Below are 54,399 nucleotides of genomic sequence, written 5' to 3'. Positions count from 1 at the left end.
GAAACTCAAATTAAATAATGTATCATGAGGCCAGATATCTTGTCGGGCGGCGCTTTCCTGCGATAAGTCGCCTGATAATAAGGGGGAAATACGGTGGTTAAATCGGACAGGCTTTCACATTCCGGCGAACTGCGTGAAAACAGTCGCCTTCAGGTATTCGATACCATCCGGGCCGCAGGGCAAATCGCACGAATCGATATCGCTCAGGCCACCCGCATCAGCCCCGCCACCGTCACGGCGATCACCGCCGAACTGCTGGCCGCAGGGCTGATCGAGGAAGTCAGCCCGGATACAGCGCGCGGTGCCAAACGCGGCCGCCCACGGGTCGCCCTCAAAATCTGCGGCAGCGCCCATCGGATCGCCGGGCTGAAATTGTCGCATCACGCCATCACGACCCTGATCACCGATTTCGAAGGCACAGAGCTGGTCAGCCACGAAATGCCCCTGCGTGGCGGTCAGATGTCGCCAGAGGCCCTTTGCGAGAAAATTGTCGAAGCCCTGGACCAGAGCTGCGCCAAGGGCGGGTTCACCCGCGCGCACATCTCCGGAGTTGGCATTGGCATGGCCGGCGTTATGGATGCCGAGCGCAATTTCATCTACTGGTCATCGTCGCTCAACGTGCGGAATATCGATCTTGGCAGCCTTCTTGGCAGCTATCTGAGCATGCCGGTGTTTATCGACAACGACGCCAATCTGGTCGCCAAGGCTGAGCATCTCTTCGGTGAAGGTGACACCCGCAGCAACTTTGTCGTGGTGACCGTCGAACATGGTGTCGGCATGGGCATCGTCATCGACAATCAGATATATCGCGGCGCGCGGGGCTGCGGCGCAGAATTTGGCCATATCAAGGTGCAGCTCGAAGGCGCGCTGTGCCAATGCGGCCAGCGCGGCTGTCTGGAAGCTTACGTCGGCGACTACGCCCTGCTGCGCGAGGCGAATATCACCAGTGGCGTCGAACGGCACAAGGATCTCGCCTCGCTTTATGCTGCCGTCGGTGACGGCGACACCATGGCGCAATCCATCCTTGACCGCGCCGGGCGCATGTTTGCCATGGGACTGGCCAATATCGTCAATATATTCGACCCGCAGATGATCGTTTTGGCGGGTGCGCAGCTGGCCTTTGGCTACCTGTCCTCCGACAAAGTGGTGGAGGAAATGCGCCGCTGGGTGGTTCAGGTGGACGGCCCCCTGCCCGAAGTGCGCGTCCATGGCTGGGGCAACAAGATGTGGGCAAAAGGGGCCGCCGCCTATGCGATTGAAGAAGTCTCCGCACTGACCATCCGCGAAGTTGCCAGCCATGCGGGATAAACTCTCATATATCCTCGCGCCGATCTGGCTCCTGCCGCAGATCGCGCTGGCGGACATCCCCGAGCCTCCGGTGTTCCGCTCCCAACCAGTTCCCGCGCATGTCTATGATGGCGGTTGGGAGCATTTCGTGGGTGGGGGGCTCGCCTCGCTGGATTGCAACGACGATAAATTCCCTGATCTGGTGGCGGCGGGCGGCAGCAACCCGGTTCAGCTGATGATCAACCAGAGCGAGGCACCAGGCGCCACGCTGCGGTTTGCATCCGCTACACCGGCCGCCCTGGCACAGACAGGTGTCACCGGCGTCTACCCGCTCGACATTGATGGTGACGGTATTCTCGATCTTGCCCTGCTGCGCGTTGGCGCGGATCAGCTGCTGCGTGGAACCGGAAACTGTCAGTTCGAACCCTTCGATGGTCTGGGTTTTACCAGTGGTGACCACTGGACCACCGCGTTTTCGGCCACCTGGGAGCCGGGCGCGCAGCTGCCGACGCTTGCCTTTGGCACCTATGTCAACCGAAGCGACCCCGAGGGTCCGTTTGAGGCCTGTGATGACACACTGTTGTATCGGCCCGATGGTGACCGCTACGGCCCGGCCATCCGGCTCCAGCCAGGGTACTGCGCGCTGTCCATGCTGTTCACCAATTGGCACCGAAGCGTTGGGGCAACCGCCCGCGGTCGGGCCGATCTTCGGATCAGCAACGACCGACATTACTATGTCCGGGGTGGGCAGGAGCAGATGTGGAAAATGACCACGCCGCCAAGGCTCTACCAGCAGGACGACGGCTGGCTGCCCTTTCACCTCTGGGGGATGGGGATAGCGTCTCGCGATCTGAACGGTGACGGGTTTTCCGATGTCTACCTCACCTCGATGGGAGATCAGAAACTACAGCTGTTTGATCCAAGCGGCACCGGCCCCGCCTACCGCGATGTGACTTATGATTACGGCACCACCGCCCACCGCCCAACCAGCGGCGGTGACGGGCGACCATCCACCGGGTGGCACGCGGATTTTGGCGATGTGAACAACGATGGGCATGACGATATCTTTGTCACCAAGGGAAATGTCGAACAGATGCCCGATGCCGCCATGCGCGACCCGAATACCCTGTTGATTCAAGGGCCAGATGGGCGTTTTTCCGACATGGCCGCCGCTGCGGGTATTGCCAGCATGGAACGTTCTCGCGGCGCCGTGCTGCGCGATCTCAATCTCGATGGGCAGCTTGACCTTGCCGTGATCAACCGGCGCGCGCCAATGGAACTCTACCAGAACACCACCAGCCCATCCGGAAACTGGCTGAGCCTGTCACTCAAGGGCACTGCCCCGAACACGCAGGCAATTGGTGCCTTCGTCGAGCTGGACACAGGCATAAGGATACACACCCGCGAGATCACTGTGGGCGGCGGCCATGCGAGCGGCTCTGCCGGGGATCTGCACTTCGGTCTGGGAAAGAGCGATGATCTGCGGTTGCGCGTTATCTGGCCGGATGGGGAAACCACAATCTGGCAAGAAATCACGCCCAACCAGCATCTTACCCGAACACAATAGACTCTTGGACCGGTAGATCAGCGTTCCACCGGCAGGCCCGATGGAACGCTATCCGGCACCCCAAGCCGCCCCTTGGCTGCGGCGCTGTCGGTCAGCGCTTCCAGAAAAGCCACGAGATCGGGAATATCCCCGTCACTTAGCGCAATCGGATCCAGATCATTCGCCGCCGCGATACGCTCCAGCTCGACCGGATCATCCATGACGGCCCAATCCGACACCCCATCAAGACCGGGCAAGATCGCCTGGCTGCGATCATAAGACATCAGCGCCGCGACGGGATCCAGATGGTGACGCACAACAGCCTCCAAAGTGGCATAGGCGCCGTTATGCCCATAGGGCGCTGTCAGCGCGACATTGCGCAGCGACGGGGTGCGAAAGCGGTAAGCGTCATCCGGGTTTCCAGTCACCCGCAACCGCCCCTCGTCGCGGGCGTGGGTTTCAAATCTGGCGGCCTTGCCCGGACCAAGCTGCGGCATCGCGATTGAATGAAACCTATTGTCCGTCTGCAACCAGCCTGTATGGCACCGGCTGCATCCGGCGCCCCCGTAGAAAAGCTCCTGCCCCCTTGCTGCTGTGGTGGGCAGGGCCTCTCCATGCAGCTGAGCACGATCAAACGGGCTATCATCAGCCCGCCATTCAAACCGGATAAACGCCGCCAGCATATTGCCGATATCGGTAAAGCGGATGGGTTCTGCCGCTCCCAGGACCTCATCGAAACGCTGCCGATATTCGGGGATCTCTGCGACCCGGCCCGCGATGATATCCCATGCCCCACCGGGATGGCTCAGCTGACCCAGACGTACCGCGCGCGAGACATCATTTTCGCCGTAGTGGCCGGCCATCTCATCTGCCGAAAGCACCGGAAACATCGCCTGTGCGGCCAGCGCGGAATCGAATCCTGCGACCATGTCACCTTCCAGCGGCGTGCGGATACCCGACCCATATGCGGGGTCAGCCTCCAGTCGGCCGTCGTGGAACATCACATCCATATCATCAGCGCCAAGATTCCAGAGCGCAGGCGCATTACGTGGAATACGCTGTTCAGGACGGTTGTCCGGATCCGCGCGCCGCTCAGGGCCAAGCGTGGTTGCGCCCTCGCCCAGCGACAGGGAGACGCCGTCACCTGTGCCAAACCGTGGATGATGGCAGCTAGCGCAGCTGATGTTGCGGTTGCCCGATAGAATGGGATCATAAAACAGCAGTTGGCCCAGCTCGACCTCTGCCTGTATCTGCGGGGCAAAGCTTGGCCGCGGCCCCAGATCCAAATTCATGGACTGTTCCTCAGCGCTACCAGCACAGGCGAAGGTCGCGTTCGTTATGCAGATCGCAATCGCGCCACACAGGCGATGTCGACGCCGGTAATCAGCCATCTTGCTCCCTCTCCGCTACGGAAAATTTCAGCAGCAACTTCTGGCGATACGGATGACCGGGGTCCACCAGAACACTCGGGAAATGGGGCTGATTTACAGCATCCGGCAAACCCTGCGGCTCGATACAGACGGCAGAAAAGGGTGCCAACCGCTGTCCATCCCGCGCGGCGCAGGAACTGTTCAGATGGCTCGCCGTGTAAATCTGCGCACCCGGTTGATCTGAAAAAACCCGCATGACAACACCATTGGAGGCGCCAAGCTGGGCTACCTCGCGCATATCACCCGAAGCGTTCGGGGGGAAATTCACATGGATATCCGTGCCAAGCCGCTCTGGATCCAGCGCGGCAAAGCTCCGGCCAGCGCGATAGTCAAATCTGGTACCGCTAGTTGGTGCAATTTCGCCCGTAGGCACCCCATCCCGGCGCAGCGGCAGATAGCTCTCGGCGCTGCTGCGCAGGCGGTGCTCCCAGATATCGCCCTTGATACCAAGCGTATAATAGTTGTGCTGCGCCAAGCTAATCGGGGTGAGCTGGTCCACCGAAGCTGTCATATCATAGCTGACCGTTGTGCCGGACACCGCAATCCTAAGCCGGATATCGGCACCGCCCGGATAGCCGTTCTCACCATCCGCGGAGAAGTGGCGCAATTCAACCGCCCCGGCCCCCAGCCGCCGCATATCCCAGAACACCCGTCCAAGCCCCTGCGCGCCGCCGTGAAGTTGGTTGCTCCCTTCATTGGCATTAAGAGAAACCTCGCGACCCGCGAGGTGGAAACCCGCCCCGCCAATCCGATTGGCCACCCGGCCAACAATGGCACCCAGATAATACGGATCCCCCAGATAGGCCGCCATATCGGCATATCCCAGCACCATGGGTTGCCAGGTTTCACCATCGCGCAGATCCAGCCAGGCCGTTATGGCGCCAAGGTTCATCACCCTTAGCCGCAGATGATCATTCTCCAGATCGAGCCAACGCAATCTCTCGTCAGCATCGTCCCGCAGATGCGAGTGCTGCTGTAAGGCTCTGGAGCGAGGCTGGCTGGATGATGGCATACAGGGGCGTCCTTTGGGTGCAGAACCCCGGAAGTCCTGGTGATGATATTTATTTCACCGATCAAATTAATACGCCGAACGGCGGCTGTCAATTCAACTGTTCGGCCGCATCACCAGCTCGGGATCGCTTGTTCAGCCTGGCTGCCGATCTGCATACCCCGTCTTGAGAACGCCCCAGCATGACTTTGTTTACGACAAAATCTTGCCACGAATTTGAATCAAATCTTAGGAAAGGCGGACGAGATCGCAGCCAGAAAATCGGCCAGCGACCCTGTCGACATAAATGTCGACACCGCGAGGCTGAAGATCGGGGTAAGGCATGAGCGACATTACGAATTTTGACCACCTGCGCGCGCCATCAGACAGCGGTCAGGCGGCAGAACCGCGCTTCGATATTTATGCAAGAATCGGAAAGCGCCTTCTTGATATGTCACTTGCGCTGGCTCTTCTGCCCGCCCTCGCCCCGGTTATCGCGCTCCTCTGGCTCATCAGCCGACGCGATGGCGGGCCAGGGCTCTTCGGTCATACTCGTATCGGCAAGGACGGAATACCCTTCACCTGCTGGAAAATCCGTACCATGATCCACGGCGCGGAGGATATTCTGGCCGAGCACCTCAAGTCGGACGCCCAAGCGGCCAGCGAATGGGCCCGCGACCGCAAGCTCAGCCGCGATCCACGGGTCACGGGCTTTGGCCTGTTCCTCCGCCGCAGCAGTCTCGATGAGCTGCCACAGATCTGGAACGTGCTGCGCGGTGATATGAGCTTTGTCGGGCCGCGCCCGATCGTGCGCTGCGAACTGCACAGATATGGTCCAGCCGCTTCCGCATATCTGAGCCAAAGACCGGGAATCACCGGGCTGTGGCAGGTATCAGGTCGCAACGATGTCAGCTATGCTGATCGGGTCTCCTTTGACGTTGATTACCTGAAGCGGCGGACATTCGGCTTTGATATCAAACTGATCCTGCTGACCGGCCGCTCAGTCATTGCGCGCACCGGACGGTAAACGGGCCATTAAGCCCTCTGCGGTAATGTTCAGCCAACGGCGATAGGGATCAGGGTCTGCACCAAGGGTGACAGCCGCGGCAGATTATGCTCCCTAACTGCAAAAGCGGGACCAACAGAATGCACGACAGCAATACCGATGCTTCGACACTCAGCCATATATCGCAGGGCCGCGGCCGCCTGGCGCTGATTGGCGTGTTCTGGTCCTTCGTCAACATCATGGTCAGCAACGGCTTGACCGTGGTTGTGTTCCTGGTGACCTCTCTATTGCTGGAGCCCGCCGATTTTGGCGCCGTGGCTCTGGCCACCTCGATCGTCATCTGGGTCATGACATTGGTGCCGCTGCCGCTTGGAGACGCCATCATTCAACGCAGCGACCTGAGGCAGAGCCATCTGGACAGCGCATTCTGGCTGACGATGGTGATCGCACTGGCCACTATTGCGATCCTGGTTCTCTGTGCGCCGATGATCGCGTCCTGGACCAAACTCGAGGCACTTGCGATTATATTGCCGGTGCTGTCGCTCCGTATCCTGTTTGTATCACTTGGAAATATTCCCGCCGCACTGGTGAACCGGCGAATGGAGTTTCGTCATATTGCGTTGCGGACAACCCTTGCAAATGGGCTGGGCGCGGCAGGTTGCCTGCTGCTCGTGTTGCAAGGATATGCCATCTGGGCACTGGTCTGGGCACAGGTCATTACCGCGATTGTCGGCTGCGTCGTCTCCTACTGGGCCGCTGGCTGGCGCCCTGGGCTACAGCTCTCGAGGGCCGCTTTGACGGATCTGCGCGGCTTTACCCTGTTAACGATGGGTGGCCGGATGATCGAACCGACCAAGATCAACCAGATCCTGCTCGGGATCGTCGCCGGCCCAGCAGTGCTCGGCATCTTCTTTTTCGCCCGCAGAATGTGTGAAATCCTGCAGGAGCTTACCATTGGCACGCTCTTGCCTGTCACAAGGGTCCTATTTGCCAGTCTGCAAACTGAAAAAGAACAACGGCGGGAAGCGTTTATCCTCAGCAGCTTCGCCGCTGCAACCGCCGCCTTGCCGCTATTCATCGGCTTCATCATTGTGGCCCCGACGGCGATACCCTTCGTCTTTGGCAGCAAATGGCTCGCCGCGATCTACCCGCTCCAGTGTTTTGCAATGCTCAGCCTGATGATGAGTATCGGCGTCATGCAGGCCTCTTTGCTCAGGTTCTCCGGTCATGCACGTTGGTGGTTCGGATTTGAATGTGTCGTCAGCCTGTCTGGATTTGCAGCGATCCTGCTGCTGGCCCCGGAGGGTCTGAACAGGATCATGTCCGCATTGGTTGGCATTTCCTTCTTGCTCTGGCCGGTCGCCACGCGCAAAACTCTGAAAACCCTCGAAATCTCGGCGACAACCTATATCTTCGATGCACTGCGCCCCGCGCTGATTTCTGTCTCAATGATGTCCATTGCGCTCTTCGCGCTACGTGAGTTGGGGCCGCCGATGTATGGCACCCCACAGCTTATGGCTCAACTTGCGGTCGCAATCCCCACCTATCTGATCATGATCCTCCTCGTGGGCGGCGACCGCTTGCAGCAAATCCTAGGAAAGATCCGCAACAGAAGAGATCGCGATCCGGTTGAACCTGGCGCTCACCAGTAGACGTTTCCACCGGCGACTGCCGTCAGCATTCTGATTTGCACCCGCATCTCAAATCGCAGGCCTACCGGCGTTCGCAGCCAAACTATGATCCGCAGCACCTCTCCAGCGGACGCCAGTCATCTCATGACGCCATGTCGAGGTTTCCAGGAGCTGGGCCGTTCGGTGCGCGCAGTGGACAAAAGCCGGTACCATGGTCAAAGGCGATACGGTGCAGCATCGGACACTCAGGAAGCAGAGGCTGACTTGCCGCCCAGAACCATGGAAACCGCTGAAAGAGCCGCGCGGTATTGAAGCAACACCCGCCCATCTGCTTTGACAGGCTTCCGGTTGGCACCGCTCCCACCGCAGGGATGCCAACAGACCGCGAGCCAGCTCAGGATCGTCGCCCCGTCAGGATCAAACATCCGCTGGTCGTTTGCATGCTGATGGGTAGCGGACAATGGATGCTCCAGACTGAATGATCTCAATCGGGTGCTGCACCACTACCCGGCATGATAGGGATCTGGATCGTCAAACCTGCTTTGCGCCGCCCCGCAACAAACCACTTCAATCAACCAGAGTTGGCGTTAGCGTGTCATCCTTGCGACCTCGCTGATTGCGGGAAACTCAGATCACGGAAACGCTGCCGGACTGCAAACCATCCAGCTCAGGAATGACCCAAAGATCCGACACGGGGCCATCACCGGCAGCAACAGCGGACATCAAAGACGAGAGCCACCACTCAAAGGAGTGGTGGCTATCAAGCATTTGGTGGAGCTACTCTCGGACTCACCGACCCCGCCTGGACACCCAGTGACGCCCGCGCCTCCAGAGCAGTCTAAGTCAGCGCCCTAGGCCGCAGCCGTATAACTGTGGTGCTGCGCACTCTGCACGGGCTGGCGGCCAGCATCTCCAGTCTGAAAGGCTGTGACCAGCCGCGACAGATTGGTTGTCTCATGGTCCAGCGAACTGCAGGCGGCGGCGGTCTCCTCGCACATGGCGGCATTCTGCTGCTGGGCAGCTTCCAGCGTGCTCATCGCGCCATTCAACTCCGAAATGCCCCTGGATTGCTCGTCGGCCTGTTTGGCAATATCGCCAACATGTTCCGAAATGCTGCCAATGGCATTCATAATGGTCTCCAGAGAGGAATTGGTCCTGCCGACCAGATCCACGCCATGGGCCACCTGCGCTGCGGAGGCGGTAATCAGCTTCTTGATTTCTAGCGCCGATTCAGACGAACGCAGCGCAAGACTACGGACTTCGGCGGCAACAACCGAGAACCCGCGACCCGCTTCGCCAGCCCGCGCGGCTTCAACACCGGCGTTCAGGGCAAGCAGGTTTGTCTGAAACGCGATATCGTCAATCATGCCGGTGATCCGGGTGATCTGCTCGGAGGTAGCGGCAATCGAATCCATCGCATCAACCGTCTCCCGGGCAACCGCGGAGCTGTTTGTTGCACTCTGATTCACGGATGTGACCAATGCCTCAGTTTCGCGCGCGCCGCTGGCGACATGCTGGACGTTCTGCGTGAGTTCGCTCAGCGACGCCGCAGTCTCTTCCAGCTGAAGCGCGGATTGTTCTGTGCGCTGCGACAGATCGTTGGTTGCCGAGGAAATCTCCGTCAATCCGGTATCGATCGAACGTGCCGAGTCATTGACCGAGGTGATCAGCTTGCTCAACTGTTCAACAGTATTGTTGAAGTCCTGGCGCAGCCCCTCATACTGGCTGGGCATTTCATCGTGGATTTTGACATCCAGCCGCCCGGAAGCCAGCTGTTGCAAATTCTGGGCAAGGGCCTGAACAACCGCCTGCTGCTGCTGCTGATCGCGCAGCTGATTTGCTTCCAGCTCCTCCTTGGATGCCAAACCCTGGCGCAGGGTCTCGATGGACAGGGCCATCGCCCCGATCTCATCTTTACGCTTTGGAATATCAACGGGTTGATGCACCTTCCCGGCGGTAAGATCCTTCATGACCCCAAGCATTCGCCCCAGGGGACGCCGGACAAGCGAGCGCACCGAGAAGAAGATGGTGGCCAGCGTCAGCGCCAGCAAGAGAACATTGGCGATCAGCTGTTCGTAGATGCTTGCCTTTACCGGGTTGACGAAGACATGGCGTGGCACATCCAAGACGACAACCCAGGTCTTGTTCATGCCGTAGGCGGTGAAAGGAAAGAACAGGCGTGTCGACCCATCAGCGCGATCCGAAACGATCTGCACCTCTCCGGTTTCGACAGCGGCCTGGAAATCTGCCACCTCTTCCCCTTCAAAGGCCTGAATCAGCATTTCCGGGTCAGGATGTGACAACCATTTGCCGCCCTGGCCCAGCAGCATCACACTGCCGCCTTCATAAACCGACAGCCCCCGGACAAAATCACCGAGATTATCGAGCACGATATCGACACCGGCAACACCGACGATCTGGCCCTGTGCATTCACAGGCACCGACACCGATGTCAGCAGGCGGTTTTCATTTGAGAGATAAGGTTCGGTGATGACGCTCTCGCCACTGTCGATCGGCAGGCGATACCACTCGGATGTGTCATTGGGATCAACGTTGAACGTCTCGAAATTCAGCCCGCCGGACTCCGCTTTGGTCCAGTAGGCGGCAAAGATACCATCGGCATTTCGTCCCTCTTCACCGGTAATGAAATCTTCGGTGGCGCCGTCCGGAATCGCTGACATCCAGGAAGAGAATACAAGATCATAGCGGCCGGGGACGCCTTCCATGATCTTGATCAGATCGGCGGTGGTTGCATCGCCATCTTCGATATATCCGGATAGCGCGCCGCCTAGTGCCGCCGCAGCTGAGGTCGCTTCGACCAGTTGAGACGACAGGCTTTGCGCGATATCCGAGGCACGCTGCGACGCGCCCTCCAATACCCGCTCCCTGACCTGTGCAGATTCATTGAGGGCCGTAAATACGCTGAAGCAGAGCATCAGCCCGGTAATTGCAACCGTGGTCGCGGCAAGTAGCTTGCCTGATATTGTGTTGAACAGAGCTGGCATTCATATCTCCACTTGGAAGGCTCGTCTTGCACAACCTCTCGCATATTCGCCTGAACAAAGTGTTGACCCACCGCGCCGGGGGCAGTCCCCCAACCGGTTTACCCAGCAGTTTTCAATTAGATTGAAGATATATTTTAGGCCAGCCCCGAACGAGGACTGGCCGCCGCGCAGCAAAGCGAGAGACAGACCTCTAGATCGGGGCCGTCGCCGCCGACAACCACCGGCCCGCTGCATCGCTGACCAAGGGCGATAACCGCTGCAGCACATCCTGATGATACGTATTCAGCCAACAGCGTTCGTCCTCACTCAGATCTGCCGGGATCAGCATGTCGGTTTGTATTGGTGCAAGCGTCATATTGCGAAAGCTGAGGAACCCATCACTTTCTTCAATAACCTCAAAGATGTTCTCAATCCGGATGCCAAAACGCCCGGCCTCGTAATAGCCCGGCTCGATCGACACAACCATGCCAGGCACCAGATCCACCGGATTATAGGGCTTGCCGATGCGTTGCGGGTGCTCGTGCACCGAGAGCCGATGTCCGATGCCATGACCGGTGCCATGGTCGTAATCCAAGCCGAGGTCCCAGAGCGGTCGCCGACAGATCGCATCTATATGATGGCCCTGCGTACCCCGGGGAAACCGCAGCGTGGCCAGCGCATGGAACGCGCGAAACACCGCCGTATACGCCCGGTCATAGCCGTCGGGGCGCATCCCGAAGGCATAGCTGCGCGTGGCATCGGTGGTCCCGGTGTCATACTGGCCGCCGCTGTCCAGCAGATAGGGATTCTGTGGCATTATCGGAGCATTACGCCCGTTGGTGGCCGCGTAGTGGCACATTGCAGCATTGCCTGCCGCGGCTGAGATCGTCTGAAAGCTCTCGGTCAGAAAACCCGGGCGCGCCTGTCGGCAGGACAGGATCTGTGCTTCCGCCTCACGCTCGGTCACCGGCTCACCAGCCGCCGCGCGCGCAGGAACCGTCTGCGCCAACCAGGCCGAGAACTCGACCCAGGCTACCCCGTCTTCCAGATGGCAATCATGCAGACCGGCGATTTCGACCGGATTCTTAACGGATTTGGTCCGGGTCAATATACTGGCCACCGCAGCCGCAGTCGCCCCGGCGTCGGCAATAGTATGACGCACCGCAACCGGCGAAAAATCCGGATCAAACAGGATCCGTTCTCCGGCGTTGCATCGGTTTTGAAGAGCGCCCAGAAACTGCGAGACTGGCTGGGCGGTCACGATGTCCGGCAGGTGATCCTTGACCTCATCATCCAGCTTGGCCGGATCAACGAACCAAGTGACCGTCCCGTTTCTCTCGGCAATGAGAAAGGACTGCGGCATCGGGTTGAAGGCCACATCATCCCCGCGCACGTTCAGCAGCCAGGCAATATTGTCAGGTTGTGTCTCAACCAGACATGCGGCGTCCTGCTCGCTCAGATATGCTGCAAGATCCGCACATTTCTCGGCACTGCTCCGCCCGGCCCATTGCATCGGAAAAACGCTGATCCGCCCGGTCGGCGCTGGCGGCTGGTCCGACCAGATCGCATCCACCGGATTGTCGCCTTGCGGCAACATCGTCGCACTGGCCTGCACAGCGGATGTGGCAAACCGATCGAACCAGCCGGGTGGCAGGTGCATCGGGTCGAACCCGATCTGCCAGCCTGCCTGCGCAACCGCGCCCAGCCAGCGTTCCGGTGGCTGTTCAAAAATGTGAAGCCGCGAAAACAGCGGTCCTGAGCATTCATTTGCGACCTGCACGGTATAGCGGCCATCCACAAACACGGCGACGGTCTCTGCCGTGATGATGGCCATCCCGGCCGATCCGGTAAAACCTGTGATATAGGCAAGGCGTTCGTCATGGGGAGCCACATATTCCCCCTGATGCGCGTCGAACCGGGGCAGAATGAAGGCATCCAGATCGCGGGCACGCAGCTCGCGGCGCAGATCGGCAATGCGGGCGGCGGCAGGGGAGCCGCTCAACATGTCATCCATTTTGATTGATCTCTTCCGCAAGATGGCAGGCGACCTCGCCACGGTCGCCAAGAGGACGCAGGTGCGGGACATCCCGCCTGCAAATTTCCGAAGCGTGGGCGCAGCGCACATGGAACGGGCACCCTGGCGGCACGTTCAGCGGCGACGGCAGCTCTCCCTCCAACCGGATCGCATCCCCTTTGTCATCGGGATCAAGCGACGGGGCCGCACTCAGCAACGCCTGTGAATACGGATGCGCCGGATTGGCAAACAGGCGCTCGCTGTCGCCGATTTCCACGATGCGGCCGAGATAGATCACTGCGACACGGTGGGAGACATGGCGCACCAGCCGCAAATCATGGGCGACAAACAGGATGGTCAGATCCAGCTGCTCCTGCAGCTCCAGCAGAAGATTCACCACCTGCGCCTGAACCGAGACATCCAGCGCCGATACCAGCTCATCGGCGATCAGCACCTCAGGCTCCACCGCCAGCGCACGGGCAATGGCAATCCGCTGACGCTGGCCACCGGAGAACTCATGCGGCAGTTTCTGCGCCGCATCTGCGGGCAGCCGCACCAAATCCAGCAGCTCCGCGACTCGTGTCGGGATCTCGTCGGAGGGGCGCATCTTATGGACCTGCAAGGCTTCGCTCAGGATCTGACCGCAGGTCATACGCGGGTTGAGCGACGAATAGGGATCCTGGAACATCATCTGCACGCGCCGGTTATAGCTGCGGTCGCTGCGCGCGCCGTCGGCGAATATATCCTGCCCATGGTGGCGAATGCTGCCACCCTGCGGCTCGTAAAGCCGGACGATGCAGCGCGCCAATGTCGATTTTCCGCACCCCGATTCTCCGACAACACCTAGGGTTTCTCCCTTCCTCAGCGCCAGGCTGACGCCGTTCAGCGCGCGTACGGCGCGACCGGGTTGCTTGCGCATCACATCAATCAGGCTGCGCGGCAGATGAAACGTCAGGCTGAGATTGTCGATCTCCATCACCGGATCAGTCATGCCACCTCTCCCTGGACCGCGGGAACCGGATTGAAACAGGCCGCGCGACGCCCGGCACTGATCGCCTCCAACGGCGGGCGCGCATTCAGGCAGGCCTCAATCCGTGCGTCGCAACGGGGCGCATAGGCACAGCCTCGGGGCAGCATCTCCAGACTAGGTGGCGTACCCGGCACAGAGTAAAGCGGCGTCCGTGGCGGCACATCCTGTGGCACCGACTGCATCAATCCGGCCGTATAGGGATGGCGCGGCGTGCGCAGCACCTGCCGCACCGCCCCCTGCTCGACGATCCGCCCAGCATACATCACCGCAACATTCTCACAGGTCTGCGCAACGACCCCCAGATCATGAGTAACGAGGATCACGCCCATGTTCATCTCTTCAGACAGGCGCAGGATCAAATCAAGGATCTGCGCCTGAATGGTAACATCCAGCGCTGTGGTCGGTTCATCCGCCAACAAAAGCTTCGGCTGCGCCGCCAGCGCAATGGCAATCATCACTCGCTGCCGCATCCCGCCCGAAAACTGATGCGGATAATCCTGCAACCGAGAGGCAGCCGCCGGGATACCTACATGATCCAGCATCTCGACCGCCCGGTCCCGACGCGCCGCACGCGGCAGATCGGTATGTGCCTTCAGTGTCTCGGTCAGCTGCAGGCCCACGGTCAATAGCGGGTTGAGCGACGTCATCGGCTCCTGAAAGATCATTGCAACCTCACCGCCGCGCACCTGGCGCAGCTGCCGATCCGACAGGCGGGAAATATCCCGCCCCTGCCAGCGCACCTCGCCTGTGACCTCTCCATGGCGACGGGTCAGCCCCAGGATCGACCTGAGCGTGACGCTCTTCCCCGAGCCGCTTTCGCCGACAAGCCCCAGAACCTCACCCTGTCGCACATCAAAGCTGACATCGCGGACCGCAGGCAGCATCACACCGCCGCGTCGAAACGTCGTACAGAGGTTACGGACCTCAAGTATCGGCTGGGTCTCTTTCATGCTCATACTCTCTTTCCCCTTAACCGCGAGGCCGCAACAGATCGGCCAGCCCGTCGCCGATCAGCGAGAACCCGATCCCGGTCAGCACGATGGCGATGCCCGGCATCAGACTGAGCCACCAGGCCGTGGTGATGAAATTGCGCCCTTCGGCAATCAGGACACCCCATTCAGCCTGCGGCGGCTGCGCCCCCAGACCGAGGTATCCCAGCGATGACCCCAGAAGGATTGCCAGTGACATATCCGTCATCCAGTAGACAATCACCGGAGTGATCGCATTGGGCAGCAGGTGGCGAAAGATCACGCGCCGGTCAGAATATCCCATGACAATTCCGGCCGCCGCATAGTCATTGCCCATCTGGGTGATCACCTCGGCGCGCATCAGCCGGGCATAATAGACCCAGCCCACCGCCGTGATGGCGATATACATATTGACAAGCCCCGGCCCCAGCACCGCAACAACCGCGATCACCAGGACCAAAAACGGGAAGGTAATGACGGCATCCACGACCCGGCCAAAGATCATATCGGCAATGCCGCGATAATAGCCCACCAACGCACCAACCGTGACTCCGATCAGCATGGCAAAGACCGTGGCCAGAACGGCCATCTGCATATTCACTGAATAGGCAGAGATCACCCGGCTGAGGCTGTCGCGCCCCAGCATATCGGTTCCGAAAGGATGCGCCCAGCTCGGCGGCTGCCGCACCGCGTTATAATCGATGAAATTGGGATCATATGGGGCGAAGAGGCCCGGCGCGATGGCCAGCAGCGTAGAGGCTGCGATAATCGCGACACCGATCATGAACCCCGGTTTGCGCAGCGCGATCTTCCACCGGCTCTGCTGCGGTCGCGTCGCCTCGGGCGACAGAACTGTGGCATCGGTCATGTCAGACGCATCCTCGGGTCTAGGGCGCTCTGGATTAGATCGGTCATCAGGAACACGATCGACACCAGCACTGCAAATGTCAGGGTCAGCCCCTGGATCAGCGGATAATCACGGGCAAAGATTGCCTCCAGCATCAACCGGCCAACGCCCGGCACCGCAAACACCGTTTCGGTGACCAGGGTTCCGCTCATCAGGTTGCCGATGGACAGGCCAAGCAGCGTGACTGTGGAAATCAGCGCATTGCGCAACACATGCCGCCCCAGGATCTGCCAGGCCGACAGTCCCTTGGCACGGGCAAATTCAACATATTCCGCATCCACCACCTCAACGACGGCCGACCGCAGATTCCGCATGATGATCGCAGAGGTATAAAGCGCCACTGCCACCGATGGTAAAAACAGATGGTAGAGCCGCTCGGAAAAACTGTCGCCATAGCCCCCCACCGGGAACCAGCGCAGCTGCGCGGCTAGAAATGTCAGCAAGATCAATCCGATATAAAACACCGGCATGGACAGGCCGACCTGAAAGACGGTGCGGATCACCGCATCGGGCCAGCGCCCCCGGTTCAGTGCCGCAACAAAGGCCAGCGGCCCCGCGATCAGCACCGACAATGCCACGGCATAAACCGTAAGAAACAGGGTCGTCGGCAGGCGGCTGGCGATCACATCTATCACCGGCGCTCGCATCAGGATCGAGCGCCCCAGATCCCCCTGCACGGTATTGGACAGGAACTGCCAGAACTGGACCACCAGCGGCTGATTCAGTCCCAGCCGTTCGCGAATAGCGGCCAGATCAGCATCCGACGCGCGGTCCCCCGCGATGGCGATTGCCGGGTCTCCGGGTAATAGGCGCACCAGAAGAAAGATGATGATCATGACCAGAAAAAAGGTCACGGCCATCAGCAACAGGCGCTTGAGAATATATTGAATAGTGGCCATTCCGGCATCCGTTCGTCTGCACCGCCAGCCCCAAGGCTGACGGTGCTTTTACATTGCAGGGCGAAACTGATCAGCGGCTGATCGACGCTTCCTCAAAGAGGTTGTTGCCCAGCGGTGTCTGCACGTAGCCGCTGACCTTCTTTGACAGGGCCACCGCAAACGGGGTCTCGTACATGAACAGCAGCGGCGCCGCCTCGGCATAGATCGACTGCATCTCGGCATATTGACCAGCACGCGCACCCGGATCCATTTCCGTTGCCGAGGCCTCAAACAGGCTGTTGAACTTCTCGTTCTCCCAACCTGTGCCAACGGCCTTCGCAGTGGGGAAGTAACCGAGCCAACCAGTGACCTGACTTGGGTCATTCACATCATTGACCCACCCATAGGTATGGATATCAAATTCACCCGACCGGTTCTTCGCGCCACGGGTGGCATTGTCGACCTGCTCCACCTTAAGCTCGATGCCCAAAGGCGCCCACATCTGCTGAAGTGCCGCAAAAATGGTGCTGTCATCCGCCGATCCGGCCAGCGTCGTAAAGGTGATCTCGGTTCCAGGCTCAAGACCGGCCTCGGCAATCAAGGCCTTTGCCTTGTCCAGATCATAGCCATAAAGCGGATCAGTCGATGTCGCCAGCTGGGTCGCCGCCGCCATCAGAGGCGAGGTCATGGGCTTGCCGGCCCCCTGCAGCACCAGCCCGATCAGGGCCTGTTTATTGGTGGCATAGTTCAGCGCCTGACGCACCCGCTCGTCCGCCAGCGGATTGGGCGATCCATCTGCCCGCGTCGGGCGGGTATTGATCGGCGAATAGATAATCCGGGTCGAGGGGAACAGATTCATTTCGATGTTCGGATCCGCCTCCAGCTCGGCCACGCGCGAGAACGGGATGAATTCCGCCGCATCCATCTCACCGGCCTGCAGCTTCAGGATACGGGTGGCATCATCGGGGATAATCTCGAAATGCACACCGTCCAGATAGGGCAGCGGTTTGCCGTCCGAGCCACTGCGCCAGTAGTGCTCATTGGCGCAGAAATCCATCGATGTGCCCTGCTCAAACCCGCAGAGATAGAAAGGGCCAGTGCCAACGCCCGCACTCTTTGCAGCAAAGATGGCGGCTGACTTCTCCTGATCCGTTGCGCCTTCGGCGGCCTCGAACGCGGCTTTGGACACGATGCCGGTGGTAAAGGTTGCCAGCATCGACAGGATCGTCGGATCCGGTGCCGAGAGGGTCAGGGTGATCTCGTTTCCATTATTGGCAACTGTATCCAATGTACCGAGGAGACCCGCCCACGGGCTCAGATCAGCATTGCGCGCACGATCCAGCGAAAACACCACGTCCTCTCCGGTCAGCGGTGTGCCATCGGAGAATTTGATCCCGTCGCGCAATGTCAGGGTCACCGTGGTGCCATCTTCAGAGACATTATATGTCTCGGCGAGGCCAGGAACGACCGAATTTCCATCGTCGCTGGGGCGCAGCAACGTGTCGAACAGGCTGCCAACCATCCAGATATCCGGATTGCGATCCGCATAGATCGGGTCGATCAAGGTCGATCCGTCGTAACGGGCAAAGTTCAGCACGCCGCCGCGATCCTGCGCCAGCGCCGGTACGGTCAGTGCCGTGGTCAGGGCAGCTGCGGCCGCCACCAGTTTTCTTGTCATTTGTGAGATCCTCCCAGATCGATTCTCCGTCTCATGTGGGGAAGCATAGCGCGGGTTTTAAAATTACTAAAATTATTTTTAGCAAAAGTTCTGATTGCGGTAGAAATCTCCGGCAGCTCAACTGCCGATGGACGCCGGACTTGCCGCATCAGCCCCAAGGCCGGAGGGTAGAGATATGCGCATTAGCGCCTGATCCTTCAGCGGGCAGAGCTCTTCATCGGCATGGTGCTCACCCAAAGTTCAACCGCCTCTTCGTCGCTCAGAACGATCGAATAATGCGGCTTCGAGCAGTCATGGTGAACCGTATCCCCCGGCGACATGATATGCACCGAATCCCCCAGATGATATTCAAGCTGCCCCGAGATCAGGTAGCAGAACACCTCGCCCTCATGGCACATCTTCTCCGAGACATGACCAGGTGGGCGGTGAATGATCGACGGGTAGCAGAGCGCGCCGGAAAACCCCGGCCCCAGCTTCTCATACAATCTTCCGTTGGTTCCCAGAGCGTAGGTCTGCCGGTTATCCTTATGAATATACTCTCTAAACTCTTCCTCAACACTCAACAGCTGCTCGACGCTGGTTTGCAGGGCGGCAGCGATGGACAACAGCGAGGACAGCGAGGGCGTACTGATGCCCCGCTCAACCTGAGAAATGAATCCGGGCGTCAGATCAGTGTTCTCGGCAACCTGCACCATGGTCATCCCCATCGCCTTGCGGCGGCGGCGGATCGCGTGTCCAAGCTGCTCGGAATTGTCCTTCTTGCGCGTTTTCTTGCTGGCGCCTGCCTTTATGGTCTCTGTCTTGCGCGTCTCTGAGGCGTCCATATCCGTATCCTGAAATTCCGGCAGCCCGACACCGCGCTGACCAAAGTGACCCATCCAACCAGCCGAACCTGTTTGGTCATGATCTGTGATGTGGGCTTCAGGAAAACATATACTAAAATTTATTGTAGTGCTACATCAGAAACAGGCGATCGATTGGCTTGACCGCCTTTCAGCCCGCCCCAAGCCCGCCGGAACCGCAGGAGACCGAGATGCGCAGCACTAGGACCGTACATGTCATTTCCGCCCATGCCGAGGGCGAAGTGGGTGATGTCATCGTCGGCGGCGTGGCACCGCCGCCGGGCGCCACACTCTGGGATCAGCGCACATTCATCGCGCAGGACCAGACCCTGCGCAACTTTGTCCTCAATGAACCCCGCGGCGGCGTATTCCGGCACGTTAATCTGCTGGTGCCCCCCAAACATCCCGACGCCGACATGGGGTTTATCATTATGGAACCGGAATACACGCCGCCGATGTCCGGATCGAATTCGATCTGCGTTGCGACCGTGCTGCTGGATGGGGGCATTCTGCCCATGCAGGAACCGGAAACGCATCTGACGCTGGAAGCGCCAGGGGGGCTGGTCAAGGTGCGCGCCGAATGCAGAAATGGCAAAGCTGAGAGGATATTTGTCCGCAATGTTCCCAGTTTTGCAGGGGCAATTGGCGTTGCCTTGGATGTCCCGGGGATCGGTACGCTCCGTGTGGATACGGCCTATGGCGGCGATAGTTTTGTGGTCGTACAGGCCGCCGATCTGGATCTGACCATCTGCGACGCAGAGGCCAAGGCCCTGGCACAGATCGGAACCTGCATTCTGGATGCGGCAAATGAGCAGCTGGGTTTCAGCCATCCAGACAATCCCGACTGGTCGCATATTTCCTTCTGTGCATTTTGCGGCCCGCTGGAGCGCACCGACATCGGGTGGCGCAGTCGCTCTGCCGTGGCCATCCAGCCCGGCAAGGTGGATCGTTCACCCACCGGAACCGCAGTATCGGCCCGGATGGCCCTGATGCTGGCCAAAGGGGAAATGACCGCAGATGAGGAGTTTGAGGCAGTGTCGATCATTGGCTCCAGTTTCAAGGGCCGGATCACCGACCAGACAACCGTCGGAGGCCAGCTCGCCATCATTCCGGAAATCAGTGGTCGTGGCTGGATCACGGGAATACATCAGCACATGCTGGACCCCGATGACCCCTGGCCCGGTGGCTACAGGCTGAGCGACACCTGGGGGGCGTGATGCCCTGCCCCTTGATCCGCGCGGCCCGGCAGGGCACACCCGAACAACAACCGCCAGATTGGCACCTGCGTAACCCCGACCCATGAGGCTCCCATGGCAGCCAAGCGCGCCATCTCCCGCAGCACCCTCCCCGACGTGATCGCCGCCGATTTGCGCGAGCGTATCCTGAGTGGTGAACTTGCCGAAGGTGAACCGATCCGCCAGGAGGCACTGGCAGAGGAGTACGATGTCTCGCGGATGCCCGTGCGCGAAGCTCTGAAACGGCTCGATGCCGAGGGGCTGGTGCTTTTTGCGAATAACCGCGGGGCAACAGTCACCAAACATTCGCTGCGCGAAATCGCGGAGATTTTTGATCTGCGCATCCTGGTCGAGGTCGATCTGTTCCGTCGCTCGATCCCTGCGATGACCAGCACTGACTTCGCAAGATGCAGCCAGATCCTGGATGAAATGGACGCCTCCTATGATGCTGATGACGTGGCAACCTGGGGCGCATTGAACCACCGCTACCACTCTGCGCTCTATGCTGCTGCCGAACGTAAGCTGACCAATGAGATGCTACAGGGGCTCAGCCTTCATTCCGACCGGTTTGTGCGCATGCATCTCAGCGTGATGAAACAGCGCGAACCCGCCAAGGCCGAGCATCGCGACCTCCTCGCACTGGCGCAGGCCCGCAATGTCGAGGCCGCCTGCGACGCCCTGACCCGACATATTTCCCGCACCAAGGAAGAGCTGCTGGCGCTGGTTGCGGAGAACCGCAGCTAATACCGCACGCCGCAGGGCATACAGCGCGAATTTTGCTAGCGCGCCTGTTCATCTCTTGTGAGCGCCCATAAAACCAATATATTTAGTCAGGAATTAGCCGGGGCGCCCAAATGCCCCTCTAGATAGACGGATTCATCACCCATGATGCCAGTGCAGACCTTGTCCCTGCCGCAGGTGACAACCCCTGACCGGTTGCGCAGTACTCCCCTGCTCGATGAGCAGGAATATAATGCACTCAATACGTTGCGTCTTGCGGCGATGGGCTGCCGCGCCGCCGCGCGGACCGATCTGTTCGAAGCCTGCGCGCTGCTCTGTGTCGATGGAGAGGATGCCAGACGCACCTATGTCGATACTCTTGTGAAATGCCTGCCAGAGGCAATGCCACGTCGAATCAAATGGTTTCGGCCCGGCACGGCAGAGGTCTCCTTCGACGAAGCTTGGGTGATGCGCTGCCTGTCCTGTGTATCAGCAAAGGATTATGACAGCCTCGGCTTCTTGCTGCGGTCGCAAATCGACCCGGCGCGGCGGCGCTACATCGGGTTTCTTCTGGGCCGTATTTCCGAGCAATTTCCTAAGTTTTAGAATCGTTCTAAAAACTCTTGCCATATGCCCCCGGATGGCTATGTTGTGTATCACAGCAAGCCAGCTTCCTGCCAGCCAGCTATTTTTTGGAACAATGGGGAACATGATGACACAGACCGCTGCTGCACTCTCGACCGATGCCAAAACCGCAATCGCCGATGCTCTGAACCAATCCGTGGCAGAAACCGCTGTCACCACGATGTTGGCCCAGAATTTCCACTGGAACGTCAAGGGCATGGCATTCGGCCCGCTGCATGATCTGTTCCAGAAAATCTACGAAGATCACTTTCTGGGGCAGGACGACCTTGCCGAGCGCGTACGTGCACTGGATGCCCATGCCGAGGGCACATTGGCCGGGATGCTGAAACGCTCCAAAGTTGCCGAACACGACGGCCATGCGACCGATCAGGAAATGATCCGGATCATGATGGAAGCGCAGGAAACCCTCGCCGCGACCCTTGCAGGCTGCGGTGCGCTGGCCGCCGATCATGGTGATACGCTGACCGAGGATCTGTGCATTGCGCGCGGCCAGACCCATGAAAAATTTGCCTGGTTCCTGCGCTCGCATCTGGCGGGCTGACACGACAACGGCGGTGGGTGAACAACCCAGACCGGCAAAGACATATAATCGCGGTCAGAGGATCTCCTCTGCCGCGTTTTTTCGTTTTGCCAGTTTCTTGCGGTAGGCAAGGTCCCAATGTGTGTATTTTCCCAGCTGGCCCTGCTGCGCGGTCAGCATCCTGACAAACGCGCGCCTGTGGCTGTCTTTCTTCAACGCTTTGAACAGCGACTTCTGGGCCTTGGTCATCGAACAGCCGATGCAATGTCCCTCACGCTTGAATTTGCAGACATCAATGCAGGGGCTGGGAGTCTTGGGCATATCGAACCTTATGCGTTACCGGGCATCTTTGCCCACAAATGGGGCGACACGGGTCACTCTGCAACCGCAAAGACGAGTGTTTTTGTCAATTTCTCGATACCCCCACTCGCGCGCCAGCTCCGGTAGCGCCCTGACGCCGAACCAACCGGCCGTCAGAAGCGCACAGGGCACATCTAAATCTCGCTACAATTATATGTCGACTTTGACAGCCACTCCGGGTTGATCTCGATGCCCCAGCCGGGCTGATCAGTGACCGTCGCCTGACCGTTGTCGATGCGGAATGGATCAGTGACAAACAGATCCCGCTGCCAGGGATAATAGTCATCGCCCTCGATAGAGAATTCCAGATAGCGCCCGGGCAGATCGACGGCGCGGAGCATATGCATCGTGAACAGGGTGACCAGAGACAGGTTCGCGCAATGCGGCGTGCAGGGCAGCCCCGCCGCCGCACCCAGCTGCGCAACCTGCATACTTCGCGTCATCCCGCCCAGATACAGAATATCCGGCTGGATGATATCAACCGCGCGCATCTCGATCATACGACGCCAGACCTGCAAATCCCAATCCTGCTCACCGCCCGCCACATCCAGATCCAGCGTGCGGGTCACCTCCGCCGTCTGCTCCAGCATCCAATAGGGGCAGGGTTCCTCGAAATGCTCATACCCATGGTCCTGCAGGCGCTGGCCTACCTCAATGGCGCGTTTCGGGGAAAACCCGGAATTGCCATCAACCAGCAGGGAGACCTGATCTCCCAATGCTGCCCGGATCGTCGGAATGATCGTCTCCGTCCGCCCCGGCCATTCATCCCGGTCTTCGCTGCATTCGGCGCCGACCCGCACCTTGAATGCGTCAAACCCGTGGCTGTCACGCAGGGTTTTGAGCCGGTCCGCCTCGTCCAGTGGTGTGATATCGCGCCGCATCGAAGAGGCATAGGCCCGGACCGGACCCGGCGACCCGCCCAGCAACACCGCCACTGGTTTTTCGGCCACCCGGCCGCGCCAATCCCAAACCGCCGTATCAAAGCCCGCTATCGCACGCCGCAGATAGGTTCCCGGATATTTATGCTCGCGCAGCGGGATCTCGGTGATCACCGCCTCAAGTGCATCCATACCCCGGCCCAAGGCCCAGGGCGCCACCTGCCGATGAAGGATCTCGCAGGTCAGATCGCTGTTATAGGTCGAAACCTGCCCCCAACCCTGCTGGCCATCCTCCGAGGTAACCCGGACAAACCCCACCAAGGGCGTGCAGAATGTCTCGATCCGGCAAATACGCGGCCCGATGTCCTGTTGTCCGCGATCATCCTGCAGCGGCACCGCACCCGAGGCTGAATAGGGCGTATTCATCCGGCCTCCAAAATAAGATCAGCCGCCCGATGGGCCAGCATCATAGTCGGAGCATTGGTATTGCCCGAGGTGATATTGGGAAAGACCGAGGCATCCACGACCCGCAGCCCGTCAAACCAGTGCAGCTTCAGCTTGGGGCAGACAACGGCGGTGCTTGCATCCGCCCCCATACGGCAGGTCCCGACCGGATGAAACACCGTGCCACAGCGTTCGCGGAAATCCGACAGGATGTCGGCATCTGTCATCTGCCGCAGATCAGGCCCCATTGGAGCCTCGATCAGCCGGGTCAATGCCGATGTGCCTGCCAACCTCTGGCAGAGCAGCCCCCCTGCGATAACCTGCGCGCGGTCTTCCTCAGTCGCGAGAGAGCCGGGCTGAATCAGCGGAGGGGCAGTTGGGTCGGCGCTGCGAATGTCGATCCGGCCCCTGCTGGTCGGACGGGCGGGTTGAAAGCCGATAATGAACCCGGCAAACGGATCCGGCTGGATCACCTCACGCTTGCCGTCAGGCGTAGTGGTATAGGTTACCGGATTGAAATAGAGCTGCTGGTCAGGGCGGCCCAGATGCGGCGCGCTGCGGAAAAACCCGCCGCATTGGTTCACCGACAGCGCCAGCGGGCCCCTGCGGCGTATCGCATACTGCAGGGCGGCGTGGAGCTTTCCGGTCAAGGGCGACAACACATTGTTAAGGGTCGGCTCTGTGGCGCGAAAATAATAGTTGATCCCCAGATGGTCCTGCAAATTGCCACCAACATGGGCCTGCTCCTGAACCACCTCGATCCCGTGCCTGCTCAGCAGATCCGCAGGACCGATCCCCGATTGCTGCAGCAGACAGGGCGAGGCAACAGCCCCGCCGGACAGGATGATCTCACGTCCGGCCGATATCGTCATCAATCTGCCGCGCCGCCGCAGCTGTACCGAAACGGCACGACGACCGTCAAAAATGATCCGTTCCACAAGCGCACCGGTCATCAAGGTCACATTCACCCGCTTTAGCGCGGGTGCCAGAAATGCCCGCGCCGAATGCATCCGGCGACCACCGCTTGTGTTGATCCGATAGACCGCCGCGCCTTCGCCACCGGGATCGTTGATATTGCCGGTACTCGGCAGGTCCAGTTCAGCCGCCGCGGCAAAGAAATGCCGGTTCGCCGGGTGTATCTGGTCCGATACATCCTGCACATGCAGCGCACCGCTTCCCTGCCGCCGCCCATCGGGCGCCACTTGGGTTTCCATCGCCTTGTAGGACTGATGCACGGTCTCCCAGTTCCAGCCCGTCGCGCCCGCGGCCTCCCAATCGTCAAAATCCTGTGGCACCCCGCGGGCATAGACCAGAGCATTGATTGCGCCCGAACCACCAACCCCCTTGCCACGCGGCCAGTAGCCGCGCCGCCCCGCGAGCGTCGCCTCGGGTTCGCTTTCATATTTCCAGTTCACCGCAGGATCAAAAAACGTCTTGCCGTAGCCCAGAGGCAGCGCAATCCAGGGGGAGCGCCCACGCCCGCCAGCCTCAAGGACAAGCACCTTATGGCGGCCGCAGCGGCTCAGCCGTTCCGCCAGCACACATCCCGCAGACCCTGCGCCAATAATAATGTAGTCAAATCGCGTCACTGCCTGACCGTCCGCAAAGTCTTTATCGTCAGATCGTGACAAAGCTGATCGCAAAGCGGAAACGAAAAATAGTTCGTCGCTACCTTAAAAAAATTCGCAGCATGGGTATTCTGCGCCTATGTACAGCGATCTTCCTCCGATGAATTGGCTCCGTGCCTTTGATGCCAGTGCGCGGCACGGCAGCTTCACCCTGGCGGCGGAGGAGCTGGGCCTCACACCTTCTGCCGTCAGCTATCAGGTTCGCGGGCTTGAGGCGCAGCTGGGCCACAAGCTGTTCCGCCGCGACCACAAACTGCTCAGCCTCACACGGCTGGGACATGCCTATCTGCCCGTGGTGGCCAAGGCTTTTGCCGATATTGACGCGACCACCTGCAATCTCTTTGGCAAAGGGACCGAGCAGGAGGTGACCCTGCGCTGTCTAACGTCTCTGAACCTCCTGTGGCTGATGCCATTGCTGGGCGACTACAGAAAACAATATCCCGCCAGTCGGCTTCGGGTGTTGTCGTCATCATGGAGTGAGCTGTCGCAGGGCGAATCGATAGATGTCGACATTCGCTATGGCGATGGCAGCTGGCGCGATGGCCCCGTCTTGCCGCTGCTCCAGAACACGGTCATTGCAGTGGCGACACCCAGCCTGTTGGGCACTTCCCCCTGCTCCGAATTGGACAGGTTGCCACTGATCGAAATGACCGGCGTTGTCGACACCTGGCGCCATTTCTTTGCGCTGCACGCCCCCGGCGTTACAGTCCCCGAACCAGCCTACAAGGTCGACCAATCGCTGATTGCACTTGAACTGGCCAATCGTGGTCTGGGCGTTGCTCTGGTTGCTGATGTCTTTGCCCAGCCGTATCTTGAGCGCGGCACATTGCGCCGCGCCAGCGATATTGCCCTGTCGACCCAGCATGGCCATCATCTGGTGCTGCCCTCGGATCGAAACAGCCATCGGCCTGAGGTGAGCACGCTTGTCGACTGGCTGCAAACCCAGGCGCATCTAACTGCCGAACGTGTCGCCGCCGCGATTGCCACACCGCCTGCGGCGGGCTAGGGTCAGCGGGAAACAGACCACGCCGACAGGCCAGCCAAACCAGGCAATCCCGCGCCCTGATCACGAGAGATCTGGCGGCTGCGCCGCGCGGTAACTCCAGTCAACATATATGAATAGGTCGGAATGCTCACTGTTCTTGCAAATCGGACCTATCGTCACCTGCTGGCCGCACAGGTCATTGCGCTGCTCGGCACCGGGCTGGCGACGGTTGCGCTTGGCCTGCTGGCATGGCAGATCGCAGGGGAGGACGCCGGCGTTGTTCTCGGCACGGCCCTCGCGATCAAGATGGTGGCCTATGTCGGCCTCGCTCCAATCGCGGCCGCCCTGGCCGATAGGCTGCCCCGGCGCACCATGCTGGTCTCGCTCGACCTGATCCGCGCCGGTGTGGCGCTGGCGCTGCCCTTTGTCACCGAGATCTGGCAGATCTATTGCCTCATTTTCCTGATGCAGGCCGCCTCTGCAGGCTTCACGCCGACGTTTCAGGCGACCATTCCCGATGTGCTGCCGGATGAGGCAGAATATACGCGCGCGCTCTCGCTGTCGCGACTTGCCTATGATTTGGAAAGCCTGCTGTCGCCGGCACTTGCGGCTGCGCTGCTGACCGTGGTCAGTTTCCCGATGTTGTTTGCAGGCACGGTCATCGGTTTTCTGACCTCTGCCCTATTGGTGCTATCCGTGCCGATCCCATCACCCCAGCCTGGCAAACCGCGCACGATCTGGGCCCGCACAACGCGTGGCATACGGCTCTATCTTGCGACGCCGCGACTGCGGGGCCTGCTGGCACTGAACCTTGTCGTTGCGGCGGCCTCCTCGATGGTCATCGTCAACACGGTTGTGTTGGTGAAAGGCAGCTTCGGCCTGCAGGAACCCGAGGTGGCCATTGCCCTTGCAGCCTTTGGCGGCGGGTCGATGCTGGCCGCGCTGCTGCTACCACGGATGCTGGACCATATGCCGGACCGTCCGCCGATGCTGGCAGGCGGCGCCATCCTCACCTTCGGGCTCTTTCTCGGCCCCTTGGCCAACAGCTTCCTGCTTCTGGTTGTTCTTTGGATGATACTTGGCTTTGGCTTCAGCCTGGCCCTGACGCCAACGGGGCGGTTGCTGCGACGCTCGGCTAATGCAGAAGATCGCCCGGCGCTCTTCGCCGCACAGTTTGCCCTCAGCCATGCTTGCTGGCTGGTGACCTATCCGCTGGCAGGGCAGATCGGCGCCCGCGCCGGTTTCAACACGACCTTTCTGGTGCTCGGGCTGATTGCCGCCGTCGGTCTCTTGCTCGCCGCGAAGCTGTGGCGCGGAAATGCCGATATGGTGGCGCATGATCACCCTGAACTGCCCGACGATCACCCGCATCTGGCCAAGCATGGCCATGGGCGACAGCACCGACATGCCGCGATTGGTGATGATCTCCATCCGCGCCGCTAGGCGATGAGTCTTATTGGCTTTGCGGATCCGATCTCTACGCCCTGTAGCGAGTGCTGCCAGAATACAGGCCGGATGCGACGGCGCTATCTTCGCGATCCTGACACGGGTCTTTAGCGGCTCCGAGAAATGTCCACCCAAAAACCGCGACCGCAGCGGCGCAAAGGCGGCTGCGGTCACAGATGAATCGACACCTAAATCAGGATAGGCTTAGCCGGTGTTCTGCCAATCTTCCGGCTCATCAGCCCACATGTCCTGCTCCTCCCAGCCGTCACCGGACGTGTGTTGCTCAGCGGCATCGACCACCGCCTCCGGGGTCTCGGACCCGTCTCCTGCTACGGTGAAAATCGCCACCAGCTCCGCCAGCTTGGTCGCATCCCCGCGCAGCATATGGCTGGCGGCGGTGGATTGCTCCACCATTGCCGCATTCTGCTGGGTCACCTGATCCAGCTGCGACATGCCGATATTGATCTCATGCAGCCCGGTGGACTGGGCCGTCGCGCCATCGGCGATATCGGAGACCTGCTGCGAGATCTGCCCGACCTGTGCCACGATGCCGCTCAGCGCAGTGCCAGCCTTGCCGACGAGTTCGACGCCGTAGTCGACCTTCTTCGAGCTCTCGCTGATCAATGTCTTGATTTCCCGCGCCGCCTCGGATGTGCGCTGCGACAGGCCACGCACTTCGGAGGCAACAACCGCAAACCCACGACCCGCTTCGCCAGCGCGCGCCGCTTCGACACCGGCGTTCAAAGCCAGAAGATTGGTCTGGAACGCAATGTCATCAATCACGCTGATGATCTGCGCGATATGTTTGGAGCTCTCCTCGATTTCCGTCATCGCAGAGACCGCGCTGCTGACAACGCTGCCATTCTCGATCGCTTCGCTCTTTGCGGCCTGGGTGGTGGTCTCAACCGAACGCGCGCCCTCAGCTGCGGATTTCACACTGGCTGTCAGCTCATCCAGGGCAGCGGCGGTCTCCTCCAGCGTCGCCGCCTGGCTTTCGGTCCGCCGCGACAGATCATCGGAAGCCTGGCTGATCTCATCGGCGCCATTGCGAATGGAAGAGGCAACATCCACCATATCCATCACGGTTCTGCTCAAGGTCTCAACCGTCTGATTGAAATCCGCCTGCAACTGGGCGTAGCCCTCGGTCAGTTCTTCGTTGATCCGCGCCGAAAGGTCGCCCTGTGCAAGCCGGGCCAAACCCTGACCGATCGCCGTAACGGCAGCGGTCTGCTGCGCCTGATGGATCGCGCGCTCCTCCTCGGTGGCCTTGGACAGTTCCTCTTTCTCCACCAACCCGTCACGGAACACGGTCAATGCCTGTGCAATGCGGTAGATCTCGTCGCTGGTGCGCTCAAATCCCTTGATCGGGCTCAGATCACCATCGGCGAGCCGCTCGGTGGTCCGGCTGATCGCGTTGAGCGGTCGTTGGACCAGGAAATGGGTCAGCAGCAGCGCCACCATCAGGAGCCCGCCCGCCACCATCAGCATCCGTTCGATATTGGCGCGAGCCTCGTCTACGGTCGCTGCAATGTCGGTGGCCATATAGGCAATTTCACCCCGGCTGCCGGAGCCAAGAAGCGAGGCACGGCTCGCGATCTGAAGCACCGCATTGGCGGTTGCATTGGCCGCTTTGGTCGCATCCGCGTCTGCCGTGAGCGAGGCAATTCGGAAAACCGCCAGCCCCTGATCGGGTGCCGCCAGCGTGATGATCTCGTCGAGCTGCGCGGCCAGCCGTCCTTCGTCAAACGTCTTGTAGTCTGCAAGAGCGGCAGCGGCTCGCTCCATCGGTTCGGCAGCAGCGCGGGTCTGCACCAGACCCTGCGCGGTCACGACATCCAATGCTGCGACCTGGAAATTGCTGATCCAGGTATTGATCTCAAGCAATGTGTTGAGAAAACCGACCTCATTCGCAAGCAGACCCTGAATTGCCTTCTTGCTGTCGGTGCTGGCATCGTCAGCCGCCAATGTCACCTCAAACACCATGTCATCGACCGCAGTGGCCAGTTCGGTATCGCTGGACAGGCGCGCACTCAGCACCTCCTGACGCAGGGCACTGGACTGAGCACCCGCGCGCGAAACCGCCTTCTGCAGCACCGCAGCAGCATCACGGATGGCAAAGATCGGTACGACACCAGGCGCCTCGACCTCCAGCGTGTTGATCACCTCGTTCAGACGGCCATCCGATGCCTTGGCCAGATCGGTCAGGATCGACTGCATGGCACGGTCCTTGGTATCGCCGATGGCAAGGGCGATACCGGAAATCAGGTTGATTTCCGCACGCGCCTGCAACAGCGACTGCAGGGTGGCAAATTTCACCTCGACCAGATCGGTCAAAGTCGCATCGACTGCAGACATCGTCTGCTCACCGCCTTTGGTGAGGTTCGAATAGGCCTCCTTTGCCATCTCGGCGAGCGTGACCTGCATGGCGCTGCTCATTTCCTGCAGCTCGGCCGTCATCGCGATCACTGCCGCAGCATTCTTGAAAGCAATGGTACGGGCGTCAATGGAGGCATCCAGCGCCTCCTCGACCATAACCAGATCTGGTTTGAATTCATCACGGAGCACTTCGGGCAGCTGTTCCACCGCGCTATCAAGCGCGCGAACCGCCGTTGTCACATCGCTCTTGGCAAAGTCGAGCGCATTCAGCGTATCAGCCAGCATCACCGCAACCATCGCGTCCTTGGTTCGGGCCGCAGCAGCGGTCATCTGACCGCTCAGTTCCAGTTCAGGAAGCTTTTCCCCGGACAGGACATGCACATCTCCGGCCACCTGTTCAAACGCCCGCGTCACCGCATAGCCGATGGCACCCGAAGTACCGGCCATCGCCAGTAGGATAAGAAACATCTTGGCGCGAATACTGGACAACGGATTCCACCGCCGTGTCGCGCGTTTACGTGTCTGCTTCGTCATTATTCGCCCCATGAGTCCATTAAAACCACTCGGTTTTGCACAGAAATCCGGCAGAGGCCGGGTGATTGAGGCATCAGACATGCCTCAATCTGGCGCTTTTTCAGGATTCGCCGCCTGCCACGACAGGTTGGAAGCTGCCATCCTTCGCGATATGGGTCAGGAAGACGTCATCCATGCCCTGGTTGTCATCCGGACCAAAGCGCATGGTGACTCCGCCCAGATCCACCTCACTCAGCCCGGCGAAGGCCGCGAGATAGCTTTCACGGGTCAGCTCGGCACCTGCCTCTTCCAGAGCGCGGATGGCCAGACGACCTGTCAGATACCCTTCAAGTGTCACGAAACCCGGCTCGGCTGCGGCATCCACCGCCTTCAGTGCGGATTGGTACTGCGCCACGACTGGCAGCGAAGTGTCCCATGGGAACGGCACAACCTGGCTGATAATCACACCTTCACCGGCCTCGCCCAGTTCCTTCGCCAGCGCGTCGGACCCCACAAAGGAAATATTCACGAAGGTCGGATTGAACTTCAGCTTGCGCGCCAGCTTGATGAATTCGGCAACCGGCTTATAGGCGCCAACCATCACAACCGCATCCGGTTCGGCCTTGCGGATGGTCAGAAGCGCCTTCTTCACAGCGGTGGTATTGCGGGTATACGTGCCCTCGGCGGCGAGGGTCATGCCGCGTTTTTCCAGTGCCGCGGTAACGCCAGCCAGGCCTACGCGACCAAAACCATCATCCTGATAGAGCAGCGCGATGGAACTCATGTTCAGCTCATCCACCAGATGGGCAATCCAGGCTTCGGTTTCCGCCGCATATGTGGCACGGACGTTGAAGATGTTCCCGTGGCTTGCATCGCGCAGGAAACCAGCACCGGTGAAGGGGCCGATAAACGGCATGCCAGCCTCGGTCGCGATCGGCTGCGTTGCCGATGCGGTCGGGGTGCCAACAGCGCCGATCAGGCCAATATGCTGATCATCAGCAATCACCTGTTTGACCAGCGTGGCCGATCGGTCAGGTTCATAGCTGTCATCCATACTGTCCAGAACGATGCTGCGTCCGTGAACACCACCCGCAGCATTCGCCTCGGCAAACGCGGCTTGCAGGCCAAGCTGCATCCCCTGCCCCAGCGCCGAAGCCGGACCCTCAAGTGCGGCGACCTGTGCAAATCGAACTTCAGTCTCTGACACGCCCTGCTGAGCAAGTCCAAGCGTCGGCAGGGCCATGGCCAGTACCGCTGCGGTTGTTAGTTTTCTTAGCGACATCGTATACTCCACCTTTCAAAACACCGGAGCAGCTTGCCCTGAACCCGTTAACAAAGGCCCTCCGGGCGAAAATAACCCTGCGCAAAATATGCAAAGCATTTTATCAATCGGTCGAAACCACAGACCAAAGCGCCCAGACCATCGACCTCTTCCCGCGCGGCTGTTAGGTTGACAGCACCCTATTTCCGGTCAGCGCCCAGGACCTGCCATCGTGAAAATCCCTTTGTTCTTTGATGGCTATGATCTGAAAGCCTACGATGTCCCACACGGCCAAACCCTGTCGCAGCTGCGTGAGCGCCTGCGCTATGGCTATCGCCTGATGAAAGGCGCACAACCGCGAACCGGCTTCTACGTCGCCTTCACGAATCTTGCCAAAAGCCTTCGGCGTCTCGGTCACGATGTGGTGATAAATGACTTCGACTTTGCCCGCGGACATCCGGATCACCCGATCGGCCTGAGTGGATATCTGCCGCCGCTGGCCCGTTTTGGACTGCGCAACCCTGCCATTTACGGTCCCGGACGCGTGCCGGACAGCAGCGACCTTGCAGCGCTTCGCGAACAGGTGAACCTGAAAGTCGTGACCTACCCGTCAGCCTGGCCGATCCAGCTCAATCCGGCAGAGACACGCGCACAATTCGCACCGATGTTCGTGGGCATCGACACCGATGCCTGGCCCGATATGTCGGGTCACAGAAAAACGATTGATTTGCTCTTCTACAACAAGGTCCGCTGGCATCGCGAAACCGCCCGCGAATGCGATCTGCTCCAGCCCCTGCGTGACATGCTGACCGCGCGCGGGCTCAGCTGGCGCGAACTGGACTACGGGCATCATACGCCCGCACAGTACCGCGATCTGGTGAGCCGCAGCCGTGCGGTACTTTTCTGCACCGAACACGAAACCCAAGGGCTGGCCTATCAGGAAGCCATGTCGGCGAACCTGCCAGTCTTTGCCTGGGATGAGGGGGTGCTGGTCGACCCCTCACAGCGGATCCTGGCACAGGGTGACGTCACCCCCAGTTCGGTGCCCTATTTCGATGACCGCTGCGGGATGCGGTTCCAGATCGACAATATGGAAGAACAGTTTGATCGCTTCTGGACGGCGCTGCCAAACTATCGCCCCCGCGATTACGTATTGGAGAACCTGTCTCTCCAGCGCGGCGGTGAGCGTTTTATGTCACTCTACGAGCCGCTCTTTGACGCGGCCTCATCTCTTCGGCCCGGTCTCACGCCTTTGGCCCGGAACGCCGATCCCGGCTGAAGCCAGCAACGCCGTCACATCATCGGCGGTCTGACGGAACATCGTCTCGGGCAGCGCCGCGATCCGATTGCGACAGGCGGCGATCCGGTCCGGCGTCAGCTGCTGCAACAGCCCGACCAGCTCGGCGGCATCAGCACGGCGCAGGGTCCAGCCCTGCCCTGTCTCCTCAATCTTGCGGCCGGTCTGCGTCGTCGCCACGGCGATCACCGGACAGCCGTGCCAGCCGGCCTCATAAATGCGGTTCGGCAGCAGCAGATCCGAATTGCCACCGGCGCGGGCCTCGCCCGCCTGCCACAAATCCTGCGCCCAGACCACATCGCAGCCGCGGTAGCAGGCAGCCAGACCCTCCGGGTAGGCGTAGGCCCCGTGAAAGGTGACATTGCCGAACCCGGCGATCCGGTCATGAAAATCAGGCAAGACATGGTCGTGGATCTTGCCGTGAATATGCACCTCGATCGTCGGCCCCATTTGCCGCGCCACGCTCAGCAGCAGCTCAAAGCTCGGTCGGCAGCGTATGGCGCCGATCCAACCCAGCCGCAACGGCCCGGATGCCGCGCCATGAAAACCTCCCGCGACGGGTCGTGACATGCGGTCCGGCACGACCATCTTGTTCTCCACCAGATACCAGGGGCCAACAAAACCCTGTACCGGCACGAAATACCCTTCGTGGAAACCGGGCGACGACAGCCACAGCACCTCCGCCGCCGCGATCAACCGCCGCTCGACCCAGCGGGCGATCCGGGGTTTCGGGCCGCTGCCCTCGAACAGAGAATGGATATCCAGCACCTCATAGGCAAGCGGCGCCGCGCTGCCGCTCCGCCGCCGCAGCGCGGCGGCCAGCGCCAGCATATCGAGATTGCGCGCCACCAGCAGATCGGCCTGCTGCACCAATGGCCGCAGCCGTGGGTCACGCAACGCAGTGGAGAGCGCCAGACGCCCCCGGCGCAACAGCCCGTGTTGACCAATCTCGCCCAGATCAATGTTCTGCCAGCTCACCTGCGGCAACGGCCCCTTGCGCGAGGACACCGAGATCACCTCATGCCCAAGCGCCTGAAAAGACTCCAGCCGTCTCAACTGGGCCACGTCAGTCAGATCGGAGGCAAAACAGAGCAACTGCGCCATATGTCAGCCACGGATCCGCTGCGGCGGCGGCTCTTGATCCTTTGCTCCGCCGTAGATCTGCGGCTGTGGCAGGGCAAAACATCCCGCCAGCACGCCCAGGTGCAGCAGCCCCCGCAACAGCCAGAAATTCCGGCGCGGCTCGACAGGCAGGACAGGCAGGGTCGCAACGACACAATAGGCAACCTTGGCCAACGCCGCCCCAGCCAGTTTTGTCCGTGCCAGCAGCCCCGATGCGCTGGCCGCATAGCTCTGCCCCATGCGGAACCGCCGTTTTGCCAACCAGCCCAGATGCAACCGATCCGACGCAACCAGCTCAAAGACGGCCGCATCGGCCGAGATCGCAAACTGCGCGCCCAGATGTGAGAGCGCAAAGAAATAGGCGGTATCCTCGCCGCCGCTCGTGCCGCGAGAGAGATCAAACTCCAGCCCATCCCACGGGCGACCGGCAAACCGCATCAGCGCATTGCAGCTATGGGCGGTCTGTAACTGCACCCCACCGCCATTGCCGACGCGCAGTTCCGGCCAGTTGCTGTGCCAGTCCTGATCAACCATCCATTGCGGCGCATGCTGCGGGTAACGTGCGATGGCCGGCCCTGAAATCACATCCGCGCCGGTCTCCATGGCGCGGCGCATCAGCTGTTCGATCCAGTCGGGCGGAACCACCTCATCATCATCGACAAAGGCAACCCAATCCGACCGCCGCTTGCGCGCCATGGCCAGACAGGCGTTGCGGGCCAGAGAGATATTGCGTGCCGGCGCGTGGACATAGCTGACCGGCCAGGAGGTCGCGCAGCCGCGCACCCAGTGGTCCGCCGACGGCGAGGTATCATTGTCCGCCACGATGATATCTATCGTATAGCCCTGCGGTGCGCGCAAAGCGGCCAGGCTCTGCAATGTGTCCACCACGCTGCGGCGCCGATAGGTGCAGAGTAATATCGAAATCCGTTCGCTCATCGCTTCACCCTGCGCCCCGCCGCACCCGCCAGGGCCGATTGAACAGAATGCCGCGCCATCGCCCGCACCAGACCAAGCGCCCAGCCCATGTGCATCAGCACCAGAGCCACCCCGGACCAGATCCCGGCACCCCCCAGTCGCAAACAGGCGATGCCCGTCACCACAATCACCACAGTCAGGTAAACCAGCGGCCAGATCAGAGCCAAGGGCCAGAAGGGTGCCGCGACCAGTGCCAGTCCACATAGGAGGAGATTGGCAACCGGCACCATCTGCCGCAGCCGTGGCCGCATTCGGTGTTTGATCAATGTTGCCGCACGGCCTGCGCCATAGTTCTGATATTGCCGCCATAGCGCGGCAGGCGTGCTACGCATCACATAGCCAAGCCGCACATCACCGGCCAGCCAGATACGCCCTCCGGCCGCCAGCAACCGCCAATCCAGCTCAGCATCCTCATTGTGGCTGAAACTCGCATCATAACCGCCAACCCGGCGGAACCAGTGCAGATCCATCAGCGCGTGATGCCCGTGATCCACATAGCCCGAGGTCCGACCTCCCCGATGTGCCGCACCACCCGACCCGAAGGGCGTATCCACGACCCAGGCCGCCGCCTTGCCGAATTCACTGCGACCTTCGGACTGCATCGCCACCACGACCGCCGCACGATCATCGTCCTCCCGCAGCCCCGCGCACAGGGCGGTTGCATAATCCGCCGGATAGATCGCATGGGCATCACAGCGCAGCAGCACATCAAAGCCGCCGCCAAATTCAGCAACCGCCCGATTGATGCCTGCGGACTGAATCCGGTCCGGATTATGCAGCACATGTATCTTGATCGGCGCTGTCTCGGCCAAGCTCTCGACGATGGCCACCGTGTCATCATCGCTGCCCCCATCCGCCACCACCAGCGCAGACCGATCTGGATCGCGCAGCAGCGGGTCGCGCAGCAGGCTTTCGAGACAGGGACGGATCGCAGCCGCTTCATTCAGGGTCGGGATCACCACCAGCACCCGCACATCAATGCCCCTGGGTGCAGCGCTGGCGCCCTCCCTGCCTCTCTGACCGCTCATGCCCATGGTCTTTGTTCCATTCCGTGTTATGGACCTGTCTAAAGGATCCGATTATGTTGCGACAGATTGATTTTTGCGCGCAGTCTGATGAACTTGGCACTGCCACCTACTTGCCACCCCTGCGGCGTCGCGCAACGCAGGGCGGGCCGTGGGCAAACCAATAACGATGGGGTCAACCAACGTGTCCACGCCTAAGACGTCCTTTGCCGCGGATGACGGCCAGGAGGTGCTCGATCTCGGCGCCATTTTTGCAATCATCTGGCGCGGCCGCTGGGTCATCGCTACCTGTGTCCTGCTCGGTCTGTTTCTGGGCATCTGGCGAGCCTATCTCGCCGCCACTCCGCTCTACGGTGCCGAGGTACAGCTGGTGCTGGACACCCGCGACGAAAAAGTGGTCGATATCGAAAGCGTGGTCAGCGGCCTTTCCGCCACGGATGAGGTGATCCGAACCGAGGTTCACATCCTTGGCGGTCGGGAACTGGCGGGTCAGGTCGTCGACCGGCTGAATCTTGTTTCCGACCCGGAATTCAACATGATGCTGCGCGATCCCGGCCTCAATCCTGTCCAGACGCTGAAAGATCTGATCAAGGGACTCCTCGGGATGCCCGTCTATGACACGACCATTCCGCCAGATCCGGCCTTTGTCCGCGAAAAGGTGATCCAGACGCTGCTCGCCAACATGCGGGTGGTGAACATCCCGGACACCTATATTTTCTCGATCTGGGTGCTGAGCGAGAACCCCTTCAAGGCGGCTGATATCGCCAATGCCTTCGCCGACACCTATATCGAAAATCAGGTGGCGGTGAAGCTGAACGTCACCGAACAGGCCACCGGCTGGCTGGCGGACCGGGTGACCGAGCTGCGCGGCCAGCTGGAAGCAAACGAACGGCGGGTTGCCGACATCCGGGCGCAGGCCGATGTGACCAGCCCCGCACAGTTGATCGGGCTGGAGAACCGCCTGATTTCCCTGCGCAGCGCGCTGACCGAGCGGGCCGAGGATGTCGCCGCGCAACGGGCCAAACAATCCGAACTGAGCAGCCTGCAAACAGCCGAGGAGCAGCGCGCCGCCGCCCGCCGCTACGGCTATAGCGCGCTTCTGGCGCGCGCTGATGATCCGCTGGCTGGCTGGCGCGCGGTTCTGGCGCAAGTCGCTCGTGATCTGCGCGAAGCCGAAGCCAAGGAACAGGCAATCCGCCGCTCGATGGCCGATCTGGAGATCACCATCGCCACCCAGAGCGATGCGCTGACCGAAGTTGTGCAGGCCGAACGCGACGCCGAAGCCAGCCGTCTGCTGTTTGAAAACTTCCAGAACCGGCTGCGTGAAACCTCCATGCAGATCGGCCTGCAACGCGCCGACAGCCGGGTGATCTCGCGCGCCTTCCCCCCGGACCAGCCTGCCCTGCCCAACAAGGGCCGGATCCTTATCCTGTCGGTCTTCCTTGGCGGGTTTCTCGGCACTGTTCTCGTTGTCGTGTTGCAGCTCTCCCGGGCGCGCCTGCATTCCCCAGCGCAGATCGCAGGCCTGACGTCCGTGCCTGTGATTGCGGTGCTGGACCAGTTTTCGCAGAAAATCCGGCCCGAACAGGCCGGCGCGCTTGGCCCGCAGACCCGCGATGGCGAGGCTGTTCGCAATCTGCGCACCACGCTGCTGATGGCGCGGGGAGATGTCCCGCCGCAGGTGGTTGTCTTTACCTCCGCCGAAAGCGGCGATGGCAAGTCGACTCTGTCGGCGGCCATGGCACATAATATGGCGCAGATCGGTAAATCGGTCCTGCTGATCGACGGCGACCTGCGCCGCCATTCCCTGTCTGACCCGCTGGCCAGTGGCAACAGCAAGCCGGGACTCTTTGATGTCCTCACCGGGCAATGTGATCTGGCAGCGGCGGTGCTTCCCGGTGCGCTGGGGCAGGCCGATATCCTGCCTGCCGGCACCGTAACCGGCAGTGCTGCGGATCTGCTCAGCCAGGGCGGGCTGACCGAGCTTGTATCGGTGGCGCGCAATCACTGGGACATCATCATTTTTGACACCCCGCCCATCTCCGTTGTGCCCGATGCGCGGATCATCGGCCTGCATGCGGACCTTCTGATCCTGCTGGCGCAATGGAACACCACCCGGCAATCGGTCTTTATCAATGCCCTACGGCAGCTGGAACAGGGCGGGCGCAGTCCCGACGGCATTGTGCTGACCAAGGTCAAAGGCACCGCTCAGCCGCTCTACGGGGCAACCAGACGGTCGCGCGACCGCTATTACCACAGCTGAGAGAGCCGATGCAGCTGTCCCCCCTTTTGCGCAAGGCCAGGATAGCCGGTCGCCGCTGCCTCGGCCGACCTGTGCTGAATTATCAGGTGCTGGGTGAGCGCTGTTCCGGCACCAATTTTCTCGACCAGCTGATCCAGCAGAACTTCGCCGCTGCACGCCCGCGCTATGACATGTGGAAACATGCCTTCCCGAACCTCATCGCGCTGCCGGCGGATGTGCTCTATATCGTGATCTTTCGCGATCCGTTCCAATGGCTTGAAAGCATGTATGGCAAGCCGTGGCACAGCCTGCCAGCGCTGCGTGATCTGCCGTTTTCGCAGTTTATCCGCGCCGAATGGCGCAGCGAGATCGACGTACCGGCGTGGTTTGACCTGCCAAAGACCAGCCCATGCAAAGGTCAGCCGCTGAACCAGGATCTGCATCCGATCACCGGCGCGCCCTTTGCCAATCTGCTGGCGTTGCGTCGCGCCAAGGCAGAGGCGCTGCTGTCCCTGCCCCGGCGCGGTGCACGGGTGATCTACACCACCCATGCTGCCATCAGTCGGCGCCCCGAAGACATCATTGCGCGCATCGCAGGCGAAAGCCCGGTGCCCCCGAACAGGCGCTTGCAGGTCCCGCAGGGACACTATGGCTGGTCATGGTCCGACCGTGATGTAAAACCCAAGACCCCCGGCCACCTGATCACGCCGGAAGACCGCACCTGGATCCTCAGCCAGCTTGACCCCGCACTGGAGGCCGCAATGGAGCTACCGCTCGATCCGGCGCAGGATGAGAACCAGAACGCAGGCTAGACCCCAAAAGTACACTCAGATCCGGGGTGGCACATCCCGCCAGCGCCCCAGCGCTCGGCCGGCATAGATCCACGCCATCGCGATCAGCATGTGCCGGATCGAATGCTCGTTGTAGATCACGTTATCCGACAGCGCCGCGACCAGATTGATCAGCACATAGAAGAGATAATACCCCGAGGTCACGCTACCATCCTGCAAATACCAGCGAAAACAGCGCAGCACGACGGCGATCAGCAGGCCAAAGAACGTCACCGCCCCAAGGAGCCCGTTGCCCACCATCAGTTCGATATAGCTGTTATGAAACCAATAGAGTCCCTCGTCGACATAGGCCTCAATATAAAGCCGTGCGTAAGATGGCACCGACCAATACGCCCCAAACCCAACGCCGCCAATCGGCGCTTTGGCGATTTCCTCCAGACCAAAGGCCCAGATCACCGTGCGCCCGGTCAGGGTGCTGTCCTTGCCCAGCCGCTCCAGCAGCAGCCCCAAAGCGTCAATGCCTGAGATATAGATCGCGAGCGGCACCAGGAACAGCACCATCAGCGAAAACAGCAGCGCCACCCGCCGCGCTGTCCCGCCCCAGCGACGGATCCAAAGCACCGGCACATAGATCGCCAGAATGGCAAAGGTCACATAGGCCCCCGCCGATTGGGCCATGCCCAGCACCGGGATCATCAGCGCCGCCGCCAGAATACCCAGGATCGAAAGCCGCCAGTAGAACCCCAGCGTCACCAGCCCATGCGCTGCATTCACCGTCGCCTTCGCGAGGGAGTTCTTGTGCATATAGATGCCCTTCAGCGCCCCGTTTGGATGAAAGGCCGGAGCAAGGAAGGTCACGACGGAATTCAGATAAGACAGCGCCACGCCGACCGCCGAGGTCAGGCTGACAACAATCATCGTATGATGCGCCGGAATGGCAGAGGCGATACGCACGGCAATCAGCGTTGTCATCGTCAGCTGGAAACTACGATAGGCGGTGACCGGCGGGTTGATGCTCCACAGGGTGGAGGCCATTGCAATCACGCAGGGCATCAGCACCGGCCACGCCTGCCAGAGAATGGCAGCGCTCTGCCGCCAGTCCCGCAGATACCACAGGATCGTCAGCACATAGAGCGCCATCCAGCCGGGCGACTGGAACCCAAGCCGATAGACCACCCCGGTACCCGACATGGCCGCAAGGATCAGATAACCCATGCGCAGATGGCCACGGGTCAACCACCAGCGACCAGCTCCGCGCCGCAGCACAGACAGCTTCGGCTGCCCGATGTCTTGCGGTGGTTCAACCGTGAGTGTCATGTCGTCCCATATGCCGCCTCAAACGCCCACCATTATCCCTCGCTACCTGCTCCCCCTCCGCCAATCCAGCCGCGCGCCCAGCCGCGACGCCCGCCCGCGTCTCTGCGGCAACACCGCAGCTCTGCTCCCCTGGGGGTCGAACCGTCGGCACCATCCACAGGGCAGACCTGCCCAGGGCATCACTCACCTCCGCATCAATGCGCCTGCGCGAGGCGGCGCAGCACAGGCGCGCCCAGATCGGCGCCGCCGCGGCGCTGAGGTCCAGTTCGCCTGCGCTGTCTGTCGGAAGGCTCCTCCCCCCTGCCCTGCCGTCACGGCCCAGTCGCCAGCGCTGCGGACGACACCACAGGCGCGAGATCCCGGCCACCAGCTTCAGCTCCAGCCGGTTGCGCAGGACGGATAACACCCATGGCCAATGATCGCGGCACATTGCGGCGCGCCAGGCGGCGCGGCCCAGCCGACCGCTGCGAACCTCCCGCGCCAGTTCCAGCTGTGCCTGACGCCGCAGAAGTGCCTGCCGACGAATGCCCGCGTGGAGCGCCAGCTCCTCGCGCCTGTCCTGCGCAACCAGACCATCCAGCGCATGGATCTGTGCCGCCAGATCCTCGGGCACGTTGCGATACGAAACCGACGCCGGGTGCCGACGATAGAGATAGGCCGCCATCGGCAGCACCCACATCGTCGCACCCGCCAGCAGAAGACGCAGATAAAGGTCATGATCCTCGCCGATCCGCAGCGCGGGGTCGTATCGCAGATCACGAAGAAGCTGATTTCTGATCAATGGCTTAAGGTATCCGATGTGACTGATGCCCTGAGGGTCAACCCCGCTCAGAACCAGATCCTTCAACGTCAGCGCGCGGGCGTGCTGCGGCGCATGACCACCCAGAATCGTTTCTCCCCGCACCATCGGTCGCTCTGAAAACAGGATCAGGTCATCAGCGACCACATCGGCCCCCAGATCCCGCGCCGCTGCCAGCATCAACTCCAATCGCCGGGGATGCTGGCTGTCGTCACTGTCGCAGATCGCCACCCAGTCCCCGCGTGCAAGGCCGAGCGCATCATTACGTGCCCGAGCCGGACCGCCGCAGTGCGGCCGCCGTTGCGCCCGTATGCGCGGATCCTTGGCCGCAGCCGCACGGATCACCGCCCAGCTGTCATCGTCGGAGGCGTCATCAATGATGATCAGCTCCAGATCCGCCATGGTCTGTGCCAGTACCGCCCGGATCGCCAGCGGCAGATGAGCGGCGGCATTGCGGGTGGCCATAATCACCGAGATCTGCGGGCGCGGCTCAGCCATCCCGGCGGCCCTGCGGCGGCATCAGATCAGAGACCACAGCCCCGCGCGCTTTGATATGCGCGGCGGCCGGGATCCGCCAGGCCGCCGATAGCCCGGCCTCGTCACCATAGGTCACAGTCAGCACACGGCGCGAGGCCCGATAACACAGATCCGCCCATAGACTGCTATGGCCACCATCGGCGCCGGGGTCCGGGACAACGACATGTTGACCCTCTCCCTGCGGCGGCAGCCCATCGGCAGGGCCGATTAGATGGACCCGCTCCGCCGCAGCCTCACCGGCCTGTCCAGCTTGGCCGCCGCCCTGCCCCCTGCCAATACTGCGCATCTTCGCCCAGGCGATCTGCACCAGTCGATACCCCAGCGCAGGATGCCGCAGGATCTGGCGCAGCGCCGCCCCAAACCGCCGCTGTTTCAGCGTCTCTGCCAGCGTCTCAAAGGCCAGACGGTATTGAAGCACTTGCCGTCTCTCTTCAATAATATGTTTTAATTCAATATGTTGTGATGCACTCAATTGACCCGTCAACGCCTCCATCGCAGCAAGCGCCGCAAGAATCTGCCGTCGGGTCGATCGATGTGACAGGGAATGCGGATGTCGGCGGTAAAGATAAAGCGCCTCCGGCAGCAGCCACATACGCGTTCCTTGCAACAGCAATCGCAGATAGAAATCCTGATCCTCGCCGATCGTCAGCGCCTCATCATAACGCAAGGCCGCCAGCGCCTGACGGCGGATCAGGGGCTTCAGATAGCCCAGCTGCGCACCAGACGTGCCCGGTTCCGGCACCCGCAGCATATCCGCAGGCCCGATCTGTCGCGGCACCTCCGGCGCATCACTGCCAAGAACGCTGCGCGGACCAGCCAGCGGCTCCGTCGCGAAATGCACCATGTCATCCGCAACCGCATCCGCATCCAGCGCCTCTGCCGCGGCCAGCAGGCGCCGCAACCGGTCCGGGTGCATTATGTCATCGGAATCGCAGATTGCCAGCCAATCGCCACGGGCCGCCGCCAGCGCCCGATTGCGGGCGGCAGCAGGACCGCTGGGTGTTTCATGCAGCAGCACCCGCACGCGGGGGTCCTGGCGTGCAACCTCTCGCAGGATATCCACCGATCCGTCACTGGACCCGTCGTCAGCCACGATCAACTCCCAGTCGGCATGGGTCTGCGACGCCACCGACCGCAGCGCGTCCGGCAAATATGGCGCGCCCTGATGATTGGCCATGATGATCGAAATCATCCGCCCCTGCCCTGCCGGTTCCTGCATGATGCTGCCCACTCTTCTCCCGGCATATCTAGCATGTCCCCGCAGGGTGAGGCCAGATGCCGGGCAGCGGCGTTTGACGGAATGCACGGGGTCATTTCCCGTGGCACCGCCGATCCGAGGTGCTAAGACTGGCGCTCAGTACCGCCGCAATCGCCACGCCGACAGGAAAGACCCGCCATGACCACGCCCCCCCTTGCGCCATCCGGTAACAGCGCGGCACAGGCTGGTCCGACGCTGGTGGGTATTGGCGCACAGAAATGCGCCTCCACCTTCATTCACGCGGCCCTCGGTGCCCATCCTGATGCCGCCGTATCGGATCCCAAGGAACTGGATTTCTTCAGTGCCTATTTCGATCGCGGCTATCAATGGTATCGCAGCCATTTCAGCCATGGCGCGGACAAGACGGTGAGATTTGAGGCATCGCCCTCATATTTCTATGACCCGCGCTGCCCCGACCGGCTGAATGCCTTTGATCCGAACATCAAGGTGATCTGCCTGCTGCGCGATCCGGTCACCCGCGCCTATTCCAACCACCTGCATGAGGTGATCAAGGGCCATATTCCTCCCCTGCCCTTCCACGACGGGCTGGCGAACAATCCGGCCTATCTGGAACAGGGGCTCTACAGCCGCCATCTGGGGCGCTGGCTCGACACCCTCGGCCATGATCGCGTGTTGGTACTGCTGGCAGAGGAAATCAGCGCCGATCCGGTCGCGGCTGCCCAGACTGTCTATCGTTTTGCCGGGCTCGACGATAGCCACAGCTCTCCGGTGCTGCATGAGCGACGAAACGAAAGCGACCGCGCCCGGCTCCCTGCACTTCGCAGCCTGCTTCGTGCTGGTGGTGATCAACTGCGCAAAGCCGGGCTGGAGGATAGCCTGGCCCGGCTAAAATCCACCAAGCCGGTTTCCACAGTGCTGCGTGCCAACAGCCAGAACATGCGTGATGTGGTGCCGCCCCTGCGCGACAGCGATATCGAAGACCTGCGCAGCTGTTTCGCGGAGGATCTGCGCCAACTTCCCGCCCTGCTGGGCCGTGACAGCCTGCCTTGGGAGAGCTGGGCTGCGGTAACAAGGTAGCCCACTAATGTACACATATGTCTAGAACAGGATCGCATCCTGAGCTATCAGCAGATCCAGTGTCAGCGCATCCGCCCGGTCATCGATCACCGCAACATTCACCCAGCCATCTTCGCCCTCGGCCTGCAACAGATCGCGCGTACCACGCCCACGCTCACCATCAAGCCAGCGCAGCTGATCCGCACCATCCAGATTGAACCGCGTCAGATCCAGAACGTCCCCTTGGGACAGGGAGAAATCATTGACCCGGTCCGGCGTCCCGCCCTGGCGGAAGATAAAAACATCCGCGCCGCCCCCGCCGCGCAGCTGATCACGACCGATCCCACCGTCAAGCTGATCGTCACCCCCGCCTCCCGCCAGACGATCCCGGCCGCGACCACCAAACAGGAAATCATCTCCGTCCTTGCCGCGCAGGATGTCCTGCCCCTTGTCACCATAGAGGTGATCCGAACCACGATTGCCCACCAGCTGATCCGCACCATCGCCACCGTGGATCAGATCTGCACCAGCGCCGCCGAACAGATCCTCTGCCTGCTCCGTGCCACGCTGTTCGCTGTCGAACTCCGGCTCGGCGGGATCTTCCTGTCCCGGCAGGGACACATCCGCAATCACCGCGACCAGCGGCGGCGCATCCGGGTCAGGTGTTCCGGCCCAAGCAGTTTGATTGTCGGACACCGCCCAAAGGTCAGCAAAGCTCTTGACCGCCCCGGAGTACCAAAGCCCACCCGGCATATCAGCCCCACTGAGATCGGCGCGCACCTCTCCATCTACGCGGAAAATCGCGCTGGTGCCGGTCAATTCGATTTCATAGGTATGCATCCCCTCGGCGGCATCGAACCCAAGATCAACGACCAGCGGCCCCGCAGGGCCATCGGCCAGCCGCACGCGGCTGCCATCCTCCGCCTCCATATGGATGCTCAATTGAACCTGACGGGTATTGGCGCCAACGAATTCAAAATCGAACTCCAGCCAGCGATCGTTCCGATAGTCCTCCTGATAGAGGAACATCCCAAAGACCGTGCCATCCTGCATCTGCGGCGCCTGTGCAGTCCAGCTCCAGATGCCGGTCTCATGGGCCGCTTCGGACTGGATTTCACCACCGGTGAAAAGCCGCTCTCCAACGCCATTGTCCGACGTCAGATGCAGCTCAACCGCGCCGTCACTGTTGATCTGGACATTATCCTGTGACCACGTGGTGTCGCGCGATTGACCGGCATTCCATGTCGACACCAGCCAGTCGTCGCTGTCACGCATCTCGCCGGGGACCCGCAGGTCCAGCGCCGGTGTCGTTGCTGCCTGCGCGCTGTCTGTTGATGCCATGTCGATCACTCCAAACCTTGGTGCCGCGGAAAACGGCCATGCCTTTGGTTTGGTTGTCGGGGCGAACGATGGCAGGATTGTGCCTTAATTATCGCCCATTAATGCCCCATTCAGACAGTTTAACGCAAACTCAAGACCAGTTTTAGAGGGTTGCTTTTTAGTCGAATTGCGCAGCATGCAAGAGCCACCGGAGCGACAGCCACGAAGTCACCGGACAGCACACCCCCCGATGCGCCAACGAGCGTCATCTCACCAGCACTTGCGGCGTGGCGGGTGTCCCCGCAGGGACAATGATAATGCTCTGCTCCCTTCAGCAGCGCGGCGAGCATGATCAATGACAATCCACCCATCTGAAGCCTGGCTCAAAAAAAGGCCGTCCCCGCAGGGACAGCCTCATTGATACCGTCGTGTCGGCCAGCTCAGCGCTAGGTCTGATCCCCGTCCAGAGCATCAAAGAAAGCCGTGATCGCGGCCTCAAGCCGACGCTGGTCAACCGCCGAGAAATCACGCTCCATCGCCATTTCAATCCGCCCGTCCCGCGCCAGACACCGCACCGTCCCCGCAGGGACAGAACAGCGCAGCGTGGTCTTGGCCATGCCGGCGCGCTGGCTGGTACTGGCCTCCTTAACATCCGATGCAGGGGCCTTGAGCACCTGCCGCAACACGGCCAGCTCTTCCTCAGCGCTCGAAAAACTCCGCTCCCTTAGGCGTTGCCGCAGCGGCTCAAGCGTGGCCGGGTTCTCCAGCAGGTGCTTCTTCAGATCCAGCCCTAATGCACGGGGGATCGCCTCGGCATAGGACAGCTCTTCTCCAATCAGTTCCAGCAGCTCTGCAAAGTGGCGAATGTAGCTGCGCTTCTGACGCCCGGCTGAGGCATAAAGCAGCGCAACAGAGTCTTCTACAGAGTCTGAATCCGTCTCTGGATCCTGCGAATAGGAGAGCGCGAGCTGCGCCATTTCGGCAAAGGAAATATCCCGGCGCACCAGGTTTTCATCCACCATTCGCCGGTACAGACCCTGTAGCGTCTCGCCCCGCGCCACCAGTCCGGCCGGGATCAGGCGGAACTGTTCCTCTCCCGTTTCCTCGTAAAGCGCGCGATAGGCCGACAGTCGCCGGAAGCCCTGTACCAGCTGATACCCCTCGCCGTCCTCTTCCACCCGGATCGGATTGGACAGACCAAGATCGCGGATCGACTCCTTCAACTCCTCCAGCTCAGGATCCCGGTTGACGGCGCGATCGCGGATCAGCTTGCTGGTCGAAATCAGATCCAGCGGGATCCGATCGACCACCAGACCAAGCGTCTTCAGCCGGACGAATTCATGCGCCAGGCGATCGTTCTCTGCCCGGATATTCTGCTCGACCTCCGCCCGTGTCCGCAGCGCTTCGGCGTTTTCGCTGATGGCGGTGGCCATCGGGCCACGGCGCGCCTCGCCTGAACGGAACGCCGACTTCGTCTCAAGCGCGGGGGCGCCGGGGTGCGGGTCCACCGGGGCAGGGGAGGCTGCCTCGGGCGTGGCGGGGGTGGGATCCGACGGAAAATCGATGTCGAACATTCTGCGCTTGCTCATGCCTCATCCTCCAGCTGGGCCCATGCGGTCAGGGCGTTGCCCTTGAACTCCATATAGGCCTGGTCAAAAGACGCGCGCGCCCGTCGCCAGGTCTCGCGCGTCATATCCCGGTAGTCGATTTCGTAAATCGAGCTGAGGAAGCGCCCGGATTGTTCCACCGCTCGAGTCATCTCAATCGGATGTTCCGTCATCCGGTCGCCAAAGACCTTGACGAAGGCATCGCGCATGGCGCGGTGCAGGTCATTGCCGGATTCATAGCGGGTGAGCAGGAACCGGACCTCCTGAAACACCTTCGGCAGGCTGAACGTCCCCGCAGGGACAACCCCGTTGAACGCCGAGAGATCCTCAAGCGCCTCGGAGAGCTGGCCGATGAACGAGGTGGTGGAGTCATACTCCCAATATCCGGGACCTGACGGGATATAGAGCATATCGGCGGCGAAGACCGCATTCATAGACTGATAGCCAATGGCCGGCGGGCAGTCGAAGATCATCATGTCGTAATCGTCCGACGGCAACTGATCGAGATAACGCGACACCGCTGCAAAGAAGGACCATTCCGGATTGAGATGGCGGTACTGCGCCGATGCAAATTCGACAAAGGCGGCATTGGCGCAGCTGGGGATCACATCAATCGTGGGCCAGCTCGTCGGCTTTACAAAATCGCTGATCCGAAGATCCTGCAAGCCCATGCCGGTGATCGCTTCTGGCAGGCGCCGCTCGGGCAGGGCGGCGCCGGACTCGGCGCCGCGCGCACTGGCGTTCATCCGTTCGGTCTCACGCACGAGGTCCCGCGCCATGATGCCCCAGACCGTATAATCTTCGGTCACATCGCTCAGCCCCATCGAATGGGACAGGGTGGCCTGCGGATCAAAGTCAACACAGAGCACACGATAACCGTCCAAGGCGGCGGCATGGGCAAAATGCAGCGCTACGGTCGATTTGCCCGCCCCCCCCTTGAAGTTGGAAATGGCCACCCGCAAGGCCCGCTTGCCCGCCGGTCGCTCCGGCATCAGCGATTTGCGGTTCACCTTCAGCCGACGGCGCAGCTCATTGATTTCCTCAAGCGAATACCAACGCTGACGCCCGTCTTCCTCGACATGGCCCTGGGGCAGGCTGGGATCGGCCGCCAGCCGTCCACGCAGCGTGGACTGGTTCACCTTGAAGATCAGCTCGGCCACCTCCCAGCTGGAGAAGCGCCTCAGCGTCTTTTCCATCTTGGGAGAGAAGGTCTGCTGCCGGATCCAACTCTGCATTTTCAGGGATTGTGCCTGCATATTCGCCAGGTCTTGATGGGTAAACATCTCTGCTCCTCGATCTCTGTAGTGCGGCCTTATTCACCAAGCGGACGCTTTTTCTACCTAGAAACTCGTTTACGCCGAATTTGCAAAAAACGCAAAACCTATTATCGTAGGAATAAGCGTCCTGTCCCCGTGGGGACGTCGACAGGAATAGCGCGGTAATACCCTTTGTTTATCGGGCGATTGCGATTCGGTCGGGCTCCCGCGCCGCTGACGGGTTTTCTGGATATTCGACCCTGATATAGGGGGACGCGCCCAGAGCTGCCCCAGCATATTGGGGGACATTTTTCGATCAATAGGGGACAGCCTACCTGTCACCCAATACCATGAATACCTATTTTTGATTCAAAAATGGAATTGGAACAGCCCCTCGGGCAACAGCGCTCTTGACAGAATCGTATCGCTGGACGCAAATCAGATAAACCAACCAAAGAACGTTGAGTTCGGATCAAAAGGACCCAGAGTTGCGACGCAGCGCAACCCACGGGCCACCCGGTCCGACAATGAACCCAACAGGATCTCGTGGCAAACATGAGACGACAGAGGCAGCCATCCACCATCGGATGGAGACAAGAGGGCAGCCATGCTTGCCAGCAAACCCGTCGGGCGTCAGGCCGCGGCACTGAAATACGATATCCTCACCGCAATGGGGACCTATGCCCTATCTCTGGAGAAGGGGCCGCAGCGACTGGTTCTGCGGTTCATGACGCTGATGACCGCGCGCTACAACTGGCAACGCAATGAGCTGGCAGTCGGCCAGCGCGAGATTGCCCGCATGTGGTCCGTCGACGAACGCACGGTGAAACGCGAGATGGCCAAGCTGCGCGCACTCGGCTGGTTGGTGGTGAAACGGCAGGGCGCGCGGGGGCGGGTAACGGAATACGGTTTTGATCTGGAGCGGATCCTAGACGACACCCGCAGCTGCTGGGCCGCTGTCGGACCAGATTTCGATCACCGGATGCGTGGCAGCGATGAGCCGGAGAAAAACGTGGTGCCGCTGATGACCGGAACAACCGCGCCCGCACCTGATATCAGCGACGGCAGCGAGTGGAGCCTCGCGAAGGCGGTCCTGCACCAGGAGGACCCGGCCATTTACGCTGCCTGGATACAGGCGCTGACGCGGGAGAGCAGGGCAGGGGGCCGTCTGATCCTACGCGCGCCAAGTCGGTTTCACGGAAATTACGTCACCTCACATCTGCAGGAGCGGCTGCTGGCGGCCTGTCACGATATCGACGGGGATGTGGAGCAGCTGACCATCCTGTCCTAGATGCCTGTGAACCGGACCGGCAGGCACATGGAAAAGCCCCCAAGGCGGCACCTGGGGGCTCTTTGATCTTGCTGGGCGGGTGATTATTGCCGCTGCGGGATCCGGTCCTCAAACCGTTTGAAGGCGAGGGTGATCAGCCCGGCAATCACCATATAGACAAGCGCCAGTAGCAGCAGCGGCTCATAGACGATAAACGTGTCAGACCGCACCCGCGAGGAAACCGCGTAGATGTCCAGAACCGTGATCGTGGCCACCAACGGTGTCGCCTTCAGCTGAAGGATGGTTTCGCCCCCAAGCGTTGGCAGGACGTTGCGCACCGCCTGTGGCAGCCAGATCCGGCGGAACATGGTGCCGCGTGGCATACCGTAGGCCTTGGCGGCCTCCAGCTGGCCCTTGGCAACGCCTGAGAAGGCCCCGCGCATCACCTCGCCCTCATAGCCTGCATAAGACAGGGTCAGGGCCAGCACCGCATATGGCCAGGCTTGCCGCAGATAGGGCCACAGCTCGCTGGACCGGATCCACGGGAACTGCGGGAACAGCGATCCCAGCCCATAATAGAGCAGCCATATCTGCAACAGCAGCGGCGTGCCGCGAATGACGGTGCAAAAAGCCCGTGCGGGAACCGACAGATACCAGGGGCCAACCGCCTGGGCGAGGCCAAGCGGTACCGCCAGCGCAAATCCGAGGATACTGGTTACCACCAGGATCCAGATCGTCGTCCAGAGCCCTTGGAGCGCGAGCGGCGCATAGGCTGGAATCCAGTCCCAGCGCAGGGAAACTGCGCACCAGACAATCAGGCCTGCGAATAGCGCCATGAGGACAAGCCGGTGAGGCTGCATCAGAGGTTTCAGCACACTCATTGGCGGGTCTCCCGCAGGGAGGGCTGCCCACGTCTGGCCCAACGTTCAATCCAGTTGAAAATCACGCCAGAGCAGAGGGTTACCATCAGGTAAAGCGCCCCAGCCGCGAGGAAGAAAGTGAAATAAGCCCGCGTACTGCTGGCGGCCTGCCGGGTTTCCAAGGTCAGCTCGGCAAAGCCAACGATGGCCAGCAGGGCGGTGTCCTTGGTCGCGATCAGCCACAGGTTGGCCAGCCCTGGCGTTGCAAAACTCATCATGGCCGGGATGGTAACCCGGCGCATGGTCATGAAAGCAGGCATGCCATATGACCGGGCGGCCTCAATCTGGCCCGGCGGTACCGCCTTGATGGCGCCGCGCAGGACTTCGGTCGCATAGGCACCCTGCACAATGCCAAGCACCCAGATGCCTGCCACAACGCCGCTGATTTCGACCCGGCCATAGCCGAGGCCGGCGGCCAGCCTGTTGATCAGATCGGTGCCGACATAATAGAGGATCAGGATCAGCACCAGTTCGGGAACGGCGCGGATCACGGTGGTGTAAATGGCGAGCAGATCCCGCAGGATCGGCCCGCCATAGAGTTTTCCATAGGCCCCGAAAAGCCCGATAATTAGCCCCATGCCAAATGCGCCAAAAGCGATCTGAAGCGAATTGGCGAGGCCCCGTAACAGGTTGCCCCCCCATCCCGGCGGCGAGAGCGACAACAGCTGCGCGCTCTCGGCCAGACCAAACAGGTCGAGGAGTCCGGTCACGTTATGTCCTTACTCGGAGTAGATGCTGGTCGTGAAATACTTCGAGGTGATATCGGCATGGGTGCCATCGGCCAGGATAGCGGCGATCCCTTTGTTCAGGGCTGCCAGAACATCGGCTTCGCCTTTGCGCACGCCCGCGCCGACGCCTTTGCCGAGGATCGCCTCGTCATTGGCCACCGCGCCCTTGATCTCACAGCAGCTGCCCGCGTCCGAACCGACAAAATCGGCCATTGCGATGCTATCGGCCTGGGTGGCGTCGATACGGCCGGCAAACAGATCCTGATTGGCCTCGTCCTGGGTCTGGTAGACGCGCAGTTCGGAATCTTTGAAGTATTCCTGCGCATAGGTCTGGTGAATTGTAGAGGCCTGAATGCCGATCACCTTGCCCGCCAGCGAGTCCGGGGTCGGCTCGATGTCCATGGATTTGTCGGCGACAATCACCGCCGGGGTGTTGTAGTAGGGGTCGGAGAAATCAATTGTTTTCAACCGCTCTTCGGTGATCGACATGGAGGCCATGATGGCGTCGATCTGCTGGCCGGTGAGGGAGGGTATGATGCCATCCCAGGCAACCGGCGTGATCACGCAGTCCAGTTCGGCGGCAGCGCAGACGGCATTGATAATGTCGATTTCCCAGCCCACCCACTGGCCGGATGAATCCAGCGAGGCAAATGGCGGATAGGGTTCTGCGGCGACGCCGATCTTCACCGGTTCGGCCTGGGCAATTGCCCCGGTAGCCGCCAGCAGAGTCGCGGCAAGAGCTGTGCGTTTGAGGTTTGATTTCATGGACATGACTGTCTCCCTGTTTTGTTATTTGTTTGTTCGAATGGCGAAATCATCCGACTGAGCTGAGGAACTGTTTGAGCCGCTCCGACTTTGGATTGCCGAAGACTTCGGCCGGCGGGCCCTGCTCTTCGATGCGGCCCTCAAAGAGATAGACAACATGGTTGGCAACCTCGCGGGCGAACTTCATCTCATGGGTGACCAGCAGCATGGTGCGCCCTTCGGCCGCCAGATCGCGGATGACCGTCAGCACTTCGCCCACCAATTCGGGGTCCAATGCGGATGTCGGCTCGTCAAACAGCATCACGCTGGGATCCACGGCAAGGGCGCGGGCGATGGCGGCGCGCTGCTGCTGGCCGCCGGACAGAAAAGCGGGAAAGGCATCCGCCTTGTCACCAAGCCCGACGCGGGCGAGCAGCTCATGGGCGCGGGTGATGGCCTGCGACCGGGGCACTTTCAGCACATGAACCGGCACTTCGATCACGTTTTCCAGCAGGGTGCGATGGGTCCACAGGTTGAACTGCTGAAAGACCATCGCCAGCCGGGTGCGGATACGTTCGATCTGGCGGCGGTCGGCGGGGCTTCCATCGGGGCGCATGGCGATGGTTTCGCCCGCGATGACGATTTCGCCGGAATTGGGTGTTTCCAGAAAATTGATACAGCGCAGCATGGTGGATTTGCCGGACCCGCTGCCACCGATAATCGCCACCACATCGCCCTGTCGGGCGGTCAGGGAGACACCCTTCAAGACCTCCAGAGACCCAAAGGATTTGTGCAGGTCGCTCACCCGGATCGCCTCGGTCCGTTCCGTGGCCCGGATGTTCGCGGCACCGGCATCCGACGCGGGGACTGGGGCTGTTGAATGCGGGGCAGGGCCAGCGGCAGCCGGATCGGGCATTTTCTATTGTCCTCATATTTCGGCTTGTAGTAAGGCTGACTTGGCGTAATTATGCAAGTGTATAATTACTGCATCCCAGCAACCATTCAGCCATTGGAGAGCCCGTGTCAGGTGAACGCCGGAAGTTTAAGCGTGCGACCGCAGAGGAGCGCAAGGACGCGCTGATTGCCGCAACGCTGGAGCTGGTGGCCGAAAAAGGCGTGCGCGGTGCCACCGTGCGCGACATAGCCGAGCGGGCGAATGTGACCCAGGGGCTGATCCGACACTATTTCTCCTCCAAGGAAGAGCTGATGACCGCGGCCTATGAACACCATATGGTCACCATCAGCGATCTCACCTATGCGCCGATCGCCGGGATCGAAGGCGACGCCCGGTCGCGTCTGGCGGGGTTCGTCGAGTCATCGCTGCGCCCGCCCGTTGTAGAGCCGACCGCCGTGGCGCTTTGGGCTGGGTTTTTGAACAAGGTGCAGCAGGATCCCGACATGCGGCAGATCCACCAGCGCACCTATGATTATTTCCGCGACAAGCTGGGCGAGCTGATCGCCGCCGCGCTGAACGAGGCAGGGCGGCCGGTGGATACGGCGCGGCTGCATCATCTTGCGGTGGCCTGCAACGCGGTGATCGACGGGCTATGGATGGAGGGCGGTGCCTTGCCGGAGGCCTTCGACGAGGGGGAATTGCCTGCCATCGGATTGGAATCCGTCAGCGCAATTCTGGGACTGAATTTGCAGCATAAGGCGGAAGAGCCATGAGAATGACCGATGTGACCAAGCGGCTTGCGGGGCTTGGCGGGGCCAAATGGGCTGTGCATCTGACCGCGCGGGAGATGATCGCCGCGGGGGCCGATATCATCGAAATGACCATCGGCGAACCTGACGTGCCGCCCCCGGATGTGCTGATGCGTACCGCCAGCACTGCGATGGTGTCTGGCCGGACCGGTTATTCGGACGGTCGTGGTGAAGCCAACCTGCGCCAGGCGCTTGCTGCGCGTTATAGCGCCAGCACGGGGCGGCCTATAGGGCTGGATAACGTCCTGTGTTTTCCCGGCACGCAGACCG

At 60.9% G+C, this 54,399-nt stretch carries 46 protein-coding genes (1 of these 46 cut by a window edge); 17 read left to right on the top strand and 29 right to left on the bottom strand.

From position 1 onward, the window contains the following. Positions 1-93: 93 nt before the first annotated feature. Together VWZ87_RS01045 and VWZ87_RS01040 are read left to right on the top strand one after the other, a co-directional pair. On the top strand, positions 94-1,308 hold the full coding sequence (locus VWZ87_RS01045; RefSeq protein ID WP_416535395.1) for an ROK family protein: 1,215 nt from the start codon (positions 94-96) through the stop codon (positions 1,306-1,308). Continuing rightward, positions 1,298-2,854: a CRTAC1 family protein gene (locus VWZ87_RS01040; RefSeq protein ID WP_416535394.1), complete on the top strand. Its 1,557-nt coding sequence runs from the start codon at positions 1,298-1,300 to the stop codon at positions 2,852-2,854. The genes VWZ87_RS01045 and VWZ87_RS01040 overlap by 11 nt, the downstream gene beginning before the upstream one ends. A 17-nt stretch (positions 2,855-2,871) precedes the next feature. Here the strand turns inward: VWZ87_RS01040 and VWZ87_RS01035 are convergent, their stop codons facing one another. Beyond that, complete coding sequence (locus VWZ87_RS01035; RefSeq protein WP_416535393.1) at positions 2,872-4,125, bottom strand: cytochrome-c peroxidase; 1,254 nt, start codon at positions 4,123-4,125, stop codon at positions 2,872-2,874. 91 nt (positions 4,126-4,216) lie between these two features. Further along, positions 4,217-5,275: an aldose epimerase family protein gene (locus VWZ87_RS01030; RefSeq protein ID WP_416535392.1), complete on the bottom strand. Its 1,059-nt coding sequence runs from the start codon at positions 5,273-5,275 to the stop codon at positions 4,217-4,219. A 319-nt stretch (positions 5,276-5,594) separates the two neighbouring features. Here VWZ87_RS01030 and VWZ87_RS01025 point away from each other — a divergent pair, with 319 nt between their 5' ends. Together VWZ87_RS01025 and VWZ87_RS01020 are read left to right on the top strand one after the other, a co-directional pair. Further along, positions 5,595-6,278, top strand: coding sequence for a sugar transferase (locus VWZ87_RS01025; RefSeq protein WP_416535391.1), 684 nt, complete (start codon positions 5,595-5,597; stop codon positions 6,276-6,278). A gap of 194 nt (positions 6,279-6,472) precedes the next feature. Continuing rightward, positions 6,473-7,909, top strand: a complete 1,437-nt coding sequence (locus tag VWZ87_RS01020; protein WP_416600993.1) for an oligosaccharide flippase family protein — start codon at positions 6,473-6,475, stop codon at positions 7,907-7,909. 606 nt (positions 7,910-8,515) lie between these two features. Here the strand turns inward: VWZ87_RS01020 and VWZ87_RS01015 are convergent. The 9 genes from VWZ87_RS01015 to VWZ87_RS00975 all read right to left on the bottom strand — a co-directional run bounded on the left by VWZ87_RS01015 (position 8,516) and on the right by VWZ87_RS00975 (position 19,171). Continuing rightward, positions 8,516-8,656 (bottom strand): hypothetical protein, encoded by a 141-nt coding sequence (locus tag VWZ87_RS01015; protein ID WP_416535389.1) that lies wholly within the window; start codon positions 8,654-8,656, stop codon positions 8,516-8,518. An 83-nt stretch (positions 8,657-8,739) separates the two neighbouring features. Beyond that, the gene (locus VWZ87_RS01010) at positions 8,740-10,893 is read right to left on the bottom strand and encodes a methyl-accepting chemotaxis protein (RefSeq protein WP_416535388.1); all 2,154 of its coding nucleotides are present in this window, start codon (positions 10,891-10,893) and stop codon (positions 8,740-8,742) included. Positions 10,894-11,083: 190 nt separating this feature from the next. Next, positions 11,084-12,886, bottom strand: a complete 1,803-nt coding sequence (locus VWZ87_RS01005) for an aminopeptidase P family protein (protein WP_416535387.1) — start codon at positions 12,884-12,886, stop codon at positions 11,084-11,086. Then, positions 12,879-13,877, bottom strand: coding sequence for an ABC transporter ATP-binding protein (locus tag VWZ87_RS01000; RefSeq protein ID WP_416535386.1), 999 nt, complete (start codon positions 13,875-13,877; stop codon positions 12,879-12,881). The genes VWZ87_RS01005 and VWZ87_RS01000 overlap by 8 nt, the downstream gene beginning before the upstream one ends. After that, positions 13,874-14,872: an ABC transporter ATP-binding protein gene (locus VWZ87_RS00995; RefSeq protein ID WP_416535385.1), complete on the bottom strand. Its 999-nt coding sequence runs from the start codon at positions 14,870-14,872 to the stop codon at positions 13,874-13,876. Before VWZ87_RS00995 ends, VWZ87_RS01000 begins: the two co-directional genes overlap by 4 nt. A 13-nt stretch (positions 14,873-14,885) precedes the next feature. Further along, on the bottom strand, positions 14,886-15,752 hold the full coding sequence (locus VWZ87_RS00990; protein WP_340547568.1) for an ABC transporter permease: 867 nt from the start codon (positions 15,750-15,752) through the stop codon (positions 14,886-14,888). Continuing rightward, the gene (locus tag VWZ87_RS00985) at positions 15,749-16,690 is read right to left on the bottom strand and encodes an ABC transporter permease (protein WP_416535384.1); all 942 of its coding nucleotides are present in this window, start codon (positions 16,688-16,690) and stop codon (positions 15,749-15,751) included. Before VWZ87_RS00985 ends, VWZ87_RS00990 begins: the two co-directional genes overlap by 4 nt. Positions 16,691-16,760: 70 nt before the next feature. Continuing rightward, the gene (locus VWZ87_RS00980) at positions 16,761-18,347 is read right to left on the bottom strand and encodes an ABC transporter substrate-binding protein (RefSeq protein ID WP_416535383.1); all 1,587 of its coding nucleotides are present in this window, start codon (positions 18,345-18,347) and stop codon (positions 16,761-16,763) included. A gap of 197 nt (positions 18,348-18,544) precedes the next feature. After that, positions 18,545-19,171, bottom strand: coding sequence for a helix-turn-helix domain-containing protein (locus tag VWZ87_RS00975; RefSeq protein ID WP_416535382.1), 627 nt, complete (start codon positions 19,169-19,171; stop codon positions 18,545-18,547). A 209-nt stretch (positions 19,172-19,380) separates the two neighbouring features. On the opposite strand from VWZ87_RS00975, the gene VWZ87_RS00970 reads away from it, so the two are divergent. The 4 genes from VWZ87_RS00970 (at position 19,381) to VWZ87_RS00955 (ending at position 22,330) form a co-directional block, all read left to right on the top strand. Further along, positions 19,381-20,406: a trans-3-hydroxy-L-proline dehydratase gene (locus VWZ87_RS00970; RefSeq protein WP_416535381.1), complete on the top strand. Its 1,026-nt coding sequence runs from the start codon at positions 19,381-19,383 to the stop codon at positions 20,404-20,406. 93 nt (positions 20,407-20,499) lie between these two features. Further along, positions 20,500-21,168, top strand: a complete 669-nt coding sequence (locus VWZ87_RS00965; RefSeq protein ID WP_340547563.1) for a GntR family transcriptional regulator — start codon at positions 20,500-20,502, stop codon at positions 21,166-21,168. 141 nt (positions 21,169-21,309) lie between these two features. After that, positions 21,310-21,750 (top strand): hypothetical protein, encoded by a 441-nt coding sequence (locus VWZ87_RS00960; protein ID WP_416535380.1) that lies wholly within the window; start codon positions 21,310-21,312, stop codon positions 21,748-21,750. Positions 21,751-21,856: 106 nt separating this feature from the next. Continuing rightward, positions 21,857-22,330: a Dps family protein gene (locus VWZ87_RS00955; RefSeq protein WP_340547561.1), complete on the top strand. Its 474-nt coding sequence runs from the start codon at positions 21,857-21,859 to the stop codon at positions 22,328-22,330. A 54-nt stretch (positions 22,331-22,384) separates the two neighbouring features. Here the strand turns inward: VWZ87_RS00955 and VWZ87_RS00950 are convergent, their stop codons facing one another. The 3 genes from VWZ87_RS00950 to VWZ87_RS00940 form a co-directional block, all read right to left on the bottom strand. Beyond that, positions 22,385-22,630 carry a DUF1289 domain-containing protein gene (locus VWZ87_RS00950; protein ID WP_416535379.1) on the bottom strand — a complete coding sequence of 82 codons (246 nt, stop codon included), beginning with the start codon at positions 22,628-22,630 and terminating at the stop codon, positions 22,385-22,387. 173 nt (positions 22,631-22,803) lie between these two features. Continuing rightward, the gene (locus tag VWZ87_RS00945) at positions 22,804-23,973 is read right to left on the bottom strand and encodes a mandelate racemase/muconate lactonizing enzyme family protein (protein WP_416535378.1); all 1,170 of its coding nucleotides are present in this window, start codon (positions 23,971-23,973) and stop codon (positions 22,804-22,806) included. After that, positions 23,970-25,580 (bottom strand): GMC family oxidoreductase, encoded by a 1,611-nt coding sequence (locus VWZ87_RS00940; RefSeq protein ID WP_416535377.1) that lies wholly within the window; start codon positions 25,578-25,580, stop codon positions 23,970-23,972. Before VWZ87_RS00940 ends, VWZ87_RS00945 begins: the two co-directional genes overlap by 4 nt. Positions 25,581-25,719: 139 nt before the next feature. Between VWZ87_RS00940 and VWZ87_RS00935 the strand changes: the two genes are divergently transcribed. Together VWZ87_RS00935 and VWZ87_RS00930 are read left to right on the top strand one after the other, a co-directional pair. Then, positions 25,720-26,625, top strand: a complete 906-nt coding sequence (locus VWZ87_RS00935; protein ID WP_416535376.1) for a LysR substrate-binding domain-containing protein — start codon at positions 25,720-25,722, stop codon at positions 26,623-26,625. Positions 26,626-26,748: 123 nt separating this feature from the next. After that, positions 26,749-28,047, top strand: a complete 1,299-nt coding sequence (locus VWZ87_RS00930; RefSeq protein WP_416535375.1) for an MFS transporter — start codon at positions 26,749-26,751, stop codon at positions 28,045-28,047. Positions 28,048-28,254: 207 nt separating this feature from the next. Here the strand turns inward: VWZ87_RS00930 and VWZ87_RS00925 are convergent, their stop codons facing one another. Together VWZ87_RS00925 and VWZ87_RS00920 are read right to left on the bottom strand one after the other, a co-directional pair. After that, the gene (locus VWZ87_RS00925) at positions 28,255-30,960 is read right to left on the bottom strand and encodes a methyl-accepting chemotaxis protein (RefSeq protein ID WP_416535374.1); all 2,706 of its coding nucleotides are present in this window, start codon (positions 30,958-30,960) and stop codon (positions 28,255-28,257) included. A gap of 100 nt (positions 30,961-31,060) precedes the next feature. After that, a complete protein-coding gene (locus VWZ87_RS00920; protein WP_340547554.1) occupies positions 31,061-32,221 on the bottom strand; it encodes an ABC transporter substrate-binding protein in 1,161 nt (386 codons plus the stop codon). Between the two features lie 211 nt (positions 32,222-32,432). Here VWZ87_RS00920 and VWZ87_RS00915 point away from each other — a divergent pair, with 211 nt between their 5' ends. Beyond that, entirely contained in the window at positions 32,433-33,479 is a 1,047-nt protein-coding gene (locus VWZ87_RS00915) for a glycosyltransferase (RefSeq protein WP_416535373.1), read from the top strand. Here VWZ87_RS00915 and VWZ87_RS00910 read toward each other — a convergent pair. The 3 genes from VWZ87_RS00910 to VWZ87_RS00900 are packed head-to-tail and all read right to left on the bottom strand — an operon-like array spanning position 33,426 to position 36,622. Beyond that, the gene (locus VWZ87_RS00910) at positions 33,426-34,601 is read right to left on the bottom strand and encodes a glycosyltransferase family 1 protein (protein ID WP_416535372.1); all 1,176 of its coding nucleotides are present in this window, start codon (positions 34,599-34,601) and stop codon (positions 33,426-33,428) included. The genes VWZ87_RS00915 and VWZ87_RS00910 overlap by 54 nt on opposite strands. 3 nt (positions 34,602-34,604) lie before the next feature. Further along, positions 34,605-35,555: a glycosyltransferase family 2 protein gene (locus VWZ87_RS00905; protein WP_416535371.1), complete on the bottom strand. Its 951-nt coding sequence runs from the start codon at positions 35,553-35,555 to the stop codon at positions 34,605-34,607. Continuing rightward, a complete protein-coding gene (locus VWZ87_RS00900; protein ID WP_416536894.1) occupies positions 35,552-36,622 on the bottom strand; it encodes a glycosyltransferase family 2 protein in 1,071 nt (356 codons plus the stop codon). The genes VWZ87_RS00905 and VWZ87_RS00900 overlap by 4 nt, the downstream gene beginning before the upstream one ends. Before the next feature lie 181 nt (positions 36,623-36,803). Here VWZ87_RS00900 and VWZ87_RS00895 point away from each other — a divergent pair, with 181 nt between their 5' ends. After that, entirely contained in the window at positions 36,804-38,882 is a 2,079-nt protein-coding gene (locus tag VWZ87_RS00895; RefSeq protein ID WP_416536893.1) for a GumC family protein, read from the top strand. An 8-nt stretch (positions 38,883-38,890) separates the two neighbouring features. Next, entirely contained in the window at positions 38,891-39,673 is a 783-nt protein-coding gene (locus VWZ87_RS00890) for a hypothetical protein (RefSeq protein WP_416536892.1), read from the top strand. A 15-nt stretch (positions 39,674-39,688) separates the two neighbouring features. Here VWZ87_RS00890 and VWZ87_RS00885 read toward each other — a convergent pair whose 3' ends face one another. Genes VWZ87_RS00885 through VWZ87_RS00875 form a run of 3 tightly spaced genes read right to left on the bottom strand, consistent with a single transcriptional unit; the run spans position 39,689 to position 43,524 of the window. Next, positions 39,689-40,969, bottom strand: coding sequence for an O-antigen ligase family protein (locus VWZ87_RS00885; RefSeq protein ID WP_416535367.1), 1,281 nt, complete (start codon positions 40,967-40,969; stop codon positions 39,689-39,691). Further along, positions 40,953-42,266: a glycosyltransferase family 2 protein gene (locus tag VWZ87_RS00880; protein WP_416535366.1), complete on the bottom strand. Its 1,314-nt coding sequence runs from the start codon at positions 42,264-42,266 to the stop codon at positions 40,953-40,955. Before VWZ87_RS00880 ends, VWZ87_RS00885 begins: the two co-directional genes overlap by 17 nt. Then, positions 42,259-43,524, bottom strand: a complete 1,266-nt coding sequence (locus VWZ87_RS00875) for a glycosyltransferase family 2 protein (RefSeq protein WP_416535365.1) — start codon at positions 43,522-43,524, stop codon at positions 42,259-42,261. The genes VWZ87_RS00880 and VWZ87_RS00875 overlap by 8 nt, the downstream gene beginning before the upstream one ends. 177 nt (positions 43,525-43,701) lie before the next feature. Between VWZ87_RS00875 and VWZ87_RS00870 the strand changes: the two genes are divergently transcribed. Beyond that, positions 43,702-44,601, top strand: coding sequence for a sulfotransferase domain-containing protein (locus tag VWZ87_RS00870; protein WP_416535364.1), 900 nt, complete (start codon positions 43,702-43,704; stop codon positions 44,599-44,601). A 21-nt stretch (positions 44,602-44,622) separates the two neighbouring features. On the opposite strand, the gene VWZ87_RS00865 is transcribed toward VWZ87_RS00870, so the two are convergent. From VWZ87_RS00865 to VWZ87_RS00855, 3 genes are all read right to left on the bottom strand, one after another. Then, positions 44,623-45,921, bottom strand: a complete 1,299-nt coding sequence (locus VWZ87_RS00865) for a family 16 glycosylhydrolase (protein WP_416535363.1) — start codon at positions 45,919-45,921, stop codon at positions 44,623-44,625. Between the two features lie 425 nt (positions 45,922-46,346). Beyond that, positions 46,347-47,489, bottom strand: coding sequence for a ParB/RepB/Spo0J family partition protein (locus VWZ87_RS00860; protein ID WP_416535362.1), 1,143 nt, complete (start codon positions 47,487-47,489; stop codon positions 46,347-46,349). Then, entirely contained in the window at positions 47,486-48,790 is a 1,305-nt protein-coding gene (locus VWZ87_RS00855; RefSeq protein WP_416535361.1) for an AAA family ATPase, read from the bottom strand. Before VWZ87_RS00855 ends, VWZ87_RS00860 begins: the two co-directional genes overlap by 4 nt. A 580-nt stretch (positions 48,791-49,370) precedes the next feature. On the opposite strand from VWZ87_RS00855, the gene VWZ87_RS00850 reads away from it, so the two are divergent. Then, positions 49,371-50,054, top strand: coding sequence for a DnaA N-terminal domain-containing protein (locus VWZ87_RS00850; protein ID WP_416535360.1), 684 nt, complete (start codon positions 49,371-49,373; stop codon positions 50,052-50,054). 83 nt (positions 50,055-50,137) lie between these two features. On the opposite strand, the gene VWZ87_RS00845 is transcribed toward VWZ87_RS00850, so the two are convergent. The 4 genes from VWZ87_RS00845 to VWZ87_RS00830 are packed head-to-tail and all read right to left on the bottom strand — an operon-like array spanning position 50,138 to position 53,341. After that, positions 50,138-50,914 carry an ABC transporter permease gene (locus VWZ87_RS00845; RefSeq protein ID WP_416535359.1) on the bottom strand — a complete coding sequence of 259 codons (777 nt, stop codon included), beginning with the start codon at positions 50,912-50,914 and terminating at the stop codon, positions 50,138-50,140. Further along, on the bottom strand, positions 50,911-51,663 hold the full coding sequence (locus VWZ87_RS00840; protein WP_340547739.1) for an ABC transporter permease: 753 nt from the start codon (positions 51,661-51,663) through the stop codon (positions 50,911-50,913). Before VWZ87_RS00840 ends, VWZ87_RS00845 begins: the two co-directional genes overlap by 4 nt. A 9-nt stretch (positions 51,664-51,672) precedes the next feature. Continuing rightward, a complete protein-coding gene (locus tag VWZ87_RS00835) occupies positions 51,673-52,452 on the bottom strand; it encodes a transporter substrate-binding domain-containing protein (protein WP_416535358.1) in 780 nt (259 codons plus the stop codon). A 43-nt stretch (positions 52,453-52,495) separates the two neighbouring features. Beyond that, complete coding sequence (locus VWZ87_RS00830; RefSeq protein WP_416535357.1) at positions 52,496-53,341, bottom strand: ABC transporter ATP-binding protein; 846 nt, start codon at positions 53,339-53,341, stop codon at positions 52,496-52,498. Between the two features lie 104 nt (positions 53,342-53,445). On the opposite strand from VWZ87_RS00830, the gene VWZ87_RS00825 reads away from it, so the two are divergent. Beyond that, positions 53,446-54,093, top strand: coding sequence for a TetR/AcrR family transcriptional regulator (locus tag VWZ87_RS00825; protein ID WP_416535356.1), 648 nt, complete (start codon positions 53,446-53,448; stop codon positions 54,091-54,093). Beyond that, positions 54,090-54,399: the 5' portion of a pyridoxal phosphate-dependent aminotransferase gene (locus tag VWZ87_RS00820; RefSeq protein WP_416535355.1), read on the top strand. Its footprint extends 878 nt past the window's final position; the window shows 310 of its 1,188 coding nt (coding positions 1-310); its start codon is at positions 54,090-54,092; its stop codon lies beyond the right edge, outside the window. The genes VWZ87_RS00825 and VWZ87_RS00820 overlap by 4 nt, the downstream gene beginning before the upstream one ends.

Source organism: Phaeobacter sp. JH20_37, assembly GCF_048056015.1.
Classification (GTDB): Bacteria; Pseudomonadota; Alphaproteobacteria; order Rhodobacterales; family Rhodobacteraceae; genus Phaeobacter; species Phaeobacter bryozoorum.
This window is presented reverse-complemented; position numbering and strand designations above follow the sequence as displayed.

What these genes read in the sequence shown, in the direction of transcription:
- VWZ87_RS00835 (WP_416535358.1), bottom strand. Translation starts at nt 52,452, where the DNA reads ATGTCCATGAAATCAAACCTCAAACGCACAGCTCTTGCCGCGACTCTG.
- VWZ87_RS01040 (WP_416535394.1), top strand. Translation starts at nt 1,298, where the DNA reads ATGCGGGATAAACTCTCATATATCCTCGCGCCGATCTGGCTCCTGCCG.
- VWZ87_RS01025 (WP_416535391.1), top strand. Translation starts at nt 5,595, where the DNA reads ATGAGCGACATTACGAATTTTGACCACCTGCGCGCGCCATCAGACAGC.
- VWZ87_RS00965 (WP_340547563.1), top strand. Translation starts at nt 20,500, where the DNA reads ATGGCAGCCAAGCGCGCCATCTCCCGCAGCACCCTCCCCGACGTGATC.
- VWZ87_RS00960 (WP_416535380.1), top strand. Translation starts at nt 21,310, where the DNA reads ATGATGCCAGTGCAGACCTTGTCCCTGCCGCAGGTGACAACCCCTGAC.
- VWZ87_RS01005 (WP_416535387.1), bottom strand. Translation starts at nt 12,886, where the DNA reads ATGGATGACATGTTGAGCGGCTCCCCTGCCGCCGCCCGCATTGCCGAT.
- VWZ87_RS00920 (WP_340547554.1), bottom strand. Translation starts at nt 32,221, where the DNA reads ATGTCGCTAAGAAAACTAACAACCGCAGCGGTACTGGCCATGGCCCTG.
- VWZ87_RS00985 (WP_416535384.1), bottom strand. Translation starts at nt 16,690, where the DNA reads ATGGCCACTATTCAATATATTCTCAAGCGCCTGTTGCTGATGGCCGTG.
- VWZ87_RS00865 (WP_416535363.1), bottom strand. Translation starts at nt 45,921, where the DNA reads ATGGCATCAACAGACAGCGCGCAGGCAGCAACGACACCGGCGCTGGAC.
- VWZ87_RS00830 (WP_416535357.1), bottom strand. Translation starts at nt 53,341, where the DNA reads ATGCCCGATCCGGCTGCCGCTGGCCCTGCCCCGCATTCAACAGCCCCA.
- VWZ87_RS00905 (WP_416535371.1), bottom strand. Translation starts at nt 35,555, where the DNA reads ATGAGCGAACGGATTTCGATATTACTCTGCACCTATCGGCGCCGCAGC.
- VWZ87_RS01010 (WP_416535388.1), bottom strand. Translation starts at nt 10,893, where the DNA reads ATGCCAGCTCTGTTCAACACAATATCAGGCAAGCTACTTGCCGCGACC.
- VWZ87_RS00900 (WP_416536894.1), bottom strand. Translation starts at nt 36,622, where the DNA reads ATGAGCGGTCAGAGAGGCAGGGAGGGCGCCAGCGCTGCACCCAGGGGC.
- VWZ87_RS00970 (WP_416535381.1), top strand. Translation starts at nt 19,381, where the DNA reads ATGCGCAGCACTAGGACCGTACATGTCATTTCCGCCCATGCCGAGGGC.
- VWZ87_RS01015 (WP_416535389.1), bottom strand. Translation starts at nt 8,656, where the DNA reads ATGCTTGATAGCCACCACTCCTTTGAGTGGTGGCTCTCGTCTTTGATG.
- VWZ87_RS00890 (WP_416536892.1), top strand. Translation starts at nt 38,891, where the DNA reads ATGCAGCTGTCCCCCCTTTTGCGCAAGGCCAGGATAGCCGGTCGCCGC.
- VWZ87_RS00880 (WP_416535366.1), bottom strand. Translation starts at nt 42,266, where the DNA reads ATGGCTGAGCCGCGCCCGCAGATCTCGGTGATTATGGCCACCCGCAAT.
- VWZ87_RS00860 (WP_416535362.1), bottom strand. Translation starts at nt 47,489, where the DNA reads ATGAGCAAGCGCAGAATGTTCGACATCGATTTTCCGTCGGATCCCACC.
- VWZ87_RS00845 (WP_416535359.1), bottom strand. Translation starts at nt 50,914, where the DNA reads ATGAGTGTGCTGAAACCTCTGATGCAGCCTCACCGGCTTGTCCTCATG.
- VWZ87_RS00850 (WP_416535360.1), top strand. Translation starts at nt 49,371, where the DNA reads ATGCTTGCCAGCAAACCCGTCGGGCGTCAGGCCGCGGCACTGAAATAC.
- VWZ87_RS00975 (WP_416535382.1), bottom strand. Translation starts at nt 19,171, where the DNA reads ATGGACGCCTCAGAGACGCGCAAGACAGAGACCATAAAGGCAGGCGCC.
- VWZ87_RS00950 (WP_416535379.1), bottom strand. Translation starts at nt 22,630, where the DNA reads ATGCCCAAGACTCCCAGCCCCTGCATTGATGTCTGCAAATTCAAGCGT.
- VWZ87_RS00855 (WP_416535361.1), bottom strand. Translation starts at nt 48,790, where the DNA reads ATGTTTACCCATCAAGACCTGGCGAATATGCAGGCACAATCCCTGAAA.
- VWZ87_RS00930 (WP_416535375.1), top strand. Translation starts at nt 26,749, where the DNA reads ATGCTCACTGTTCTTGCAAATCGGACCTATCGTCACCTGCTGGCCGCA.
- VWZ87_RS00945 (WP_416535378.1), bottom strand. Translation starts at nt 23,973, where the DNA reads ATGAATACGCCCTATTCAGCCTCGGGTGCGGTGCCGCTGCAGGATGAT.
- VWZ87_RS00955 (WP_340547561.1), top strand. Translation starts at nt 21,857, where the DNA reads ATGACACAGACCGCTGCTGCACTCTCGACCGATGCCAAAACCGCAATC.
- VWZ87_RS00995 (WP_416535385.1), bottom strand. Translation starts at nt 14,872, where the DNA reads ATGAGCATGAAAGAGACCCAGCCGATACTTGAGGTCCGTAACCTCTGT.
- VWZ87_RS00935 (WP_416535376.1), top strand. Translation starts at nt 25,720, where the DNA reads ATGAATTGGCTCCGTGCCTTTGATGCCAGTGCGCGGCACGGCAGCTTC.
- VWZ87_RS00925 (WP_416535374.1), bottom strand. Translation starts at nt 30,960, where the DNA reads ATGACGAAGCAGACACGTAAACGCGCGACACGGCGGTGGAATCCGTTG.
- VWZ87_RS00885 (WP_416535367.1), bottom strand. Translation starts at nt 40,969, where the DNA reads ATGACACTCACGGTTGAACCACCGCAAGACATCGGGCAGCCGAAGCTG.
- VWZ87_RS01035 (WP_416535393.1), bottom strand. Translation starts at nt 4,125, where the DNA reads ATGAATTTGGATCTGGGGCCGCGGCCAAGCTTTGCCCCGCAGATACAG.
- VWZ87_RS00910 (WP_416535372.1), bottom strand. Translation starts at nt 34,601, where the DNA reads ATGGCGCAGTTGCTCTGTTTTGCCTCCGATCTGACTGACGTGGCCCAG.
- VWZ87_RS01000 (WP_416535386.1), bottom strand. Translation starts at nt 13,877, where the DNA reads ATGACTGATCCGGTGATGGAGATCGACAATCTCAGCCTGACGTTTCAT.
- VWZ87_RS00875 (WP_416535365.1), bottom strand. Translation starts at nt 43,524, where the DNA reads ATGCAGGAACCGGCAGGGCAGGGGCGGATGATTTCGATCATCATGGCC.
- VWZ87_RS00870 (WP_416535364.1), top strand. Translation starts at nt 43,702, where the DNA reads ATGACCACGCCCCCCCTTGCGCCATCCGGTAACAGCGCGGCACAGGCT.
- VWZ87_RS00980 (WP_416535383.1), bottom strand. Translation starts at nt 18,347, where the DNA reads ATGACAAGAAAACTGGTGGCGGCCGCAGCTGCCCTGACCACGGCACTG.
- VWZ87_RS00990 (WP_340547568.1), bottom strand. Translation starts at nt 15,752, where the DNA reads ATGACCGATGCCACAGTTCTGTCGCCCGAGGCGACGCGACCGCAGCAG.
- VWZ87_RS01030 (WP_416535392.1), bottom strand. Translation starts at nt 5,275, where the DNA reads ATGCCATCATCCAGCCAGCCTCGCTCCAGAGCCTTACAGCAGCACTCG.